45 protein-coding genes, 1 other RNA gene and 2 pseudogenes (1 of these 48 cut by a window edge) are annotated in these 57,181 nt (G+C 65.8%); 36 read left to right on the top strand and 12 right to left on the bottom strand.

Going from position 1 to position 57,181, the window contains the following annotated elements; all coding sequences use genetic code 11:
* On the bottom strand, window positions 1–916 hold the 5' portion of the coding sequence (locus QJT78_RS18105; RefSeq protein WP_028153178.1) for an aminotransferase class III-fold pyridoxal phosphate-dependent enzyme. The gene continues 749 nt to the left of window position 1, outside the view; only the first 916 of its 1,665 coding nucleotides appear in the window; the start codon lies at window positions 914–916; its stop codon lies off the left edge, out of view.
* A 35-nt stretch (window positions 917–951) separates the two neighbouring features.
* Here QJT78_RS18105 and asd point away from each other — a divergent pair, with 35 nt between their 5' ends.
* On the top strand, window positions 952–1,815 hold the full coding sequence (gene asd / locus QJT78_RS18100; RefSeq protein WP_028153179.1) for an archaetidylserine decarboxylase: 864 nt from the start codon (window positions 952–954) through the stop codon (window positions 1,813–1,815).
* A gap of 67 nt (window positions 1,816–1,882) precedes the next feature.
* Window positions 1,883–2,446 carry an NUDIX hydrolase gene (locus QJT78_RS18095; RefSeq protein WP_028153180.1) on the top strand — a complete coding sequence of 188 codons (564 nt, stop codon included), beginning with the start codon at window positions 1,883–1,885 and terminating at the stop codon, window positions 2,444–2,446.
* 302 nt (window positions 2,447–2,748) lie between these two features.
* On the opposite strand, the gene QJT78_RS18090 is transcribed toward QJT78_RS18095, so the two are convergent.
* Window positions 2,749–4,212, bottom strand: coding sequence for a FecR domain-containing protein (locus QJT78_RS18090; protein ID WP_038953283.1), 1,464 nt, complete (start codon window positions 4,210–4,212; stop codon window positions 2,749–2,751).
* A 275-nt stretch (window positions 4,213–4,487) separates the two neighbouring features.
* Window positions 4,488–5,249 (bottom strand): DUF2147 domain-containing protein, encoded by a 762-nt coding sequence (locus QJT78_RS18085; RefSeq protein WP_028153182.1) that lies wholly within the window; start codon window positions 5,247–5,249, stop codon window positions 4,488–4,490.
* Window positions 5,250–5,723: 474 nt separating this feature from the next.
* Here QJT78_RS18085 and QJT78_RS18080 point away from each other — a divergent pair, with 474 nt between their 5' ends.
* The 3 genes from QJT78_RS18080 (at window position 5,724) to QJT78_RS18070 (ending at window position 8,283) form a co-directional block, all read left to right on the top strand.
* Window positions 5,724–6,056, top strand: coding sequence for a hypothetical protein (locus QJT78_RS18080; RefSeq protein ID WP_028153183.1), 333 nt, complete (start codon window positions 5,724–5,726; stop codon window positions 6,054–6,056).
* A 341-nt stretch (window positions 6,057–6,397) separates the two neighbouring features.
* Complete coding sequence (locus tag QJT78_RS18075) at window positions 6,398–7,603, top strand: extensin family protein (RefSeq protein WP_028152569.1); 1,206 nt, start codon at window positions 6,398–6,400, stop codon at window positions 7,601–7,603.
* A gap of 98 nt (window positions 7,604–7,701) precedes the next feature.
* Entirely contained in the window at window positions 7,702–8,283 is a 582-nt protein-coding gene (locus QJT78_RS18070) for a histidine phosphatase family protein (RefSeq protein ID WP_028152570.1), read from the top strand.
* 19 nt (window positions 8,284–8,302) lie between these two features.
* On the opposite strand, the gene QJT78_RS18065 is transcribed toward QJT78_RS18070, so the two are convergent.
* Window positions 8,303–8,644: a DUF6665 family protein gene (locus QJT78_RS18065; protein WP_028152571.1), complete on the bottom strand. Its 342-nt coding sequence runs from the start codon at window positions 8,642–8,644 to the stop codon at window positions 8,303–8,305.
* Between the two features lie 54 nt (window positions 8,645–8,698).
* Window positions 8,699–9,334: a TetR/AcrR family transcriptional regulator gene (locus QJT78_RS18060; protein WP_281460271.1), complete on the bottom strand. Its 636-nt coding sequence runs from the start codon at window positions 9,332–9,334 to the stop codon at window positions 8,699–8,701.
* 199 nt (window positions 9,335–9,533) lie between these two features.
* On the opposite strand from QJT78_RS18060, the gene QJT78_RS18055 reads away from it, so the two are divergent.
* From QJT78_RS18055 to QJT78_RS18035, 5 genes and pseudogenes are all read left to right on the top strand, one after another.
* Window positions 9,534–10,856 carry an HlyD family secretion protein gene (locus QJT78_RS18055; RefSeq protein WP_028152573.1) on the top strand — a complete coding sequence of 441 codons (1,323 nt, stop codon included), beginning with the start codon at window positions 9,534–9,536 and terminating at the stop codon, window positions 10,854–10,856.
* A gap of 29 nt (window positions 10,857–10,885) precedes the next feature.
* Window positions 10,886–12,470: pseudogene (locus QJT78_RS18050) on the top strand (DHA2 family efflux MFS transporter permease subunit).
* A 486-nt stretch (window positions 12,471–12,956) separates the two neighbouring features.
* Window positions 12,957–14,756, top strand: coding sequence for an ABC transporter ATP-binding protein (locus QJT78_RS18045; RefSeq protein WP_028152575.1), 1,800 nt, complete (start codon window positions 12,957–12,959; stop codon window positions 14,754–14,756).
* A 57-nt stretch (window positions 14,757–14,813) separates the two neighbouring features.
* Window positions 14,814–16,220 (top strand): MATE family efflux transporter, encoded by a 1,407-nt coding sequence (locus tag QJT78_RS18040; protein ID WP_038942432.1) that lies wholly within the window; start codon window positions 14,814–14,816, stop codon window positions 16,218–16,220.
* 90 nt (window positions 16,221–16,310) lie between these two features.
* On the top strand, window positions 16,311–17,591 hold the full coding sequence (locus QJT78_RS18035; protein WP_028152577.1) for an O-antigen ligase family protein: 1,281 nt from the start codon (window positions 16,311–16,313) through the stop codon (window positions 17,589–17,591).
* On the opposite strand, the pseudogene QJT78_RS18030 reads toward QJT78_RS18035, so the two are convergent.
* Window positions 17,588–18,329: pseudogene (locus QJT78_RS18030) on the bottom strand (sulfite exporter TauE/SafE family protein). The gene QJT78_RS18035 and the pseudogene QJT78_RS18030 overlap by 4 nt on opposite strands.
* A 231-nt stretch (window positions 18,330–18,560) precedes the next feature.
* Here QJT78_RS18030 and QJT78_RS18025 point away from each other — a divergent pair.
* Window positions 18,561–18,821 carry a hypothetical protein gene (locus QJT78_RS18025; protein WP_028152579.1) on the top strand — a complete coding sequence of 87 codons (261 nt, stop codon included), beginning with the start codon at window positions 18,561–18,563 and terminating at the stop codon, window positions 18,819–18,821.
* A 7-nt stretch (window positions 18,822–18,828) separates the two neighbouring features.
* On the opposite strand, the gene QJT78_RS18020 is transcribed toward QJT78_RS18025, so the two are convergent.
* Window positions 18,829–20,199 (bottom strand): PLP-dependent aminotransferase family protein, encoded by a 1,371-nt coding sequence (locus QJT78_RS18020; RefSeq protein ID WP_028152580.1) that lies wholly within the window; start codon window positions 20,197–20,199, stop codon window positions 18,829–18,831.
* A 49-nt stretch (window positions 20,200–20,248) separates the two neighbouring features.
* On the opposite strand from QJT78_RS18020, the gene QJT78_RS18015 reads away from it, so the two are divergent.
* Both QJT78_RS18015 and QJT78_RS18010 read left to right on the top strand, forming a co-directional pair.
* Entirely contained in the window at window positions 20,249–20,707 is a 459-nt protein-coding gene (locus tag QJT78_RS18015) for a DUF983 domain-containing protein (RefSeq protein ID WP_080584009.1), read from the top strand.
* A gap of 72 nt (window positions 20,708–20,779) precedes the next feature.
* A complete protein-coding gene (locus tag QJT78_RS18010; protein ID WP_028152581.1) occupies window positions 20,780–21,493 on the top strand; it encodes an alpha/beta hydrolase in 714 nt (237 codons plus the stop codon).
* Window positions 21,494–21,551: 58 nt separating this feature from the next.
* Here the strand turns inward: QJT78_RS18010 and rnpB are convergent.
* Window positions 21,552–22,027, bottom strand: an RNA gene (rnpB, locus tag QJT78_RS18005) — RNase P RNA component class A.
* Between the two features lie 148 nt (window positions 22,028–22,175).
* Here rnpB and QJT78_RS18000 point away from each other — a divergent pair.
* The 3 genes from QJT78_RS18000 (at window position 22,176) to QJT78_RS17990 (ending at window position 24,209) form a co-directional block, all read left to right on the top strand.
* On the top strand, window positions 22,176–22,526 hold the full coding sequence (locus QJT78_RS18000) for a YciI family protein (protein ID WP_027544654.1): 351 nt from the start codon (window positions 22,176–22,178) through the stop codon (window positions 22,524–22,526).
* Between the two features lie 100 nt (window positions 22,527–22,626).
* Window positions 22,627–22,977 carry a YciI family protein gene (locus QJT78_RS17995; RefSeq protein ID WP_011089353.1) on the top strand — a complete coding sequence of 117 codons (351 nt, stop codon included), beginning with the start codon at window positions 22,627–22,629 and terminating at the stop codon, window positions 22,975–22,977.
* On the top strand, window positions 22,977–24,209 hold the full coding sequence (locus QJT78_RS17990) for an RNA polymerase sigma factor (RefSeq protein ID WP_028152582.1): 1,233 nt from the start codon (window positions 22,977–22,979) through the stop codon (window positions 24,207–24,209). Before QJT78_RS17995 ends, QJT78_RS17990 begins: the two co-directional genes overlap by 1 nt.
* Window positions 24,210–24,326: 117 nt before the next feature.
* Here QJT78_RS17990 and QJT78_RS17985 read toward each other — a convergent pair whose 3' ends face one another.
* Window positions 24,327–25,190: an N-acetylmuramoyl-L-alanine amidase gene (locus QJT78_RS17985; protein WP_028152583.1), complete on the bottom strand. Its 864-nt coding sequence runs from the start codon at window positions 25,188–25,190 to the stop codon at window positions 24,327–24,329.
* Between the two features lie 431 nt (window positions 25,191–25,621).
* On the opposite strand from QJT78_RS17985, the gene rsmH reads away from it, so the two are divergent.
* The 19 genes from rsmH to ligA all read left to right on the top strand — a co-directional run bounded on the left by rsmH (window position 25,622) and on the right by ligA (window position 51,824).
* The gene (rsmH, locus tag QJT78_RS17980) at window positions 25,622–26,611 is read left to right on the top strand and encodes a 16S rRNA (cytosine(1402)-N(4))-methyltransferase RsmH (protein ID WP_028152584.1); all 990 of its coding nucleotides are present in this window, start codon (window positions 25,622–25,624) and stop codon (window positions 26,609–26,611) included.
* A gap of 3 nt (window positions 26,612–26,614) precedes the next feature.
* The gene (locus QJT78_RS17975; protein WP_014492951.1) at window positions 26,615–27,007 is read left to right on the top strand and encodes a hypothetical protein; all 393 of its coding nucleotides are present in this window, start codon (window positions 26,615–26,617) and stop codon (window positions 27,005–27,007) included.
* Window positions 27,004–28,758 carry a penicillin-binding protein 2 gene (locus QJT78_RS17970; protein WP_028152585.1) on the top strand — a complete coding sequence of 585 codons (1,755 nt, stop codon included), beginning with the start codon at window positions 27,004–27,006 and terminating at the stop codon, window positions 28,756–28,758. The genes QJT78_RS17975 and QJT78_RS17970 overlap by 4 nt, the downstream gene beginning before the upstream one ends.
* An 84-nt stretch (window positions 28,759–28,842) precedes the next feature.
* Window positions 28,843–30,315, top strand: coding sequence for a UDP-N-acetylmuramoyl-L-alanyl-D-glutamate--2,6-diaminopimelate ligase (locus QJT78_RS17965; RefSeq protein WP_038942427.1), 1,473 nt, complete (start codon window positions 28,843–28,845; stop codon window positions 30,313–30,315).
* Window positions 30,312–31,691, top strand: a complete 1,380-nt coding sequence (gene murF, locus QJT78_RS17960) for a UDP-N-acetylmuramoyl-tripeptide--D-alanyl-D-alanine ligase (protein ID WP_028152587.1) — start codon at window positions 30,312–30,314, stop codon at window positions 31,689–31,691. The genes QJT78_RS17965 and murF overlap by 4 nt, the downstream gene beginning before the upstream one ends.
* A gap of 174 nt (window positions 31,692–31,865) precedes the next feature.
* Window positions 31,866–32,969, top strand: a complete 1,104-nt coding sequence (gene mraY / locus QJT78_RS17955) for a phospho-N-acetylmuramoyl-pentapeptide-transferase (protein WP_014492955.1) — start codon at window positions 31,866–31,868, stop codon at window positions 32,967–32,969.
* A 10-nt stretch (window positions 32,970–32,979) separates the two neighbouring features.
* Window positions 32,980–34,380, top strand: a complete 1,401-nt coding sequence (gene murD / locus QJT78_RS17950; protein ID WP_028152588.1) for a UDP-N-acetylmuramoyl-L-alanine--D-glutamate ligase — start codon at window positions 32,980–32,982, stop codon at window positions 34,378–34,380.
* Between the two features lie 237 nt (window positions 34,381–34,617).
* Window positions 34,618–35,769 carry a putative lipid II flippase FtsW gene (gene ftsW, locus QJT78_RS17945; RefSeq protein WP_028147619.1) on the top strand — a complete coding sequence of 384 codons (1,152 nt, stop codon included), beginning with the start codon at window positions 34,618–34,620 and terminating at the stop codon, window positions 35,767–35,769.
* A 186-nt stretch (window positions 35,770–35,955) separates the two neighbouring features.
* Entirely contained in the window at window positions 35,956–37,056 is a 1,101-nt protein-coding gene (gene murG, locus QJT78_RS17940; protein ID WP_028147620.1) for an undecaprenyldiphospho-muramoylpentapeptide beta-N-acetylglucosaminyltransferase, read from the top strand.
* Between the two features lie 112 nt (window positions 37,057–37,168).
* Window positions 37,169–38,572 (top strand): UDP-N-acetylmuramate--L-alanine ligase, encoded by a 1,404-nt coding sequence (gene murC, locus QJT78_RS17935; RefSeq protein WP_038942421.1) that lies wholly within the window; start codon window positions 37,169–37,171, stop codon window positions 38,570–38,572.
* A gap of 247 nt (window positions 38,573–38,819) precedes the next feature.
* Window positions 38,820–39,740 (top strand): UDP-N-acetylmuramate dehydrogenase, encoded by a 921-nt coding sequence (murB, locus tag QJT78_RS17930; protein WP_028147622.1) that lies wholly within the window; start codon window positions 38,820–38,822, stop codon window positions 39,738–39,740.
* 22 nt (window positions 39,741–39,762) lie between these two features.
* A complete protein-coding gene (locus tag QJT78_RS17925; protein WP_038942420.1) occupies window positions 39,763–40,749 on the top strand; it encodes a D-alanine--D-alanine ligase in 987 nt (328 codons plus the stop codon).
* Between the two features lie 350 nt (window positions 40,750–41,099).
* Window positions 41,100–42,128, top strand: coding sequence for a cell division protein FtsQ/DivIB (locus tag QJT78_RS17920; RefSeq protein WP_028147624.1), 1,029 nt, complete (start codon window positions 41,100–41,102; stop codon window positions 42,126–42,128).
* A complete protein-coding gene (gene ftsA, locus QJT78_RS17915) occupies window positions 42,125–43,447 on the top strand; it encodes a cell division protein FtsA (RefSeq protein ID WP_028147625.1) in 1,323 nt (440 codons plus the stop codon). Before QJT78_RS17920 ends, ftsA begins: the two co-directional genes overlap by 4 nt.
* Window positions 43,448–43,534: 87 nt before the next feature.
* Complete coding sequence (gene ftsZ / locus QJT78_RS17910; RefSeq protein ID WP_028147626.1) at window positions 43,535–45,343, top strand: cell division protein FtsZ; 1,809 nt, start codon at window positions 43,535–43,537, stop codon at window positions 45,341–45,343.
* A gap of 364 nt (window positions 45,344–45,707) precedes the next feature.
* Window positions 45,708–46,670, top strand: a complete 963-nt coding sequence (gene lpxC / locus QJT78_RS17905) for a UDP-3-O-acyl-N-acetylglucosamine deacetylase (protein WP_028147627.1) — start codon at window positions 45,708–45,710, stop codon at window positions 46,668–46,670.
* Between the two features lie 262 nt (window positions 46,671–46,932).
* A complete protein-coding gene (locus QJT78_RS17900; RefSeq protein ID WP_028147628.1) occupies window positions 46,933–47,820 on the top strand; it encodes an outer membrane protein assembly factor BamD in 888 nt (295 codons plus the stop codon).
* Between the two features lie 23 nt (window positions 47,821–47,843).
* A complete protein-coding gene (gene recN, locus QJT78_RS17895) occupies window positions 47,844–49,514 on the top strand; it encodes a DNA repair protein RecN (protein ID WP_028147629.1) in 1,671 nt (556 codons plus the stop codon).
* 156 nt (window positions 49,515–49,670) lie between these two features.
* Window positions 49,671–51,824: an NAD-dependent DNA ligase LigA gene (ligA, locus tag QJT78_RS17890; RefSeq protein ID WP_028147630.1), complete on the top strand. Its 2,154-nt coding sequence runs from the start codon at window positions 49,671–49,673 to the stop codon at window positions 51,822–51,824.
* A 225-nt stretch (window positions 51,825–52,049) separates the two neighbouring features.
* Here the strand turns inward: ligA and QJT78_RS17885 are convergent, their stop codons facing one another.
* Together QJT78_RS17885 and QJT78_RS17880 are read right to left on the bottom strand one after the other, a co-directional pair.
* Entirely contained in the window at window positions 52,050–53,330 is a 1,281-nt protein-coding gene (locus tag QJT78_RS17885; RefSeq protein ID WP_028147631.1) for a multidrug effflux MFS transporter, read from the bottom strand.
* Between the two features lie 336 nt (window positions 53,331–53,666).
* Window positions 53,667–55,496, bottom strand: a complete 1,830-nt coding sequence (locus QJT78_RS17880) for an aminopeptidase P family protein (RefSeq protein ID WP_038942416.1) — start codon at window positions 55,494–55,496, stop codon at window positions 53,667–53,669.
* Between the two features lie 185 nt (window positions 55,497–55,681).
* On the opposite strand from QJT78_RS17880, the gene QJT78_RS17875 reads away from it, so the two are divergent.
* On the top strand, window positions 55,682–55,861 hold the full coding sequence (locus tag QJT78_RS17875; protein WP_028147633.1) for a hypothetical protein: 180 nt from the start codon (window positions 55,682–55,684) through the stop codon (window positions 55,859–55,861).
* A gap of 126 nt (window positions 55,862–55,987) precedes the next feature.
* Here the strand turns inward: QJT78_RS17875 and QJT78_RS17870 are convergent, their stop codons facing one another.
* Window positions 55,988–56,875 (bottom strand): 50S ribosomal protein L11 methyltransferase, encoded by an 888-nt coding sequence (locus tag QJT78_RS17870; RefSeq protein ID WP_028147634.1) that lies wholly within the window; start codon window positions 56,873–56,875, stop codon window positions 55,988–55,990.
* Window positions 56,876–57,181: the final 306 nt, after the last annotated feature.

The raw sequence follows: 57,181 nt of genomic DNA, 5'->3' as shown, positions 1-57,181 counted from the left end.
CCAGCGAGGAATCTCCGGGCGCGTTGCCGTTCGGATGCAGGCCCTGCAACGGATTGACCAGCACGCAGGCGATGTCCTTGCGCGTGCGCAGCACGTGCAGCGTCTTCTCGGACATTTCGGCGAGGGTGTAGGTCTCGTGCGCGGGAATGGGGTTGCCGACGCCGGGCTGCACGTCGCCCCACCAGCCGTGATAGGCGCCGGCGAAACGGACGAGATGCGTGCGCTTGGTGTGGTAGCGCGCAAGCCGCACCGCCTGCATCACGGCCTCAGTGCCGGACATGTGGAACGAGACTTCGTCGAGGCCCGAGATCTGGCAGAGCCGTTGCACGTTATCGAGGATGACGGGGTGGTAGGGGCCGAGCACGGGGCCAAGCGCGTGCGCACGCTTCTCGGAGCCCTCTATGCACTCCTTGTAGAAGTCGTTGCCGAAGATGTTGACGCCGTAAGACCCGGTGAGGTCGTAGGAGGTGTTGCCGTCGACATCCGTGACGGTGACGCCGCTGGACGATTCCATGAAGGTCGAGGTGCCCAGATGCTCGCGGACGAGGCGCGAGAACTGGAACGGTACGCGGTAGGTTTCGGTGAAGTGCAGGTCGGAGATCTTTTCCGCCGCTTCCCTCGTCATCGCGCGACCCCTGGGGTAGCGCTCGGCGTAGAGCTTGGCGAGGCGGAAGAAGGCGTCCTTGCGCTGCTGCACCACGTTACCAGGCGCGCCGTCGCATCCGAAATACTTGTCGCCTTCGAACTCGTAGAACGGGAGCAGCTTGGCCACCCGGCGCGACATCTTGGAGTGCCCGGCGAGCGACCGGTGCTTGGCGCGGGACAGTTCGACCCGCGCCTTGAGCTTCGGGAAGACGGCGGCAGCGGACGCTGCGGCGGCCACGGAAAATGAGAGAATCGGGAGTGTCGTTTCCATGACAACAAGCGCTAATACTGCGAGCTGACAGATTCATGACAGTCAAAGCCCTCATCGCCTCTTTCACCCAGCAGGAAGACCTCAACTTCCTGTTGACCAACCGCATCCCCCGCGCGGCCCTGACCCGCTTCATGGGCCGGTTCTCCAAGATCGAGAACCCGCTCGTCAGGGACTTCTCGATCGCGCTGTGGAAGCTGTTCTCCGACCTCGATCTGTCGGAGGCGCGCAAGACCCACTTCAAGAGCCTGCACGACTGCTTCACCCGGGAGCTCAAGCCGGGGCTGCGGCCCTTTGATCCCGACCCTTCCATTGTCGCCAGCCCCTCGGACGGCATCGTCGGCGCCCATGGCCGGATCGCCGACACCGAGCTGTTCCAGGTCAAGGGCGCGCCCTATTCGCTGCTCGACCTGCTCGGTGATTCCGCTCTCGTGGATCAGCATCGCAACGGCTCCTTCGTCACGCTGCGGCTGACGTCGAGCATGTATCACCGCTTCCATGCGCCATATGATGCGCATATCGAACGTGTCACGCTGATCCATGGCGACGTCTGGAACGTCAACCCGATCGCGCTGAAGCGGGTCGAGCGCCTGTTCTGCAAGAACGAGCGCGCGGTGATCCGCACGCATTTGTCGACTGGCGAGGCCGTGACGCTGGTGCCGGTCGCCGCGATCCTGGTCGCGAGCATCCGCCTGCACTTCCTCGACATGGTGCTGAACGCGCAGACCCGCGGCCCGGTCAATTTCCCCTGCGACGTCAACGTGACCAAGGGCGAGGAGCTCGGCTGGTTCGAGCACGGCTCCACCATCATCATCCTGGCGCCCGGCGATTTCAACTTTTGCGACGGCATTGGCGAGGGTACCCGCATTCGCGCAGGTCAAGCGCTGTTGAAGAAGAACTAGCCTTCAATCCGCCGCGTCGGCAGCCTATATCGTCCGCGGGCCGATTGGATCGACACGGAATCTTGTGATGGCGCGGGCGCCGGTGATGGCGGCGGGTGGTATTGTGCTGCGGCGTGGCGCGCCGCCGCTGGTTGCGGTCGTGCGCCAGCGCAAGCGGAACGAATGGGTTTTGCCCAAGGGCAAGCTCGACGACGGCGAGACGCCGAAGGAAGCGGCGCATCGCGAGGTGCTGGAGGAGACCGGCCACGATGTGGCCATCCACGAATTCCTCGGCACGCTCGTCTACCAGTCGGGAGGGCGCTCCAAGGTCGTGCATTTCTGGCGCATGGAGGCCGAGGGCGGTCCCGTTCGCAAGCTGATGAACGACATCAAGGCGGTCGACTGGCTGACGCTGGAGGATGCGCTCGCGCGCCTGTCGCGCGAATATGAGCGCGCGTTCCTGGTGCAGGTCGGTCCGATCGCGCTCGCAGCGGCCGGGCTTGCGTCTACGCCGGCGCCCGAGCTGGTGCCCGCGACCGATGACATCGATACAGCCTTGCAGACGCTGACGCCGGCGGAAGCAGCTTCCGTTGATGAACTGCGGCTTGGCTTGTTGCAGAAGGTGCGGGCTTGGCTGCGCGGGGAAGCGTGAGTTGTCTTCACGCTGCTCTGCTCGCGAGTTTGGAAACATCCGCGAGCTAGCAAGTTTGTGGGAGCCTTAGTTCCCTCCAAGTCGTCATTGCGAGCGCCCGAAGCAATCCAGAGTCCCTCCGCGGAAAGATTTTGGATTGCTTCGCTTCGCTCGCAATGACGGAGGAGAGGGCCGCGCACTCGACGTCGACCCTCATGGTGAGGAGCGCGCATCGCGCGCGTCTCGAACCATGTGGCCCGACTGTGGCCTCGCCCTTCGAGATGCTTGCTTCGCAAGCTCCTCAGGGTGAGGGGAGGCACCGTTCACCGCCGCTCTTTCTTCTCCTTCGGAGCGGGCGCCGGTCTGCGCGGTGCTGCGGGACGTTGCGCGGCGGGGAGGCGCTGCTGGAAGCCGCCCGGGCGCTGGATGCCGCCTGGCTGCTGAGCCGCGGGCGGCTGGCCCGGCTGCATGCCGGTGCGCGGCGTTTGCGGCTGCGGCGCCGTGCCCGGCTGCGACGGCACGATTCCGCCGGGCTGCGCCGGGCTCTGTCCGTTCCGCTGTGGCTGCGTTTGCAGAGCGCCGCCGGGCTGTGTGCCTTGTCCAGTACGCGGTGCACCTGCCGGCTGTCCCGCTCCTTGCTGCTGACCTGGTTGCTGCTGACCCTGTCGTTGCTGGCCTCGCTGCTGCTGACCCTGGCCCGCGCGTGGCGCGCCCGGCTGCACGGCGCCGCCTTGTCCTTGCCGCTGCGGCGGCTGGGCGCCCTGGCGGCCCGGCGTGCCCGGCTGCTGCTGGCCTGGACGGTTGTTCTGGCCGGGCTGGCCGTTCGGCCGCTGTGGCTGCTGACCGGGCGCTGTCGTCGGCCGCAATTGCTGCTGCTGCGGCGGCTGGGTCGGCCGCGGAATGCGGCTGATCGCGGCCGGATTGGCGCGGCGGAAGTCGCGCTGCTCGGTGACGATCTGCCGGCCCGTGGTCTGCGCCAGATGCACCTGGCTGACGAAGCCGCGGTCACGCGCGATCTGCTGCGGGGCAATCGTGATCGGCACGGCGGCAAAGCGCATGCCGCCTGTGCTGCCGGCGCCCGGGCGGATCGCAAAACCGCTTGCAGCCTGCGTCAGCGCGCCGAGTCGCGTGCCGCTGGTGCGGTCGTTGACCTCGATGTGGCCGACCCGGCCGTCGGCGTCGGGATAGAGCTTGATGTTGACGTTGTTCGCAGCACTGGCCGCCGCGCCTTCGGGAACGTCGACGACGCCGGTGGTGCCGCGAATGCCGAGCGTTGCGGTCGGCGTTGCGATCTTCATGTCGCCGGTCTTCGCTACCGCCGCCGCAACGAAGGCAACGGTGCCCTTGCCGATGTCGAAGATCGCCGAATTTTGCTTGCCGCCGTCCTCATAGACGTAATTGTCGATGGTGATCTTCGCGCTGGCGGAGAGGTTGAACGTGGTGGCGTCGTTGAAGGTGATGCCGAGCGAGGAGTTCGACGAGGTCTGCACGACGTCGTTGAGATAGATGTCGTCGCGCACGCGCAGCGGATACGAGTTCTTGTCGCGGACCACGGTCGCGATCCCCGTCACGGTCGCGACGTTGCCGATCGGCTCGACGGCGGCAGGTTGCGTGTCCGTGGCGGGCGCAGGTGAAGCCGACGGCGTTGGGGACGGGGCGGGATTTGGCTGCGCTTGGGGCTGGGCCTGTGCAAGCTCGATTGCATCGGATGCGAGCGCCACGCTCGCGCCGGCCAGCGGCAACGCCAGCAACGGAAGCGCGAAGAGGAAGCGGCGCCAAGCCACCATTGATGTCACGAGGAAGTCCCGGTGAGAACGCGAGGCGAGATCGGCCGATATCAGCCGGGGTTAGCTGAATGGCGGATGAACATGTGTCGCGTGGACGGGGCGAATGTTCGAACGACCTGCGATACGAGCGCATGAGCTCGGCCCTCTCTACTGCGTCATGGCCGGGCTTGTCCCGGCCATCCACGTCTTAACGCGCGCTACCGAGAACGTGGATGCCCGGGACAAGCCCGGGCATGACGATCATTGTACACCTGTCGAGGATGACATCGTTGATGTCAGCTCACGCGCTTCCAGGTCTGGCCCCCGCAGAACATGCCGCCGAAGGCGCAGCCCTGCACGCGCATCGCATTCGGGCCCTTCATCGCGATCGTGGAGTCGTAGTTGCGGCCGGAGTCGGGATCGTGGATGCGGCCGCTCCACTTCGCGCCGTCGGGCTTCATGTTGATCAGGATGCGGTCGTTGGACTTCACGGCATAACCGCAGAGATTGGCGCCACACTGTTCGACGCGGACATTGCCCTTGTTCTCTTCGGTCGTCCAGACGCCGATCGGCGTATTGGCGGCCACCGGAGCGGGCGCGGGAGCAATCGCGACCGGCACAGGCGCGGCAACGGGAGCTGCGACGGGCGCGGTGTTGTCGTAGCCGGCGGCCGGAGCGGCAGCTACCGTCGTGGCGGGAGCCGCGGGGGCGGCGACGGCAGGCGCGGCCGGCACGGTCGCCTGCACCGGCGCCTGTTGCGCGGGCTGCTGCTGCACCGGAGCCGGCGCCGGCTGCGCGGTCGTCGTGGACGGAGCAGGCGTGGTGTCGTCGTCGTCCTTGGAGCCGCCGAGACCCTTGAGGTTGATGTTGTTCAGCTTGATCGGCTTGTCCGACAGGCCCGGTGCGACGATCGTCACGCAATCGAGCGAGGCGCAGTTGCGCGGCGTCTCGATGCGGATGTGCTGGCCTTCGATCTGGAACGCAATCGAATTGCCGGCATGCGCCGCGGCGGTCGAAGCGAGGAAGAGCGCGGTGGCGGCGATGGTGAGCTTGTTCATGACAACCTCCGAAAATTGTGCCGGTCTGAATTGGTGTCGCCGGTGGATGAAGCGTGGTTCGACCCTATGCCGGGCCTGTCCCGACTTCTGTGATGGACGTCACAACGGACCGCGCCAGCTGGGTGAGGCAGCGCACATTCAGCGGCAAGTCAGCCCGCGTAACCTCGTGGCGACACAGAGGGAGGCGCCGATGAAGCGGCTTGCGACATCGCTTGGCACATTGATCGCTTTGGCGGCGATGGCGTCTTCAGCCCAAGCCGGTTCCTACGCCTTCTCGATAGGTGACAGTCTCCCCCACTGAAACAGTGCCCGAGTGGAGAGATCACCCCACCCCGCTCGCGCTGCGCGCGATCGACCCTCCCCCTCCAGGGGAGGGTGGCAGCTTGCCCTGTCCAATTTGTAATCGCCCCGCACCGAACCTGCTTCTCGCTTGCACGCGACCGATGGCTGACGACGCATGCAAGGAGAGCCAACATGAAACGTCTCGGCCTCGTCGCCGCGCTGCTGATCGGCAGCGCGATCCCGGCCCACGCCGACACCGACATCTGGAACAACATGCTGAAGCAGCAGCGCGGCGACGATGCGCTGCATGTCGACAGCGGGTTCTGCGATGCGCAACTCGGTGCGCCGCAGAACGGCACGACGACATCGGCGCAATACAAGCGCTGCATGCGCACGCGGGGCTGGCGCTTCAGTCATACCGTTCGCGAGAAGGACGACGGCTATCCCGATCCTGACAATCCCGGTCTCGTCTGTCACGACTTCAAGATCGGCGGCGTCACGGGATCGTCCTGCTCGAATTTCTGAGCACGGCAATAGGCCCGGCGGCCGGATGATCCGGCGCCGCCGGGCAAGCCCGTGATGCGGTCGGTGATGTCTCTAGATCATGCCGAGCACGATGGCGCCGACAAAGGCCATGGCGAGGTACGCGGTGATAACGCTCAGTCTCCCGGCGAACGTCATAAGGTCGCTCCCGCTGCTGTCCCCCGTGCGAGCGCATCATGGTTAACAGAGAGTCTCTCTCCGAAAAAGTCAGCCTTGCTTCCGCTGCTGCCGCGCGGCGTACGCGCGTGCGCGCCGGTATGGTTAAAGAACACTGAAATCAACGTGTTGAAGAGTCTTTAAGTAAATTCACCGAACGTGCGTGCATGACGCGCGGAGTTCGTTTGTATCTCGTCGGCTCCATCGTCCTTGTTTCGCTTGCGGGTTGCGGACGCGGCTTTTTCCAGGCCGAACGCGAACCGTGGCGGGCCGAGGCCGAAGCCGCATGCCTGAAATCGGGCGCGGTGAAAGAGGGGCCGGATCTCGTCCGCATCGACCCGATCTCGGGCCCCGGCATGTGCGGCGCTGAGTTCCCGTTGAAGGTCGCCGCCATCGGCGAAGCCTCGGGCAGCTATGGCTTTGCCGACGAGGAACTGCGTCCGCCGGGGAATGTCGGCAGCCAGCCGCGGTGGCCGGTGACGCAGCCGCGATCGAACGCTCCGCAGAGCCAGAACTATCCGTCATCCTCCTATCCGCAGCGGTCGAACTATCCCGAGAGCGCGGTGCGCCAGCCCTCCGGCTATGGCAACGCGCCCGCCCCGATGTCGCTGAATGCGCCCGGCGTGGCACAGCAAGAGGACGAGATCGACTTGCCGCCCGAGGGCACCGACGCCGCGGGCGCGGCACGCTACATGAATGCGCCGAGCTATCCGGCGCGGCCGGCGCCGTACTCGCAGGCGCCCGCGCAGCAACCCTTACCGCGTCTTGGTCCGGCGCAGGGCAATCCCGTCATCGCCGTCGGCCCCGTCGCGATCAAGCCGACCGCGACGCTCGCCTGTCCGATCGTGTCCGAACTCGACCGCTGGCTCGCCGATACCGTGCAGCCATCGGCGATGCGCTGGTTCGGTGCCCGCGTCGTCGAGATCAAGCAGATCTCCGCCTATTCCTGCCGCGGCATGAACGGCAACTCGCACGCCCACATTTCCGAGCACGCCTTCGGCAACGCGCTCGACATCGCCGCCTTCGTGCTCGCCGACGGCCGCCGCGTCACCGTGAAGGACGGCTGGCGCGGCATGCCGGAAGAGCAGGGGTTCCTGCGCGATGTGCAGTCGGGCGCGTGCGCGCATTTCACCACGGTGCTCGCGCCGGGTTCGAACGTCTATCACTACGATCATATCCATGTGGATCTGATGCGCCGCGCCAGCCGCCGTCTGATCTGCCAGCCCGCCGCCGTCTCCGGCGACGAGGTCGCCGGCCGGGCCCAGCAGCGCAACCCTTACGCCGGTCGGCGCGATCCCTATGTCACAGGCTCGCTCGGAACGCGCAAGAGCACGACGCGCAAGCAGGAAGAGGACGAGTACGCCGACGAGTAGATTTGTTCGCCAGCAGCCCGGATGGAGCGAAGCGCAATCCGGGAAAAGTGTCCCCGCATTTCGCTTCGCTCCATGCGGGCTACTATCGCGTCAGCTGAATGCCCATCGTCCGCTATCTCACCCATCCGCAGGTGCAAATCGATCCCACGGTGCCCGTGCCGCAATGGGGCCTGAGTTCGGTCGGTCGAACGCGCACCGAAGCGCTCGCGAATGCGGGCCGGCTCGCGAACACCACGCAGATCGTCTCGAGCGCCGAGCGCAAGGCGATCGAGACCGCGGAGATCATCGCAGGCCGGCTCGGACTCATGATCGAGATCCGCGAGGCCATGCATGAGAACGACCGTTCGGCGACAGGCTTCCTGAGACCGGCCGAGTTCGAGGAGGTCGCCGACCAGTTTTTCGCGCAGCCACATCTCAGCGTCCGCGGCTGGGAGCGCGCCGTCGATGCGCAGGCGCGCATCGTGCGCGAGACCGAGGCGGTGCTATCCCGCCATCGCCCGGGCGATGTTCTCTTCGTCGGCCACGGTGCCGTCGGCACGCTGCTGTTCTGCCACTATGCCGGTCATGCCATCGATCGCGTTCACGATCAGGTGGCCGGCGGCGGCAACTGCTTCGCATTCACCCGGGAGGGGCGCCGCGTCCTGCACGGGTGGCGCAAGATGGAAGAGATCGGGGCCTAGCTCCAGGGGTGCCGGGCAGTCACTTCGAGGCCGGCTTCGACGGTGCGGGGACCAGCCCCATGCAGCGCTGCACCTCGCCCGGGACGTTGTAGGTCCGCATGATATGGCGGCTGTCGCGCAAGCCGGACGCCTCACGTTGCACCACGAACATCCAGAGCGCCTGGCCGGCTTCCAGCACCAGCTTGCGCCTCGCCGGTTGCATTGAGGCCGGCGCCTCCGAGTGCGCGTACGCGGCGTCGAATTCGCGCAAGCGCGCAAGGCTCTGTTCGAGTGCACTGCCCATCCGTCCAAGCGCTGAGGCCTGTTCCTGGACGATCTCGTAATGGAGGATATCGACAGGCGGGCGAAGATCACGGGACATGGTGCTCAATATAGTGCCGCGGCAGCGGCCTGCGCAACGCGTGGCCCGCTGCTGTTACTTCGCCCGGTACGCCGCCAGAAACATCCGCGTCGCGCTGTCGACGACCTCGGTCATGCGCTCTTCCGACGGCGCGGGCGCGGCCTGGAAGACGAAGGGCAGGAAGAGTGAGGCCTTGCACAGCTCCATGAACTGTGACGCGGCCAGATCGCAATCGTCGATCTTGAGATCGCCCGAGGCGACATGGATCTTGAGATATTCGGAGAGCCGGTTGATGGTCTTGTCCAGCACGCGCAGATAATAGCGGCGGCCGACGTCGGGCATGCGCTCGGCGATCGCCATCACGGTGCGGATCGCCGAACCGCCGCCGGGCCGGCACAGCAGATGGATATAGGCCTGGCCAAAATCCTTCAGCGTGGTCTCGGCGTCGCGCGCGGGATCGAAATTGAAAACGACCTGGCCGTGCTGGAGCGCCTCCTGCTCGAGGATGGCTTCGAACAGCGCGCATTTGTCGGCGAAGTAGACGTAGAGCGTGCCCTTGGAGACCTGCGCGGCGCGCGCGATCTCGCCCATGCTGGCACCGTCGAAACCGAGATCCATGAACACCTTGCGGGCTCCGTCCAGGATCTGGCGGCGCTTGGAGCTGTCCTCTTCCTGGACGATGTGGAGATGTTTTCGGCCGGCTACAACCATTGGTTCAGCGTCTCGGGAGGTTTCTGGATCGAGCCCGACCCATGAAACCCAAATAGAGGATTCGGGCCAGTAGGGTCCTGCTGGGAATATTATCTATGTTGACCGAACCGTTCGGTCAATGATATTTGGGATGGGCGAGAGGGAACCGGCCGCAGGACGGCCGTCCCTGGTCGCCGCTTTTTTTGTTGGGGAGGCCTTTATGGCCGTATCGAGAGACCAGGCTGCGCGCGTCCTTCGCCAGGAAGCGGAGACGCCGCCGGGGCAGGCCGGCAGTGAAGTTGCGACCGAGAAATCCGTCGCCCTTGCCGAGCAGTTGCGCTCTCATGTGGCCGAGGAAACCAAGCGCCGCACCGCTGAGGCGCCGGAGAAGCCCGTGACCGACAAGCCGGCCGCACCTGCGACGGACGCGTCCGCCGCCGCCGGCGCGCCGAAGTCCGGCAAGCGCAAATTCGTGCTGATGGGTGTTGGCCTCGTGCTGGCGCTCGCGGCCGCGAGCTATGCCGGCTACTACACGCTGGTCGGCCGCTTCTACGTCTCCACCGACGACGCCTATGTCCGCGCCAACAACACCATGCTGGGCGCGCGCGTTGCCGGCCACATCTCTTCGATCCTCGCCGGCGACAACACGATCGTGCGTGCGGGCGACGTCGTCTTCCGCATCGATGACGGCGACTACAAGATCGCGGTCGATGCCGCCGCGACCAGGATCGCGACCCAGCAGGCCACCATCGATCGCATCGGCCGCCAGATTGCAGCGCTCGACAGCCAGGTTGCACAGGCCAAGGCGCAACTCGTCTCCGCTGAAGCGGGCCTCAAGCGCGCGGATCTCGATTATGAGCGCCAGCAGGCGCTGAGCAGCAAGGGCTTTGCCTCGCGCGCCACGTTCGAAAGCTCGGAAGCCGGACGCGACCAGGGCGCCGCCGCGGTCAAGGCCGCGCAGGCCGCCTACGACGTCGCGGTCAGCAATGTCGACGTCACCAAGGCGCAGCAGGCCGAAGCGCAGGCGCAGCTCGCCGAGCTCAAGACCTCGCTCGCCAAGGCCGAGCGCGATCTCGCCTTCACCGCGGTGCGCGCGCCGGTCGACGGCACGTTCTCGAACCGCCTGGTCAGCGCCGGTGACTTCGTCGCTGTCGGCCAGCGTCTCGGCAACATCGTGCCGCTCGACGACGTCTATATCGACGCCAATTTCAAGGAAACCCAGCTCAAGCGCATTCGTCCCGGCCAGCCGGTGACGATCAAGGTCGATGCCTACGGCATGCGCAAGTTCTCCGGAATCGTCGACAGCATTGCTGCGGGCGCGGGCTCGGTGTTCACGCTGCTGCCGCCTGACAACGCCACCGGCAACTTCACCAAGATCGTGCAGCGCGTGCCGGTCCGCATCCGCGTGCCGAAGTCGGTGGCGAAGCAGAACCTGCTCCGCGCCGGCATGTCGGTCTATGCGACCGTCGACACCAACAAGGGCGCGGCCGACGCCGACAGCGAGATCGATCTCGACGATCCCACCACGATCCACCCGCAGTAGCCACAAATCGAGCGCTGCGAGGTCAGACCATGGCCAACGCCACCACCGCTTCACCTGCCATGATGGCGGACCCCGCTTCGGAGCGCATCGCGCCGAAGCGGCTGTTCGCCTTCATCATCATGGTGTTCGGGATGTTCATGTCGATCCTGGACATCCAGATCGTCTCGGCTTCCTTGAGTGAAATCCAGGCTGGCCTGTCGGCAAGCTCCAGCGAGGTCGCCTGGGTCCAGACCGCCTATCTGATCGCCGAAGTCATCGCGATCCCGCTGTCGGGCTTCTTGTCGCGCGCTTTCGGCACGCGGCTATTGTTCGCGATCTCGGCGGCCGGCTTCACCGTATCGAGCCTGCTGTGCGGCTTCGCCACCACGATCGAGGAGATGATCCTCTGGCGCGCGCTGCAAGGTTTTCTCGGCGCGGGCATGATCCCGACCGTGTTCGCCTCGGCCTACACCGTGTTCCCGCGCTCCAAATTCCACATCGTCGGTCCGATCATTGGACTTGTCGCGACGCTGGCTCCCACGATCGGGCCGACGGTCGGCGGCTACATCACCGATCTGATGTCGTGGAACTGGCTGTTCTTCATCAACGTCGTGCCCGGCATCGGCATCACCTTGGGCGTGCTGGCGCTGGTCGATTTCGACGAGCCGCATTTCGAGCTGCTCGACCGCTTCGACTGGTGGGGCCTGTTGTTCATGGCCGGCTTCCTCGGCACGCTGGAATATGTGCTGGAGGAAAGGTCCGCAGCATGAATGGATGCAGGACACGTCCGTCGCGATCTGCGCCTGGATCTGCGCGATCTCGGCGATCGCCTTCTTCTGGCGCGTCTTCACCGCGGCCGAGCCGATCGTCAATTTGCGAACCTTCTCCAACCGCAATTTCGCCGTGGGTTGCGTCCTGCAGTTCTGCATCGGCATCGGCCTCTACGGCCTGACCTACATCTATCCGCGCTATCTCGCCGAGGTGCGCGGCTACAGCGCGCTGATGATCGGCGAGACCATGTTCGTCTCCGGCATCACCATGTTCCTGGTCGCGCCGCTGGTCGGCCGCCTGATGGTGAAGGTCGACATGCGCTACATGATCGCGTTCGGGCTGATCGTGTTCGCGATCGGCTCCTACCAGATGACCTGGATCACCCGCGACTACGATTTCTACGAGCTGCTCGTGCCGCAGATCCTGCGCGGCGTCGGCATGATGTTCGCGATGGTGCCGACCAACAACATCGCGCTCGGAACGCTGGCGCCCGACAGGGTGAAGAACGCCTCCGGCCTGTTCAACCTGATGCGCAATCTCGGCGGCGCGGTCGGCCTGGCCGTCATCAACACCGTGCTCAACAACCGCACCGACCTGCACATCACCCGCCTTCAGGAGCGGGTGACCTGGGGCAATGCGACCGCGACCGAAACCCTGACGATGTTCATGCAGAAATTCCAGGGGCTCGGCGATTCCACGCTGATGGCGATGAAGCAGCTCAGCCAGATCGTGCACCGCCAGGCCGTGGTGATGAGCTTTGGCGACGCCTTCTTCATGCTGACGCTGTTCTATCTCGGCCTCAGCCTGCTGGTCACGCTGCTGAGCAAACCGGCCTCGATGACCGCTGGCGGCGACGCGCATTGACGCCAGCCACACTCGGGTTGTCATCGCCCGCGAAGGCGGGCGATCCAGTATTCCAGAGGCATTCGTTGGAGAGCTCGCTCTCGCCATAGCCGCCGCGGCGTACTGGATTCCCCGCCTTCGCGGGGAATGACAGCGGAGTGTGACGTGGCGCCACGCACCAAATTGCAACACTCGTCCGTGAATTCGCAGGACCCCCGTTGCAAACCGCAAACGGCACATCTATAAAGCGCACCTCATTCATTCGAACCGGGGAGAGATTTGCATGACTATTTCGCTTTCGCAGATCGCGCGCCCGTGCTCGATGATGTTCTGGCTCGGTGTGTGCTCGACCTCCTAGAGGTCATTTCGGCCAGCTTCGATTGGGCACAAGGTCCCGATCGCTCAACTTCCCAAGTCAAAGCCAACTTTAGCTGACGCCGTCTCGGCCCTCGCGGCCGGTTTGCGTCCATCGATGGAGCCGGCGCGCCAAAGCGGCCGGATAACGTCATGACCGCTCTGTCAAAAAAGCCTGCGGCGATACGCGTGGTGCTGCCCTTCGTATTCCGGCACTGGCTGAAGCAGCCCGGACGCGGCCTGATCGTGGCCGGCGGCCTGCTGGGCGCAACCATCGCCGACCTGTTCATGCCGGTATTCTCCGGACATCTGGTCGATGCGCTGACGCGCGGTTCGTCCGATCCCGACGCGCGCCGTGCGGCGCTGGTCGCGTTCGGCGCCATCGTGGCGCTCGGCGCGGCGTCCGTGGTGCTGAGGTTGATCGGTCTCCAGGCGATCGTCCCGTTCACGCTCAAGATCATGTCGGATGTCGCCCAGGAGGCCTTCACGCGCGTCCAGCGCTTCTCGACCGACTGGCACGCCAACTCCTTTGCCGGCTCCACGGTGCGCAAGATCACCCGCGGCATGTGGGCGCTCGACCTGCTCAACGACACCATCCTGATGGCGTTGGCGCCGTCTCTGCTGGTGTTGATCGGCTCCATGGTCCTGATCGGCCTGCACTGGGCGTCGCTCGGTGCGGTGATCGCCGTGGGAGCGCTTTTCTACGTCGCCATCACCGTGCTGTTCTCGACGCGCTACATCGCGCCGGCCGCGCGCGTCTCCAACGCCTGGGACACCAAGGTCGGCGGCACACTGGCGGACGCGCTGACCTGCAACGCCGTGGTGAAATCCTTCGGCGCCGAAGCGCGCGAGGATACGCGGCTCGCCCGCGTCATCAACCGCTGGCGCGCGCGCGTGCGGCGGACCTGGTTTCGCTACAACTACACGGCCATGGCGCAGCTCTCGCTGCTGCTATGCCTGCGTGCGTCCGTGATCGGCGGCGCGGTGCTGCTGTGGATGTCCGGGCACGCCTCGCCCGGCGACGTCACCTATGTGCTGACGAGCTATTACGTCATCCACGCCTATCTGCGTGACGTCGGCATGCACATCAACAACCTCCAGCGCTCGGTCAACGACATGGACGAATTGGTGGCGATCCATGGTGAGCCGATCGGGATTGCCGATGCGGCCAGTGCGCGACCGATCGCGATCGAGGCCGGCGAGATCGTGTTCGACGACGTCACGTTCCACTATGGCGGCCATCGCGCGCCACTGTATGACGGGCTGTCGGTCACGATCCGCGCCGGCGAGCGCGTCGGCCTGGTCGGCCGCTCCGGCTCCGGCAAGACGACCTTCGTCAAGCTGGTGCAGCGGCTCTACGACGTCTCTGGTGGCCGCGTGCTGATCGACGGGCAGGACATCGCGCTCGCTACGCAGCAATCACTGCGCAGCCAGATCGCGATCGTGCAGCAGGAGCCGATCCTGTTCCACCGCACGCTTGCGGAGAACATCGCCTATGGTCGGCCCGGTGCCAGCCTGGAGGCCATCGAGCATGCGGCGCGGCTGGCGAATGCGCACGACTTCATCCTGCGCTTGCCGAAGGGCTACGGCACGCTGGTTGGCGAGCGCGGCGTGAAGCTGTCGGGCGGCGAGCGGCAGCGCGTGGCGCTGGCGCGCGCCTTCCTGGCGGACGCGCCGGTGCTGATCCTGGACGAGGCGACCTCGAGCCTCGATTCGGAATCGGAGGCGCTGATCCAGCAGGCGATGGAGCGGCTGATGAAGGGCCGCACCTCGATCGTGATCGCGCACCGCCTGTCGACGGTGCGCAGCCTCGATCGGATCCTGGTGTTCGACCGCGGCGAGATCGTCGAGCAAGGCACCCATGCCATGCTCGCGGGCAAGCCAGGGGGCATCTATCGCGGTCTGTTCGAGCGCCAGGTGGTGGAGCTCGGGCGCATCGCAGCGGCGGAATGAGAGGCGCGCGGCAGCGGGACGAAAGTCCCGCGGTCCCGCCGTTAAGGATGGAATGAGATGAAGGACCTGACGCGCGGCTCCATCGTGAGCCACATCCTGAGCATGGCGCCTCCGATCGTGGTCGGAATGATCACGATCATGATCTGTCAGCTCGTCGATCTGTATTTCGTCTCGGGTCTGGGCGAGGCGGCGATCGCCGGCGTCGCGGCGGCCGGCAATGCGGGCTTTCTGGTCAATGCGCTGATGCAGGTGCTCGGCGTCGGTACGGTGGCGCTGATGGCGCACGCCGTGGGGCGGAAGGACCGCGGCGACGCCAATCTCGTCTTCAACCAGTCGGTCGTCCTGTCGGTGCTGTTCGGGATCCTGACATTGGTCGCGGGCTTCGCGCTGTCGCGCCCTTACATGCGCGCGGTTGCAGCCGACGAAGCTACGGTCGAGGCCGGTACCGTTTATCTGCTCTGGTTCATGCCGGCGCTGGCGCTGCAATTCGCCACGCAAGTGATGGCGTCCGCATTGCGGGCGACCGGCATCGTGCGGCCAAGCATGCTGGTGCAGGCGCTGGCCGTGGTCATCAACATCGCGCTGGCGCCGGTCCTGATCACGGGCTGGGGCACCGGACATGCGCTCGGTGTCGCCGGTGCCGGCCTTGCCAGCTCGATCGCGGTCTTCGTCGGCGTGCTGATGCTGCTCGGCTATTTCCTCAAGCTGGAGCGCTACGTCGCGTTTCACCCCGAGCAATGGCGGCCGCAGCTGCGGCAGTGGAAGAGAATCCTCAATGTCGGCCTGCCCGCGGGCGGGGAATTTGCGATGATCTTCATCATCATGGCCGTGGGCTATTACGTGCTGAGCATTTTTGGCCCGGCGGCGCAGGCGGGGTTTGGCATCGGGACGCGTCTCCTCGGGCTGATCCAGATGCCGGCGCTCGCCATTGCCCTGGCTGCAGGGCCCATCGCCGGCCAGAATTTCGGCGCCGGCAATGGAGCACGTGTGCGGGAGACCTTTGTCAAGTCGTCGCTTATCGCGACCGCCGTGATGATTGTCTTCATGATCCTCGCGCAGTTCGCGCCCGGTCTGTTGCTTGCCGGCTTCTCCAGGGATCAGGAGACGATGGCGGTTGCGTCGCTGTTCCTGCGCCTCGTCTCGCTCAACATGGTGGCGCAGGGCCTGATCTTTACTTGCTCCAGCATGTTTCAGGGGCTTGGCAACACCAAGCCGGTGTTGTGGGCCTCGGCGACGCGGGTTCTCACCTATTCCCTGCCGTCGATCTGGCTCTCGACGTGGCCGGGCTTCCGGATGGAGCATGTCTGGTATTTGTCGATCGCGACGACCACGCTACAGGCCGCGCTGAGCGTGTGGCTGTTGCTCCGGGAGTTCAGAAAACGCCTTGAGCTGCCAGCACAGGAGAAGGTCGCGAAGCCGGCAGATCCCGAGTCGGTTGTGCCTCCCATGCGCGAGCCCGCGTAGCAGATCGAACGGACGCGCGCTTGTCGCCCACCCACGGCTCCGGCTAGTTTGCCGCGCCGTGGGTGGGCCGCGAATCTGCTGGGGATAGCAATGACCGAGGTGTTGAACGAGCAGGGACGAGCGTCCTGGCTCTCCGCGATCTGGGCGGCGCGCTACCGCACACCGGCTCGCTTCGTTGCGCTGGTCGCGTTGCTGCTGCCCTGGAGCACCACCGGCGTGACTTTTGCGCTCGTGCCCTGGCTGATCGCCTTTGCTTTCATCGACCTTCGCGAGCTCCCGCGCTCGCTGCTGCGCCCGATCTGCCTGCTGCCGATCGCGCTGTTCGCCCTCGCACTCGTCGGCACGCTCTGGTCGGATGCGCCCTGGGCCGAGCGGCTGCACGCGCTCGGGCCGCCGGCAAAACTGCTGGTGATCCCGCTGCTGATCTACCAGTTCGAGCGCTGGCCCTATGGCAAATGGGTTTTTGCGGCGTTCCTGGCCTCCTGCACGCTGCTCATGCTGTATTCCTTCGCTGCTGCGATCGATCCCAGGCTCTCGCTAAAGCTCTATCTGTCGCGCGGGCCCTACCAGGTCGAGAGCGGGATTGCCGTGCGCAACTATATCGACCAGAGCCAGGAATTCGCGCTCTGTGCGATCGCGCTGGTGTACCCGATCGTGACGCTGGTCCAGCACGGCCGCGTTCGGATCGCGGCGTTGTTCGCCGTATTGGCGCTCGGCTTCCTCGCCAACATGATGTTCGTCGTGGTCTCGCGCACGGCGCTGGTGACGCTGCCGGTCCTGCTCGTGGTGTTTGCACTGCTGCATCTGCGCTGGCGGGCGGCGCTCGTCGCCGGCGTTGCGACGGCGTTGATCGCCGTAGCGCTCTGGGCCGTCTCGCCGCATCTGCGCGCGACTGTCGGCAAGTTCCAGAGCGATTATGAAAGGAGCCTGGAGGCCGATAACAATTCGATCAGCGGCATGGGCTCGCGTCTCGAATACTGGCGGAAGTCCCTTGGGTTCGTCGCCGACGCGCCGCTGATCGGCCACGGCACCGGCTCGATCCGCGGTCTGTTCGCCGACGTGGCCGCCAATCCGCACGACGACCCGCTGCGCGGCGAGATCGTCAGCAACCCGCACAATCAGACCCTCAGCAATGCCGTGCAGTGGGGCATGGTCGGCGTGCTGGTCCTCTACGCGCTGTGGATCGCGCACCTCTTGATGTTTCGCGGCGAGGGGCTGGCCTGCTGGATCGGCATGCTGGTCGTGGTGCAGAACATGCTGTCCTCACTGCTCAACACGCATCTGTTCGATTTCACCTCGGGCTGGATCTACGTGCTCGGTGTCGGCGTCGCCGGCGGCATGGCGCTCGCGGCGAAGAGGACGCGCACCTAGAGCGCGGCAATACTGTTCCAGACGAGGGGCAGGCCCGACAGGAACAACAGGCCGAGCACGACGTCGCCAAAATGTTTGTCGTTGAGTGCGTGATAGACGCGGGCGCCGGCCCACGCGCCGATCAGCGTGCCCGGGAAGGCGACCAGCGCGAGCCAGACCACCTTGAATTCGACGAGGCCTGATGCCGTCTGCAACACCAGCGCGGTCGCGAGCACGGTGAAATTGAAGAGCTGGAAGATGCCGCGCCGCTCGTGCTTGTTCCAGCCGCGGATATTGGCCCAGAGGATCGGCAGCGGCCCGGACAATCCGGCGAGGCCGCCGAGAATGCCGCCGGCAAAGCCGATCGCGCCGTCGGCAATGCGGCCACCGAACGTCACGGCGAGGGGCCTCTTGTTGAGATAGAGAGCGGTCGAAGATCAGGATCAGCACGCCGACGCTCAGCTTGAACACTTTTGGATCGGCGGAGGCGATCAGCATGGTGCCGAGCGGCACGCCGATCAGGCCCCCGATCAGGAACGGCCGGACCAGCGACAGGTCGAAACTCTTCCACATCGACGGCAGCGTCGAGGTCTGCGCGATCACCGAGCAGATCAGCACCAGGGGCACCGCGAGCGAGGGCGGCAGGACGTAGAGCCAGATGCCGAGCGCCATCAGTGCGGTCCCGAATCCGGCCAGCCCCGAGACGAAGCCGCCGGCCAGCGCGCCGAACAGCAGCAGCGCATAAGTGAGCGTTTCCAACAGATTGTCCTTGTCGCAATGGACGATCCCGAACTGTTGATCGCCAACGCCCGCATAGCACGGCTGCGGCCGTGCAGGTCAATTTCAAAACCGCACGCAAGCGTGATCCCCAACCGCGGGCATTCGCCAAAGGCAGGCCTACATGATGAACATACTTCAATCCGGGGGCCTGCCCGACGCCATGATGCGGTCTCATTGGCCTTTCCCCGAACGAGACGATGGAGAGCGACCATGACCCGCACGAAGATTGCCGTTGCAGCCGCGCTGCTGTCTGCGGCGGCCATGATGCCGACGATGGCGCAGGCGCAGTTCTCCGAACCCGCGGCCTATCAGGCCGCCCATCCCGACCGCGATGTGCTGAACGGCGGCCAGCTCACGCCTGCGGCGCGCCAGGCTCGTGGCGAGATAGTGGCACCGAGCGAGGCCTATGCGGCTTATCCGTCTGGTGTGACGCCGGTCGTTCGCCCGCGCCACCGCCGTCACCACCAATAAGAAGAGCCTAGACGATCTGCCTCGTGTCGGCCGGCCTGTGCAGCGCGCCGACCAGGATGCGCAGCGCTTCCGTAAGCTCCGATCGATTGCGCGCGGCGCCGAGCGAGACGCGCGCTGCGTGCGGCGGTGTTCCGTCCACAGTGAAAGCATCGCCGGCGACGACTGCAAGTCCGTTCCGCAACAGATGCGCGGCGACGTCGGGGCGGCCCTCCGGCAGCCGCAGCCAGAGATGATGGGCGGCGGGCTTGGCCAGGAACTGAATGCCTTTCAGCGCGCGCTGCGCAAGCTGCTGGCGGCCGACCGCCTCGTTGCGGATGGCGGTGATGATGCGATCGGCGATGCCGTTCTCGATCCAATGCGTCACCAGCGCGACCATCAGCGGCGCCGGCATCTGCACGGTGGCCTGCAAGCCGGCACGCATGTCCCGCTGCGCGGCGTTGTCGGGCGTCACGAGATAGGCGACGCGCAGCGCCGGCGCGATGCATTTCGACAGCGTGGTCGCAAGATAGGTCCGCTCCGGAATGAGGTTTGCGATCGGCGATGCCGAACGGTCGAGCAGCCCGTAGGCATCGTCCTCGATCAGAATCGTATCGGCATCGCTGATGATCTTGGCGATGGCATTGCGCCGTTCAGCGGACAGCGTCGCGGTGGTCGGATTGTGCAGCGTCGGAATGAGATAGACGGCCTTCGGCCTGTGCGCGCGACAGGCCTTCGCCAGCGCATCGGGCAGGATGCCGCCGTCATCCATGGCGACACCGACGAGCCTGACGCCGAGCCGCGCCGCGGCGGCCTTGATGCCGGGGAAGGTGAGCGCTTCCGTCAGCACGACGTCGCCGGGCCGCGCGAGATGAGCGAGCAGGTTGAACAGGATCGTCTGCGTGCCGGGAAAGATCACGAGCCTATCGGCGTGCGCGTGCGGAACGCGTGCACGTATCCAGCGCGCCGCGACCTCGCGCTCATGCGCGCTGCCGCCGGGCGGCTGGTAGTTGAGATGCGCGGTCAGGCCCGATTGCGCGCGGATGGCTTCCATCCCGGCAATGATGCGCTCGTCGAGTTGCGCTTCCAGCGGATGCGGCGGCACGTTCATCGAGAGGTCGATCGCGACCGGATGCGGCAGGTCGACCGCGCGGCGCGCGCTGGTCTCGGATACGAATGAGCCTTGTCCGACCCGGGCTTCCATGATGCCGCGGCGTCGCGCCTCGGTGTAGGCACGCGTCACCGTGGTGAGGTCGATGCCGAGGGCCTTGGCCAGCGCGCGCTGCGTCGGCAGCTGCTGGCCGCGCACCAGCCGGCCCGCCGCGATGTCGGCCTCCATGGCCTCGACGATGCGCTGGTAGCGCGGCCCGCTCAGCTCCGAGATTGTAGGGGTCCAATCCATGCAATTTAGCCCCATATCCTTTGAATGTATGGATACAAGATATTATTGTATGGATCAGCGAAAAGGAAGAGGTGCTGTCATGGCCACCGGTTCAGTCTCTCTCACGAAGGCGATGTGGCGCGGCTTCTTGGGCAAGTGCCCGAACTGCGGCGAAGGACATATGTTCGGCCGTTTCCTGAAGGTCGCGGACAGTTGCGACCATTGCGGCGAGGAGCTGTTTCACCAGCGCGCCGACGACTTCCCGGCCTATCTGGTGATGGTCGTGGTTGGTCACCTCGTCGTGCCGGCGATCCTCGCGGTCGAGACGGCCTACGCGCCGGCGGTCTGGCTGCAACTGGCCGTGTGGCTGCCGGTGACGCTGTTCGCTTCGCTCGCGCTGCTGCAGCCGACCAAGGGCGCCATCGTCGGCCTGCAATGGCAGATCGGCATGCATGGCTTTGAGGCGGGCAAGCTGCGGCGCGAGGCGGTTGCGCCGGTCCTCGTGAAGGCGAACACCCGCGCGGCCTGAGAGGCCGCAGCGTTTACATCGCGCGCGCGGCCGCTACACTCCATCGTACAAACAAGAACGATGGAAACGCCGATGGCCGCACGCGCGAAGACTTTTCTGCTCTGTCATGGCGCATGGTCCGGCGGATGGGCCTGGAACAAGATGCATCCGCTGATGGCGCAGGCCGGCCACCGGCTGGTGGCGCCGACCTACACCGGGCTCGGCGAGCGCGCGCATCTCGCGAGTCCTGCGATCGATCTGGATACGCATATCCAGGACATCCTCAACGTCATCAAGTTCGAGGACCTCGACGACATCGTGCTGCTCGGCCACAGCTATGGCGGCATGGTCGCGACCGGCGTCGCCGATCGCGCGCGCGAGCGCATCACGCAACTGATCTATCTCGACGCCTTCGTGCCGCGTGACGGCCAGTCGCTGTTCGATCTCAACGAGAGCGGGCGCGAGCCGATGCGCAAGGCGGCTGCCGCGGGCGACGGCTACCGCATCCCGCCGAATCCGCCGCCGCCGGATACGCCGCAGGCCGATCTCGACTGGCTCAATGCGCGCCGCATCAACATGCCGATCAAATGTTTCGAGACCAGGCTCAAGCTTGAGCATGGCGAGCCGGCGATGCCGCGCAGCTACATCTATTGCAAGCGCATTCCGCCGGGCGACGTGTTCGGGCAGTTCGCGAGGCGCACGAAGAGCGAGGAGGGCTGGCGCTATTTCGAGCTCGATGCGAGTCATGCGCCGAACGTGACGGCGCCCGAGGCGTTGATGCAGACGCTGAAGGAGATCGTGGCGTAGGGCAGCGGCCAAAATGGTGAGGGGTCCGATGCGGTCAGCATCGAACCCCTCGTTGCAAGATATCAGCTGGCCTGTAAGCCGGGTTCTGTAAGGCACCGTCCGCTTGCGCGAACGATACGTGACGGCCATTCCTCTGGGACCATGTTTGCACATGGCCTCGAGCAACCTACCCGGACGGCGGGCCTGACATCGCCCCGCGGCGTTATCGCTTGCGCGAACAGCCCGCTACGCCGTCCCTATTCGGTTTTGCTCCCGGTGGGGTTTACCATGCCGGCTCCGTTGCCGGAGCCGCGGTGCGCTCTTACCGCACCTTTTCACCCTTACCCGTCTACGCAGCTTGCGCTGCTACGACGTGGCAAGCCTGGGCTTGCCTCGCCGAAGCCCAAAGGGCGAAGGCGGGCGGTTCGTTCTCTGTGGCACTTTCCCTGGGGTTGCCCCCGCCGGACGTTATCCGGCACCGTATGTCAAGGGAGCCCGGACTTTCCTCCCCGGCGGCCTTTCGGCACCTGCCGGAGCGGCCGTCCGGCCGACTGACCGGCTACGCATGGGGCATTTGTGACGGTTCCGTCAAGCAGAGATCGCCGCGCACGCCGGCTGCGAATAATTTATCCTGAACATGTCGTTGGGCGTGGGCCCGGTTCGACTGGATGCCGGCATGCAGCCGAGCAACAGGAGTTAAGCGATGCAGTATTTGCTGCTGATCTACCGGAACGAAGCTCAACAGAGCAAGATGGACCCCGCAGATTACCAGAAGCTGTTGGCGGAGTATTCCGCCTACACCCAGTCCATCGTCCAGAGCGGCAACTTCAAGGCCGGCGACGGGCTGCAGCCGACCTCGACTGCGACCACCGTTCGCGTTCGCGACGGCAAGATACTCGCGACCGACGGTCCGTTCGCCGAAACCCGCGAGCAACTCGGCGGCTATTATCTCGTCGAGGCGAGAGACCTCGACGCCGCGATAGCAATGGCGGCGCGGATTCCCGGAGCCAGGGACGGATCGATCGAAGTCAGGCCCGTGATGATCTACAAATGATCTCGTTCCCTGATATCGAATAATCATCCCGAGGATGTCGTTTGATGTTGGCCCCGTTCGACTGGATGTCGGCAATCAGGCCGAACAACAGGAGTAAGCCATGCAGTACCTACTGCTGATCTACCGGAGCGAAGCGGAATTGAGCAAGATGACCCCCGCAGACCGTCAGGCGATGTCGGCGGAGTACGGCACTTATACGCAGTCGATCGTCCAGAGCGGCCATTTCAAGGCCGGCGACGGGCTTCAGCCGACCACGACCGCGACCACCGTGCGCGTGCGCGATGGCAAGACCCTGACCACCGACGGTCCGTTCGCCGAGACCCGCGAGCAACTCGGCGGCTACTATCTGGTCGAGGCCAAGGATCTCGACACCGCCATTGGGCTGGCCGCGCGGATTCCCGGGGCCAAGGAGGGATCCATCGAGGTCAGGCCGGTCATGATCTACAAGTGATCTCTCCAGCCGACATCGCTCGGATTTTTCGCGACGAGGCGGGGCGGGTGCTTGCCACGCTGATCCGCCTCGTCGGCGATTTCGATCTCGCCGAGGATGCGCTCCAGGATGCCTTCGCGGTCGCGCTGGAGCGCTGGTCGGCGGGCGAGGTGCCCGATAATCCGCGCGCCTGGCTGGTCAATGTCGGTCGAAACAAGGCGATCGATCGCATCCGGCGGCAGGCCGTGTTCCGCGGCAAGCAACAGGCGCTCGTGCATGAGCTCGAGCTCAACGCGCAGGCGCCCGACGAGCCGCCGGCGACGCTTGATGACGATATGCTGCGGCTGATCTTCACGTGCTGCCATCCAGCCTTCGCCATCGAGGTCCAGGTCGCGCTGACGCTGCGCACCGTCTGCGGGCTGTCGATGGCGCAGGTCGCGCGCGCCTTTCTCGTCGGCGAGGATGCGATGGCGCAGCGCCTCGTCCGCGCCAAGCAGAAGATCAGGCTCGCCGGCATTCCTTATGAAGTGCCCGAGCACGCCGCGCTTGCGCCGCGGCTCAACGGCGTGCTCGCCGTGATCTATCTCGTCTTCACCGAAGGCTATGTTGCGACCTCGGGCACGGATTTGATGCGGCCCGATCTCGCGGTCGAAGCGATCAGGCTCGGCCGGTTGCTCGACCGGCTGATGCCGGATCGCGCCGGGATCAAAGGCCTGCTCGCCTTGATGTTACTGCACGATGCGCGCCGCGCCGGGCGCGAGACCGCAGCCGGCGACGTCGTTCTGCTGGAAGAGCAGGATCGTTCGCTCTGGAATTGCGTGCAGATCGAGGAAGGTCTGCGTCTCGTGGACGACGCGCTCCGCGTGCCCGGCCCGCCGCAAGCCTATGCGGTGCAGGCCGCGATCGCCGCGCTGCATGCGCGTGCGCCGAGTTTTGAGCAGACCGACTGGCCGCAGATCGCCGGGCTCTATGAGGTGTTGCTGCGCATCAGTCCGTCTCCGGTGATCGAGCTCAACCACGCCGCGGCGGTGTCGATGGTCGACGGTCCGGGGCGCGCGCTCGATCTCGTCGATGCGACCGCCGCGCGCGGCGGGCTTCGTGGCTATGAGCTTTTGCCGGCGGTGCGCGCGGATTTGCTGCGAAGATTGGGGCGCAAGGACGAGGCGCGCGAGTCGTATCGCGCAGCGACGGAGGCGACGCAGCTGGAGCCGTTGCGGCGGCTCTATGCGCGACGGATGCGGGAGATGGAGTAGTTGCTACATACTCCGTCATTGCGAGGAGCGTAGCGACGAAGCAATCCAGACTCTTTCCACGGAGGAGTCTGGATTGCTTCGCTGCGCTCGCAATGACGGAGTGTGTGGCTTGCGCCGTTACTTCGCCGCGACGGCCGTCGCATCCGCCGGCAGGCTCGCGAGCAACGCCTGCAAGGTCGACAGCGTCGAGTGATCCGCGACACCATCGAGCCGCGCCGGGCGGAAATGGCGCTGGAAGGCGGTGACGACTTCCATCGTCGCGGCATCGTATTTGCCGGTCAGCGGCACGCCGTAGCCGTATCGGGCGAGCGCCTGCTGCAGGCTCAGCACCTCGTCGCTGATGGTGCCGAGCATCAGGCTCTCGCCGCGCACGACCGGCGCGGGCGTCACCCAGTGTCCGACGCCGGAATTGGCCAGCGAATGCCACGGAAATTTCTCGCCGGGATCCTTCTTGCGCGCGGGTGCGACGTCGGAATGACCGAGCACCCGGTGCGAGGCCACCTTGCGGCGAAGCATGATGCCGCGGCACAGCGTGATCACGGCGGCGATCTGGCGTAGCGGATATTCCGGGTAGCCCCAGTCATGGCCGCGATTGATGATCTCGATGCCGATCGAGCAGGAGTTGATGTCGTCCTCGCCGGCCCAGGACGAGATGCCCGCATGCCAGGCGCGCTTGACCTCGGGCACGCATTGCACGATGCGGCCGTCCTCCAGCACGACGTAGTGCGCCGACACTTCGGTGCCCGCCGTGCACAGCCGCGCCAGAGCGCCCTCGACGTCGGGCATGCCGGTGTAGTGCAGCACGATCATATCCGGCTGCCGTCCCTTGTTGCGGTCGCCATGGTTGGGCGAAGGGATGATGTCGGAGACGATCGAGGAATCCGGCTCGAACGTCCGCGTGTTCGCCGCGGCCTTGGGAACCGGGAGAACGCGGTGACGCTTCGAATCAGATCCAGACGGCGTGGAAGGACCGGACGACATAGACAGCTCAAAGTCGGACAGAGAGTGGGCCAAGCCCTTCTCTTTACTATTCCTTTACCCTCCGCCGCGCGCAATCGCGCGGCGCGGTTAACGGATGCATTTTGGCGCATGTGTGTGGATGGAGCATCACCGACGCGTCACCTTTTCGACTTGTAACAAGCCGATCAACGGTTTCTTAACGCTAAGGGCCGTTACTGAGGATTGAAGAGCCGACCCGCGTCCGGAGGCGGCCAAAGCGTATTTTGGCTCGGAATCCCATGGCTGCCCGACAAATTCCCCTGGGAACACTGGGTTTGCGGCCCGGGATGACCGGGCTCGGTAACCATGCTGGACGAGGGTTGGGTCGTGGAACCGCCGCGACGCGGAATTATTCGAGGCGTTATGGACTCGCTCGTCCCAGATCTCGCATGGACGCTCTGCGGGTGTGGCGCATGAGTTCGGTTCCGCACATCCCCGTTCTTGGCCGTGAGGCGGTCGATCATCTCGCGCCGCGCGCGGGCGGGATCTATGTCGACGCCACCTTCGGCGCCGGCGGCTACAGCCGCGCCATTCTCGACGTGCCGGGAACCCGCCTGATTGCGATTGATCGCGACCGCACGGCGATCGCCGGCGGGGCTGAGCTCGTCGAACGCTCCGCGGGCCGGCTGACACTGGTCGAGGATCGCTTCTCCAATCTCGCCGAGGTCTGCGCGGCGCAAGGCGTCGATGCCGTCGACGGCGTCGTGATGGATGTCGGGGTCTCCTCGATGCAGCTCGACCAGGCCGGCCGCGGCTTCTCCTTCCGTCTCGACGGTCCGCTCGACATGCGGATGGGGCAGGCGGGGCCGACGGCGGCCGACATCGTCGCGCGCGCCTCGGAAAGCGATCTCGCCGACATCATCTATCTCTTTGGTGAGGAGCGGCAGTCGCGCCGCATCGCCCGCGCTATCGTCGCCGACCGGCAGGAGACGCCGTTCACGACAACGCGCGCGCTCGCCGATCTCGTCGGCCGGGTCGTGCGCTCGAAACCCGGCGATATTCATCCGGCGACGCGAACGTTCCAGGCCCTGCGCATCTTCGTCAATGAAGAGCTCGAGGAACTCCAGACCGCGCTCGCTGCGGCCGAGCGCGTGCTCAGGCCGGATGGCCGCCTCGTGGTGGTCTCGTTCCATTCGCTGGAAGACCGCATCGTCAAGAACTTCCTCGCTGAGCGTTCGAAGACCGGCGGCGGCTCGCGGCATCTGCCGGAAGTGGCGCAAGTCTCGCCGAGCTTCCAGCTGCTGACGCGCCGGCCGGTGATCGCTGGCGAAGCGGAAGTCGCCCATAATCCACGCGCGCGTTCCGCAAAACTGCGTGCCGCCGAGCGCACGTCCGCGCCCGCGCACGACGACGGCGAGACCTCGTCCTGGCCAAAGCTCGCCGACGTGATGAGGGGTGGCTAGCGCATGCGCTTCATCCACCTCCTCGTCATCGGCGCGCTGATCTTCGCGGCGGCCTATGTCTACCGGATCAAGATGGACTCCACGGCGCGGACCGAAAAGGTGCTGCGGCTGCATGCGGAGATCCGCGAGCAGCGCGATGCGATCGCGGCGCTGCGCTCCGAATGGGCCAAGCTCGATGCGCCCTTGCGTCTGCAGGGCCTGTCCGACCGGCATCTGCCGCTCAAGCCGGTCAACGGCACGCAATATGACTCGCTGAAGAACCTGCCGGAGCGTCCGCCGCGGATGTTCAGGCCGGGCGAGCCGGATCCGATCGGGGCCATGCTCAACACCATCGAAGCCGCGAGCGATCCGGATACGGTGACGGGCTCCGTGCCTCAGCCCGAGGACAAGCAATGAGCGCTGTGACCCCGGCCAAGCCAACGCAAAAGCCGCCCGAGCCCTGGCGGCAGCGGTTGATCCGCAGCCTCCTCTACGGGCGCAACGTTGACCGCGCCGCGAAGGCGCGCGCGCGCGTTGGCCTCGCGATGCTCGCCTTTACCTCGGTCTACGTCCTGATCGGCGGCCGGCTCGTGATGTTCGCGATCGGCGCCGACGCCCACAGCGCGCGCCGTGCTGCCGCGCAAGAGGTGGTCGCGACTGCACGGCCCGACATCGTCGACCGCAACGGTGCGATCCTCGCAACCGACGTCAAGGCGGCGAGCCTGTTCGGCGAGCCGCGCCGCATCATCGACAAGGACGAGGCGATCGAGTTGCTGACGGCCACGGTGCCCGACCTCGACGAGGCCGAGGTGCGCGAGCGCTTGAAGACGCGCAAGGGCTTCGTCTGGCTGAAGCGCGAGGTCACGGCGAAGCAGCAGCAGGACATCCACAAGCTCGGCATTCCCGGCATCGGCTTCCTGCGCGAGAACAAGCGCGTCTATCCGACCGGCAACGAGGTCGCCCACCTCATCGGTCTGGTCAACATCGACAACCAGGGCATCGCCGGCATGGAGAAGTGGCTCGACAATCAAGGGCTCGCCGATCTCCACCGCGCTGGCTTTGCCACCGACCGGCTGCAAAAGCCGATCGAGCTCTCGATCGACCTGCGCGTCGAGCACGCGCTGCGCGACGAGCTCTTGAAGGCCAAGGAGAAGTACCACACCAAGGCGGCCTCCGGCATCGTCTCCAACGTCAAGACCGGCGAGATCGTGGCGATGGTCTCGCTGCCTGACTTCGATCCCAACATTCCGAAGGAAGCGCACGATCCTGACCGTATCAATCGCCTGACCACCGGCGTCTACGAGATGGGCTCGACCTTCAAGGCGTTCACGCTGGCGATGGCGCTCGACTCCGGAAAGATCAATCTGAACTCGTCGTGGGATGCGCGCGGAAACCTGCACTACGGCAAGTTCACCATCCACGACAGCCATCCGCTCGGACGTTTCATCAACACCAAGGAAGTCTTCACCTTCTCGTCCAACATCGGCGCTGCGCGGATCGCGCTCGGCCAGGGCGTCGAGGCGCACAAGGCGTTCCTCTCCAAGATGGGCCAGTTGACGCGGCTGCGCACCGAGCTGCCGGAGAGCGCGGCGCCGCTGGTGCCGCGGCGCTGGGGCGAGCTGAACACGGTCACCATCGCGTTCGGCCAGGGCCTGTCGGTGGCGCCGCTCCAGGCGGTGATGGGCATCAACGCGCTGGTGAACGGCGGCTATCTGATTCCACCGACCTTCATGAAGCGCAGCCCAGAGGAAGCGGCCGCGATGGCCAAGCGCGTCATCAAGCAGGAGACCAGCGACAAGATGCGGTTCCTGATGCGGCTCAATGCCGAGACCGGCTCGGCGCGACAGGCGGACGTCAAGGGCTACTACGTCGGCGGCAAGACCGGCACGTCCGAGAAGGTCATCAACGGCCGCTATGCCAAGAAACGCGTGCTCAACTCGTTCACGGCGGTCATGCCGTGCGACGATCCGAAATATCAGATCCTGGTGATGCTGGACGAGCCGCAGGCGCTGCCTGAAACGCATGGTTTCATCACCTCGGGCTGGAATGCGGTGCCGACCGGCGGCAAGGTGATCGAGCGGATCGCGCCGCTTCTGGGCGTCGAGCCGCGGTTCGATTTGCCGCCGTCCGAGCGCCTTATTCTTGCAGCATCCAGGACAACCCAGTAATCAACTGGGGTGGCCTTTGCCTTGGCTGAGTCGGGTTTTTTCCGAAGATTCGGCTTTCCGGCACGGCATGTCGACTGGAAGACCATGAAGCTGCGCGACCTCATAGGTCAGGACGTTTTGGGCAATGATGCCGCAATCGAGCCCGCTGTCGCGGCGCTCGATGTGACTGGCGTTGCGCTCGACAGCCGTGTGGTCAAGTCAGGCGATCTCTTCTTCGCGCTCGCGGGCAGCAAGACCGACGGCGCGCGCTTCATCGATGCCGCGATTGCCGCAGGCGCGGTGGCGATCGTCGGCGACCATGCGCCGGCGGCCAGCAAGGTGCCGTTCGTCACGGTGGCCAATCCGCGCCGCGCGCTGGCGCTGGCCGCGGCCAAATTCTTCCCCGCACAGCCCGCGACCATCGCGGCGGTGACCGGCACCAGCGGCAAGACCTCGGTCGCCGCGTTCACGCGCCAGATCTGGGAGCGGCTGGGGCATGCCTCCGCCAGCATCGGCACCATCGGTCTCGTCTCGCCCAAGCGCACCGTCTACGGTTCACTGACGACGCCGGATCCGATCGCGCTGCACCGGCAGCTCGATGAGATCGCGCGCGAGGGCGTCACGCATCTCGCCTTCGAGGCGTCCTCGCACGGGCTCGACCAGTACCGCCTCGACGGCGTCCGTGTCTCCGCCGGCGGCTTCACCAATCTCTCGCGCGACCACATGGATTACCATCCAACCGTCGCGCATTATCTCGCGGCAAAACTCCGCCTGTTCCGCGAGCTGGTCCCGGCGGACGGCGCGGCGGTGATCTCCGCCGACCATGATTGCTCGGCGGAAGCAATCAATGCTGCCAGGTCGCACGGTTTGCGCGTGATGGCGGTCGGCCGCAACGGTGATGGGGCAGGCGAGGGCATTCGTCTCGCCGCGGCCGTGGTCGAAGGTTTTTCGCAAGTCCTTGCCGTCGAACATCGCGGCAAGCGCCATGCGATCCGGTTGCCGCTGGTCGGCGAATTCCAGATCGAGAACGCGCTGGTGTCGGCCGGTCTCGCGATCGGCACCGGCAGTGACGCCGCCAATGTGTTCGCGAGCCTCGAACATCTCGAAGGTGCCAAGGGACGTCTCGAACGCGTTGGCGAGCGCAATGGTGCGCCGATCTTCGTGGACTATGCGCACAAGCCCGATGCGCTGGCGAAGGCGCTGCAGGCGCTGCGTCCTTACGCGAAGCGAAGGCTGGTCGTCGTGTTCGGCGCCGGCGGCGATCGCGATGCCGGCAAGCGGCCGATCATGGGCGAGATCGCGGCCGAGAACGCCGACCGCGTCATCATCACCGACGACAATCCACGCAGCGAGAAGCCGGAAGCCATCCGCGCCGAAATCCTCGCGACGGCAAAAGGTGCCCGCGAAATCGGCGACCGCGCGGCGGCGATCCGCACCGCGATCGAGGAGTTGGAAGACGGCGATGCGCTGCTCGTCGCCGGCAAGGGCCACGAGACCGGGCAGATCGTCGGCGGCGAGGTGCTGCCCTTCAGTGATCACGAGGCGGTCGCCGCCGCATTAGCGTCGAGGGATGCATGAGCGCGCCAATATGGACGGTTGCCGAAGTGGCGCGTGCGCTGGGCGCTGCGGGATCATTTCCGGACACGCCGATCGAGTTCGTCACCCAGGACAGCCGCCTGGTGAAGCCGGGCAGCCTGTTCGTCGCGCTCAGCGGCACGCCGAGCGGCGGCTTCATCTCGGCCTTCGCCAGCGCGCGTGACGGCTGGGAGTTCGCCGACAAGGCCGAAGTATCGGGCGCTGTCGCGATGATCGTGCCGCACGAGATCGCCGGCATCCGCATTCCCCAGATCGTCGTCAAGGACACGCTGATCGACGGTCTCTGGGGCCTCGCACGCGCCGCACGGGCCCGCTTCAACGGACCGGTGATCGGGCTCACCGGCAGCGCGGGCAAGACCAGCACGAAGGAATTCCTTGCGGCCTATCCCGGCGCCTATGCCAGCCCGTCGAGCTTCAACAATTTCTGGGGCGTGCCGCTGACGCTGTGCAATGCGAGGCCTGACGCCAGCCTCTGGGTCGTCGAGATGGGCATGAACCAGACCGGCGAGATCGCGCGGCTCAGCGAGCTCACGCGGCCGACCGTCGCGCTTGTCGTCAACGTTCAGCCGGTGCATCTGGAAAAGCTCGGCTCGCTCGAAGCCATCAGGCGCGAGAAGGTGTCGATCGCGCTCGGCCTGCCCGAAGATGGCGTGCTGGTTCTGCCTGCCGGAATCAAGGCGCCGGACTGGAAGGGCAAGGTCGTACGCTTCGGCGAGAAAGCCGAGGTGCACGAGGTCGCGCACGCGCCGCATGGCGAGAGCTGGCAGGTCGTGGCCGCGCTCGGCAAGAAGGAGATCGCCTTCAGCCTGACGCCGGGCGCACCGCACCGCGTGCAGAACGCGCTCGCGGCGCTCGCCTCGATCCGCGCCGCGAACCTCGATGCGGCGACGCTCGCAATCAAGCTCGACCGGGTCGGCATCATGACCGGCCGCGGCGTCGAGCAGGCGATCGGCGGCGTCACCGTGATCGACGACAGTTTCAACGGCAATCCGGCCAGCGTGGCTGCTGCACTGCAAAGCCTCCAGGCGCGCAACGTGACCGGCGGCCGCCGCGTTGCGGTGCTCGGCGACATGCTGGAACTGGGCGATGACGCACCAAGCTACCACACGGCCCTCGCCAAGCATCTCGACGGCATCGACGGTGTCTACTGCGTCGGTCCTTTGATGCGCCATCTCTACGACGTGTTGCCGGCGGGCAAGGGCCTGGGCTGGCACGACGACCCCGCCACGCTGAAGCCGGGCGAGGTCGCAAATCTGCTGAGGGCAGGCGATGTCGTGGTTGTCAAGGGCAGCAAGAAGATGTTCTGGGTCAACAAGTTTGTGCCGGGCCTAGTGGCCGCCTTGCAGGCAAAGGCGTAAACTGCTTGGAAGGCGCAGTTCCCGAATCCCACCCTTTGCGGCGCGAAGCCGTCCGTTTTCCCAGAGGTCGCCCGACCCATGAAGAAGACCCGCGAATGCGCGTGAGGCAAGTCAAGGCCGGCAAGTCAAGGCCAACACCAGGGCCGCGTGCAAAGGCGCCATAGGACCGTCTGAATGTTTTACTGGCTGATCGAGCTCTCCAACACATTTCCCGGCTTCGGTGCCGTTCGCACCTTCCTGAACGTCTTCCGCTACATCACCTTCCGCACCGGCGGCGCCGTCGTCACCGGCGCGCTGTTCGTGTTCCTGTTCGGGCCCTGGATCATCGACCATCTGCGCATCCGTCAGGGCAAGGGCCAGCCGATCCGGACCGACGGCCCGCAATCGCATCTCGCCAAGAAAGGCACGCCCACCATGGGCGGGCTGATGATCCTGTCCGGCCTCACGGTCGGCACGGTGCTGTGGGCCAATCCGCTCAACCCCTATGTCTGGATCGTGCTGGCGGTGACGCTCGGCTTCGGCTTCGTCGGCTTCTATGACGATTACCTCAAGGTGACCAAGCAGACCACGACGGGCTTCGGCAGCAAGCTGCGCCTGCTGATCGAGGCCGCCATTGCGCTGGTCGCCTGCTATGCGCTGGTGCGGTTGAACCGCGATCCCGCGTCGACCGCGCTGACGATTCCCTTCCTCAAGGACACGGTGCTGCATTTCGGCTGGTTCTTCGTCGTGTTCGGCGCTTTCGTCATCGTCGGCGCCGGTAATGCGGTGAACCTCACCGACGGCCTCGACGGCCTCGCCATCGTTCCCGTGATGATTGCGACCGCGAGCTTTGCGATGATCGCCTATCTCGCCGGCAACGCGGTGTTCGCCGACTATCTCCAGATCAAATATGTCGCCGGCACCGGCGAGCTCGCGGTGCTCTGCGGCGCACTGCTGGGCGCCGGTCTCGGGTTCCTCTGGTTCAACGCGCCGCCGGCCTCGATCTTCATGGGCGACACCGGCTCGCTCGCGCTCGGCGGCATGCTCGGCGCCATCGCGGTCGCGGTGAAGCACGAGATCGTGCTCGCGGTGATCGGCGGCCTGTTCGTGCTGGAGGCGGTTTCCGTCATCGTGCAGGTGGTGTCCTTCAAGCTCACGGGAAAACGCATCTTCCGGATGGCGCCGATCCATCACCATTTCGAGCAGCTCGGCTGGACCGAGCCGCAGATCGTGATCCGGTTCTGGATCATCTCGGTGATGCTGGCGCTCGCCGGCCTCTCCACCCTGAAGCTGCGTTGACGGTTTTGCGATGATCCCGGTCACATCCTTCGCCGGCAAGACGGTCGCGGTGTTCGGCCTCGGCGGTTCGGGGCTTGCGTCCTGTCACGCGTTGAAAGCGGGCGGCGCCGATGTGATTGCCGCCGACGACAATGCCGAGAACGTCGCCAAGGCTGCGCAAGCGGGTTTCATTACCGCCGATTTGCGCAATGTCTCCTGGGCGAATTTCGCGGCGCTGGTGCTCGCGCCCGGCGTGCCGCTGACGCATCCGGTGCCGCACTGGAGCGTGCTGAAGGCGCGCGAGGCCGGCTGCGAGGTGATCGGCGATATCGAGCTGTTCTGCCGCGAGCGGCGGCGGCACGCGCCCAATGCGCCGTTCGTCGCGATCACCGGCACCAACGGCAAATCGACCACGACGGCGCTGATTGCGCATCTCACAAAGGTCGCCGGCTACGACACCCAGATGGGCGGCAATATCGGCACCGCGATCCTGTCGCTGGAGCCGCCGCGTACGGGCCGCGTCCACGTCATCGAGATGTCGTCCTACCAGATCGACCTCACGCCCTCGCTTGATCCTTCCGTCGGCATCCTGCTCAATGTCAGCGAGGACCACATCGACCGTCACGGCACGCTCGCGCATTACGCTGCGGTGAAGGAACGCCTTGTCGCCGGCGTGCAGGCGGGCGGCACCGCGATCGTCGGCGTCGACGATGGCTTCTGCCGCGACATCGCCGACCGGCTCGACCGCGCCGGCAAGAACGTGGTGCGGATCTCCGTCAAGAACCCGCTGGCCTCCGGTATCCATGTCGAGCACGGCACCATCGTGCGCACCGCGGGCGGTGCCAGGAGCGAGGTCGCAAAGCTCGGCGGCATCGGCTCGCTCCGCGGCCAGCACAACGCGCAGAACGCGGCCTGCGCCGCCGCCGCCGCGCTCGCGATGGGCATCAGCCTCGATGTGCTGCAGAACGGCCTGCGCAGCTTTCCGGGCCTCGCGCATCGCATGGAGCAGGTCGGCCGCCGCGGTAACGTGCTGTTCGTCAACGACTCCAAGGGCACCAACGCGGACGCGACTGCGCATGCGCTGTCGTCCTTTTCGGACATCTTCTGGATCGCCGGCGGCAAGCCGAAGGCGGGCGGCATCACCAGCTTGACCGGCTTCTTCCCGCGTATCCGCAGGGCCTATCTGATCGGCGAGGCCGCGCAGGAGTTTTCGGGAACGCTGGGCACGCAGGTGGCGCACGAGATCAGCCAGACGCTGGACGTCGCCGTCGAGCACGCCGCGCGCGATGCCGAAGCCTCGGGCCTCGCGGATGCGGTGGTGCTGCTGTCACCGGCCTGCGCGTCCTTCGACCAGTACCGCAACTTCGAGATCCGCGGCACCAGGTTCCGCGAGCTGGTGCAGGCACTGCCGGGCGTGAAACCGGTGGTGTGAGGGGCGCTGTTTCTCCTATCTCCGCTGTCGTCGCCCGGCTTGACCGGGCGACCCAGTATCCCAGAGGCCGTGCTTGAGCCGAGGGGCTGCGGCGTACTGGATGCCCCGGTCAAGCCGGGGCATGACCACCATTTGTGGTCGCGTTGTGCGCTCTCTCCAAAGTTATCGATCTCCTTAACCCCCCGGTAACCAACCTCGGCGACCAATGGACCGACCTCTGTCCGAAAGCGGCCGCCCATGCTCTCCCGTGAAGAACGCACCCCCTTTTCCGAGTGGTGGTGGACCGTCGACAAGCCGCTGATGGGTGCCATTCTGGCGCTGATGCTCACCGGGGTGATCCTGTCGCTGGCGGCGAGCCCGCCGGTTGCGACCCGAATCGGGCTCGATCCCTTCCACTTCTTCAGCCGGCACGTGATGTTCCTGGCGCCGTCCTGCCTGGTGCTGCTCGGGGTGTCCTTCCTGTCGCCGCGCGCGATCCGCCGCTCGGCCCTGATCATCTTCGCGGCCAGCATCATCCTGATCGTGCTGACGCTCGCGATCGGCCCCGAAGTGAAGGGATCGCGGCGCTGGATCACGCTGCTCGGCGTCAATATCCAAGCCTCCGAAATCGCAAAGCCGTCGTTCGTGGTCATCGCCGCCTGGCTGTTCGCGGAATCGACCAGGCGACCCGAGATGCCGGCGACCTCGATGGCGCTGGTGCTGCTCTTGATGCTGGTCTCGCTGCTGGTGATGGAGCCCGATTTCGGCCAGACCATGCTGGTCCTGATGGTGTGGGGCTCGCTGTTCTTCATCGCGGGCATGCGCATGATCTGGGTGTTCGGCCTGGCGGGCGCCGCCGCGGCCGGTCTGTTCAGCGCTTATCTGTTCGTTCCGCACGTCGCCGGCCGCATCAAGCGCTTCATGAACCCGGCTTCCGGCGACACCTTCCAGGTCGATACCGCCATGGAAGCCTTCTACAACGGCGGATGGTTCGGGCTCGGGCCGGGCGAGGGCATCGCCAAGCGCAGCCTGCCGGACAGTCACACCGACTTCGTGTTTGCGGTTGCCGCCGAGGAGTTCGGCATCATCCTGTGCCTTGCGATGCTGGCGCTGTTCGCTTTCGTCGTGATCCGCACGCTGTCGCGCGCCTACGCCAATGAGGACATGTTCTCGCGCTTTGCGGCGTCCGGCCTTGCGATCCTGTTCGGCGTGCAGGCCGCGATCAACATGTCGGTCAACCTCCAGCTCATCCCCGCCAAGGGCATGACGCTGCCCTTCATCTCCTATGGTGGCTCCTCGATCGTGTCGCTGGCCTATGGCGTCGGCATGATGCTGGCGCTGACGCGGCTGCGCCCGCGCACCGAAGTCGAGGCAAGCGGTCACGCTGAGGCGATGCGCAGTTACGCGTGACCCTCTCGTGCCCCGGACAAGCGTAGCGGAGCGGAGCGCAGAGCCGGGACCCAGAATGCCGCACCAATGGGCCCCGGTTCAGCAGCGCACCACGCCGCGAAGTGCGGCGTACTGCGCTGCGCCCGGGGCACGAGCGCGGTGTAGCCGGCTCGCAATGACGGCGGAGGGCCTGTAAAAGGGGCACCCATGGACAACTCCCCCCTGATTCTTCTCGCCGCGGGCGGCACTGGCGGCCATCTGTTTCCGGCCGAAGCGCTCGGTGTCGAGCTGATCCGGCGCGGCTTTCGCGTCCGCCTCGTCACGGACGAGCGGGCGCTGCGCTATAGCGGGCTGTTCAGCAAGGACATGATCGACGTCGTCTCGAGCGAGACCGCGCGTGGCCGCAATCCATTGCAGCTCGCCTATGCCGGCCTGACGCTCGCCGCCGGCACGCTGTCCGCCTACGGCCTGATCAGGCGATTGAAGCCCGTTGCCGTCGTCGGCTTCGGCGGCTACCCGACGCTGCCGCCGCTGGTCGCTGCAAAGTTTGCGGGCGTGCCCAGCATCATCCACGACGCCAATGCGGTGCTCGGCCGCGCCAACCGGTTCCTGTCGAGCCGTGTCCGCGCCATCGCGACGTCGCTGCCCGGCGTGCTCGACCGCGATCCGGCGCTGGCTGGCAAGACCACGACCGTGGGCACGCCGATGCGTCCGGCGATCCTCGCCGCAGCTGCCGTGCCCTATGTCGCGCCCGAAGCGAACGGACCGCTGCGCCTGCTCGTCGTCGGCGGCAGCCAGGGCGCGCGCATCATGGCCGACATCGTCCCGGGTGCGATCGAGCGGCTCGAGCCCGCACTGTGGAGCCGGCTCGTCCTCACCCAGCAGGTCCGCGACGAGGACATGGCGCGCGTGCGCGCGGTCTACGACAAGCTCAAGATCAATGCCGAGCTCGCGCCGTTCTTCACCGATCTGCCGGCGCGGCTCGCCTCCAACCATCTGGTGGTGTCGCGCTCAGGCGCCGGCACGGTCGCCGAGCTCGCCGCGATCGGACGGCCCTCGATCCTGGTGCCACTGCCCGGCTCGATCGACCAGGACCAGTTCGCCAATGCCGGCGTGCTGGCCGAGGTCGACGGCGCGATCCGTATCCCGCAGACCGAGTTCACCTCCGACCGGCTCGCCGCCGAGATCTCCGCCTTCGCCGCCGAGCCCACGCGTCTTGCCTCCATGGCCGCAGCCGCGAAGGGGGCAGGGCGGCTCGATGCGGCCGAACGGTTGGCCGATCTGGTGGTCAAAGTCGCGGGAATCTGACGCGAAAAAGCCCTTGTCTTGGCCTTCCAAAGCGGGGCATCCAGTAACAACGGCGCGGCTGATTTGGCCGTTCAGATGCCGCCTTTCCGGCGGCAAGGTCAGGGAACAGAGCATGAGACTGCCGCGCGAGATCGGACCCATCCACTTCGTCGGGATCGGCGGGATTGGCATGAGCGGGATCGCCGAGGTGCTGGTCAATCTCGGCTATGTCGTGCAGGGCTCGGACGCCTCCGACAATTACAATCTCGACCGTCTGCGCAAGGCGGGTGCAAAGGTCTCGGTCGGCCACAAGGCCGAGAATGTCGACGGCGCTGCGGTCGTCGTCGTGTCCACCGCGATCAAGCGCGACAATCCGGAATTGATGGCGGCGCGCGAACGGCGCATTCCCGTGGTGCGCCGCGCCGAGATGCTGGCGGAGTTGATGCGGCTGAAGAGCTGCGTCGCCATCGCCGGGACCCACGGCAAGACCACCACGACCACGATGGTCGCAACGCTGCTCGATACCGGCGGCCTCGATCCCACCGTGATCAACGGCGGCATCATCAATGCCTATGGCTCCAATGCGCGCCTCGGCGCCGGCGACTGGATGGTGGTCGAGGCGGACGAGAGCGACGGCACGTTCCTGAAGTTGCCGACCGATGTCGCGATCGTCACCAATGTCGACCCCGAGCATCTCGATCACTTCAAGACCTTCGAGGCGGTGCAGAACGCGTTCCGGCATTTCGTCGAGAACCTGCCGTTCTACGGTTTTGCCGTGATGTGCATCGACCATCCCGTCGTGCAGAGCCTCGTCGGCAAGATCGAGGATCGCCGAATCATCACCTATGGCGAGAATCCGCAGGCCGATGTGCGGTTGCTTGACCTCACCCCGATGGGCGGTGGCTCCAAGTTCAAGGTCGCGTTCCGCGATCGCAAGACCGGCGCCGTGCACGAGATCGCCGATCTCATGCTGCCGATGCCGGGCCGCCACAACGCTTCCAACGCGACGGCCGCGATCGCGGTCGCGCGCGAGCTCGGCGTGTCGGACGAGGCGATCCGCAAGGCGATCGCAGGTTTCGGCGGCGTCAAGCGCCGCTTCACCAAGACCGGCGAGTGGAACGGCGTCACGGTGATAGACGATTACGGTCATCACCCCGTCGAGATTGCGGCAGTGCTGAAGGCGGCGCGGGAATCCACCAACGGCAAGATCGTCGCCGTGGTGCAGCCGCATCGCTACACCCGCCTGCAATCGCTGTTCGAGGAATTCTGCACCTGCTTCAACGATGCGGATGCGGTTGTTGTCGCCGATGTCTATGCTGCCGGCGAGGCACCGATCGACGGCATCGACCGCGATCACTTCGTCGCTGGCCTGCGCGCCCATGGCCATCGCGAGGTGGTGCCGCTGCCGGGTGCGCCGGAGCTCGCGGGGATCGTCAAGGGACTCGCGAAGTCGGGCGATCTCGTCGTGTGCCTTGGCGCCGGCAACATCACGCAATGGGCGTATGCGCTGCCGGACCAGTTGAAGGCGCTCGGATGAGAGTACTCTGGCTGCAGCTAAGAGATGTTCCCGGTGGCTTCGGTATCACCGCTCGGGATTGGCAAGATGCGATGTGTCTTCTAGCCGAAGCAAGGCAGGTTCTGAAGGGACGACCGATAGAAGAGCCGATGATCGAGAGCTGGACGGACGTGCGAAGCATTGATGAACTTGATCAAGACCATGTTGTTCCAAACATGGGCACGATGCTTCATCGTGGTGTCTGGTTTCCAAACCTTCCGTACGTCCAATGAGCTTTCCCGACATCACGCCCGATCTCAAAGCCGCGATGCCGGAGCTGCGCGGCCGGATGCTGGCCAACCAGTCGCTCGCCGAGCTCACCTGGTTTCGCGTCGGTGGTCCCGCGCAGGTGCTGTTCACGCCGGCGGATGAGGACGATCTCGCTTACTTCCTCGCGCATCTTGCGTCCGACATTCCCGTCTATGTCGTCGGCGTCGGCTCCAACCTGATCGTGCGCGACGGTGGCATTGCGGGCGTGGTGATTCGGCTGGCGCCGCGCGCCTTTGGCGAGGCGAGCGCGAGCAGCGATGTCGTCACCGCTGGAACTGCCGCGCTCGACAAGCGCGTGGCGGAAGTGGCGGCCTCCGCCAATATCGGCGGGCTCGAATTCTATTTCGGCATTCCCGGCACCATCGGCGGTGCGCTGCGCATGAATGCGGGCGCCAATGGCGGCGAGACCAAGGACGTATTGATCGAGGCGACCGGCGTTGCGAGGGACGGCAGCAAGCACGTGTTCTCCAACGCCGACATGAAGTTCGTCTACCGCAACAGCGGCGTCGATCCCTCCATCATCTTCACCTCCGCGCGCTTTCGCGGCGAGATCAAGGATACTGATGCGATCCGTGCGCGGATGGCGGAGGTGCAGACCCACCGCGAGACCGCGCAGCCGATCCGCGAAAAGACCGGCGGCTCGACCTTCAAGAACCCGCCCGGCCATTCTGCCTGGAAGCTGGTCGACGCCGCCGGGTGCCGCGGCCTGCGCGTCGGCGGCGCGCAGGTCTCGGAGATGCACTGCAATTTCCTGATCAACACGGGCGATGCCACCGCGCACGACATCGAGACGCTGGGCGAGACGGTGCGCGAACGTGTGAAGGCGAATTCCGGAATTGAGCTACATTGGGAAATCAAGCGGATTGGAATTCCCGGCTAACCTGGACAGGCGACGAGAGAACATGCGCATCACCATCCTCTTCGGCGGCTCCAACCGGGAGCGTCTGGTTTCGGTCGCCTCAGCCCAGGCGCTACATCAGGCGCTGCCCGAGGCCGATCTCTGGTGGTGGGACGTCGAGGACAAGGTGCATGTCGTGCAGTCGAAGCAACTGCTCGAACACGCCCGTCCGTTCGAGGACGAGTTCAAGCCCGGCACATCAGGCATTCCGCTGGGGCAGGCGCTCGATCAGGCCAAGGCAGAGGGCCGCGTGCTGGTGCTCGGCCTGCATGGCGGGCGCGCGGAGAACGGCGAATTGCAGGTGATGTGCGAGGCGCGCGGCGTGCCCTTCACCGGATCGGGCTCGGCCTCCTCGCATCTCGCCTTCGACAAGATCGCGGCCAAGCATTTCGCCGCGCTCGGCGGCGTGGCGCCGCCGGCCAACGTTGCGCTCGACGAGATCGACGAGGCCTTCGCCGAATACGGCCGGCTGATCGCCAAGCCCGCGCGCGACGGCTCGAGCTACGGCCTGATCTTCGTCAATGCGAAGCAGGATCTCGTCGCGGTCCGCAATGCCGCGAAGCACGAGGAGTACGTGATCGAGCCCTACATCGCCGGCGTCGAGGCAACCTGCGGCGTGCTGGAGCGCCCCGACGGCTCGATCATCTCGCTGCCGCCGATCGAAATCATTCCGGGCGAGGGCAATTTCGACTACGCCGCAAAGTATCTCCTGAAGTCGACCCAGGAGATCTGCCCCGGCCGTTTTGCGCCCGAGATCACCGCTGCGCTGAAGGAGCAGGCGATGCTGGCGCATCGCGCCATGTCCTGCACCGGCTATTCCCGTTCGGACTTCATCGTCTCCGACAGGGGCCTGATCTATCTTGAGACCAACACGCTGCCCGGGTTGACCAAGTCCTCGCTCTACCCCAAGGCGCTGAAAGCCGAAGGCATCGAGTTCGTCGACTTCCTGCGCGGCCTGGTCGAGCTCGCCGGGCGGGGCGTCAGAAAATAATTAGGACTGGTTAACGGCCGAACGGCCGAAATGCCCGGTTTTGGAACCCAAAACCGGTAAAATGCCGGACATCGCGGCATAAATGCCTCACATGCCTGGGCAAAACGCATCCCGCGTTAACGAAGTTTACCTTTTGTTTACCAGGACGTCCGAAGGTTAACGCTGGCGGCGCATATGACGCTTTGGCTGCCGGCGCGTGGGCTGTTGCGGGTGATGTCACCTCCAGCGAACGCTTTGAAGGGGAGAGGTTTTCTTCTTCTGAAGACCAGCACCCGGCCCGGCAAGTCCGAGACGTCATGTTCGCCAGGACCCGCGCGATGTCGCGGGCTAACTGTTGACGAGCTCGTGCAATGGATGGTGCAGGAAGCCTCACCCGGTCGTTTCTGAGATCGCTGAGGCCCCAAGCTGACCTGAAGGCGGCCGCTATCGGAGCGGTCGTGCTTCTGCGCGAGTGGGTGCAGGACAAGCGCGACCAGAAGCGCGCTGCCGCCCAGAACAAGATCAGGTCCAAGGCCAAAGCCAAGCCCGTCGTCGAGCGCGAGCCGCCGCCGCGCGTGGTCGCGCTGGTCGAGCGCTACGCGCCGCGCCGGATCGGGATCACCATGACCGTTCTGCTGCTGGCCGGAAGCTGCGGCTTCGGCATCGTCAGGGGCGGCCACCTCCAGGATTTCATCGCCGCGGTCAGCGACACCCGCAACGCGCTGGCCAATTCCGCGGGCTTCCGCATCACCTCCGTCGTGATCAACGGCCGCAAGCAGCTCACCCAGGACGAGATCCTCGCGGTCGGCGGGGTCAGCGGCCGCTCCTCGCTGCTGTTCCTCGACGCCGACGTCGTGCGCGACAAGCTCAAGGCCAATCCCTGGATTGCGGATGCGACCGTGCTGAAGCTCTATCCGGGCCGGCTCATGATCGACATCACCGAGCGCCAGGCCTTCGCGCTGTGGCAGGAGGCCGGCCGGCTCTCCGTCATCGCCGATGACGGCGCCGTGCTCGAGCCTTACGTCTCGCGCCGGTTCCTGTCGCTGCCGCTCGTGGTCGGCAAGGGCGCCGACACCCAGGCGCGCGATTTCCTGGCGCTGCTGGCGCGCTATCCGCAGATCAATTCGGTGACCAAGGCCGCGATCTATGTCGGCGAGCGGCGCTGGAACCTGAGGCTCAAGGATGGCCTCGACATCCGTCTGCCCGAGCAGGACGTCGGCAACGCCCTCGCGACGCTGTCCAGGCTCGACAAGGAGGACAAGCTGTTCTCCCGCGACATCGTCGCCGTCGACATGCGCCTGCCCGATCGCCTGGTGGTGCAGCTGTCCGACGACGCCGCCAAGGCGCGCGAAGACCTGTTCAAGGACAAGAAGAAAAAGAAGGCCGGGGACGCCGCATGACCGGTCTTGATCGCACCCAGACCCCGAAGACGCGCCCGATGCCGCACAAGCGCGGCGGCATCGTCGCCTGCCTCGATATCGGCACCAGCAAGATCGCCTGCATGATTGCGCGGCTGAGGCCGTCGGCGCCGAGCGAAGCCCTGCGCGACCGTACCCACGCGGTGGAGCTGATCGGTTACAGCCAGATCCAGTCGCGCGGCATGAAGGCCGGCGCGGTGATCGATCTTGCCGAATGCGAGCAGGCGGTACGCCAGGCCGTCGGGCTGGCGGAGAAGATGGCCAAGGTGCGGGTCGAGTCCGTGCTGCTGTCGGTCTCCGGCGGCCGGCTCTCCGGCCAGCTGGTCGAAGCTGCCGCCGACATCCGCGGCGGCGCGGTGACGCCGGCCGATGTCAGCCGCGTCACCTCGACCGGCATGCGTCACGCCACCGGCGAGGGCCGCACCGTGCTGCACGCGCTGCCGGTCGGCTACACGCTCGACGGCGTCAAGGGCATCCGCGATCCGCGCGGCATGGTCGCGCATCAGTTCGGCGTCGACATGAACGTCGTCACCTGCGAGGCCACCGTTGCCCGTAACCTGATGCTGGCGGTGGAGCGCTGCCACATCAATGTCGAAGCCATGGCGGCGAGCCCTTATGTGGCCGGCCTGTCGGTGCTGACCGACGACGAGGCCGATCTCGGCGCCGCCGTCGTCGAGATGGGCGCGGGCACCACCACCATCGCGGTCTATTCCGGCGGCCGCTTCGTGCATGCGGCGGGCTTTGCGGTCGGCGGGCAACACATCACGATGGATCTCGCGCGTGGACTCTCCGCGACCATTGCCGATGCCGAGCGAATCAAGACGTTATATGGGACCGTCATCACCGGCGGATCGGACTCGCGTGAGCTGATGTCTGTACCGACAGCCGGTGACGAGCAGGATCTGCCGCAGATCGTCTCCCGCGCCACCATCGCCAACATCGTCAAGCACCGTGCCGAGGAAGTCTTCGAAATGGTTCGGGACAAGCTGAAGGATTCGCCCTTCGCCTCAGAGCGCAATGGCCGCGTCGTGCTCTCCGGCGGCGCCTCGCAGCTCACCGGCCTCGTCGAACTCGGCACGCAGATTCTCGGCCGGCCCGTGCGGGTCGGACGTCCGCTCGGTTTCGGCCGGCTGCCCAACGAGGCGAAGAACGCCGCCTTCGCGGTGCCGGCCGGGCTCCTCGTCTACCCGCAATATGTTCACCACGAGCATGTCGAACCGCGGCATACGCGGCAGCAGGTCAAGACAGGGACGGGCGGTTATTTTGGAAAGGTCGGACGATGGCTACGCGAGGGCTTCTGATGAACCGGTTCCGCAACCTTCGCATTTCACCAACTCCCGCGGCCGCCGGCCGGGGCGAACCCACGCGCGCGTGATCGAGAGGCAAACATGACCATCAGCATCAATGTTCCTGATATTCACGAATTGAAGCCCCGGATCACCGTGTTCGGCGTCGGTGGCGCCGGTGGCAACGCCGTCAACAACATGATCACGGCGGGCCTCCAGGGCGTCGACTTCGTGGTCGCCAACACCGATGCGCAGGCGCTGACGATGTCGAAGGCGCAGCGCATCGTGCAGATGGGCACCGCAGTCACGCAAGGCCTCGGCGCGGGTTCGCAGCCGAACGTCGGCGCGGCGGCGGCGGAAGAGGTGATCGACGAACTGCGCGACCATCTCTCGGGCGCCAACATGGTGTTCGTCACCGCCGGCATGGGCGGCGGCACCGGCACCGGTGCAGCTCCCGTCATCGCCAAGACCGCGCGCGACATGGGCATCCTCACCGTCGGCGTCGTGACCAAGCCGTTCCACTTCGAGGGCGGTCGCCGCATGCGCACCGCCGAGGCCGGCATCAACGAGCTGCACAAGGTCGTCGACACGCTGCTGATCATCCCGAACCAGAACCTGTTCCGGGTCGCCAACGAGAAGACCACCTTCGCCGACGCCTTCGCGATGGCCGACCAGGTGCTTTACTCCGGCGTTGCCTGCATCACCGACCTGATGGTCAAGGAAGGTCTGATCAACCTCGATTTCGCCGACGTTCGCGCCGTCATGCGCGAGATGGGCAAGGCGATGATGGGTACGGGCGAAGCTTCCGGCGACAAGCGCGCGCTGACCGCCGCTGAAGCCGCGATCGCCAACCCGCTGATCGACGATAGCTCGATGAAGGGCGCCAAGGGCCTCCTCATCTCGATCACCGGCGGCAAGGACCTCACCTTGTTCGAGGTTGACGAAGCCGCGACCCGCATCCGCGAGGAAGTCGACCAGGACGCCAACATCATCGTCGGCGCGACCTTCGACGAAGCGCTCGACGGCCTGATCCGCGTCTCGGTTGTTGCCACCGGCATCGAGCAGGCAACGATCGCCCGCAACACCCAGGCCACCAGCGCCCCGGTCGCGAACGCGGCGCCGCAGCAGATCCAACAGGTGCAGCAGGCTCCCGCTGCTCCGGCCGCCGCAGCCGAGAGCCGTCTCGCCGACCTGACCGCGCGCCTGCGCGCTGACAATCAGCGCATGGCCGAGCGCGCCCAGAAGCTAGAAGCCCAGATCCCGGCCGCAGCCCCCGGTGCCGCGCCGACCGCGCCGCGTCCGAATGTCGAGCGCGCCGCGCTTGCCGCCATCGCGGCTGCCGTTGCCGAGGTCCCGCAGGCGCCCGCGCCGATGCAGACCTATGGCGACGTCACGGTGCGCCCGATCGCGCAGAAGCCGACGCTGTTTCCGGAGCCCGACATGGCCCCGGTCGCGATGCAGGAACCGATGACGCCGGATACCTTCATCCCGCCGCAGGCCGAGCGTGGGCCGGTCCGTGCCCCCCGGATGCCGCGAATCGACGAACTGCCGATGCCGGCCCAGGCCGAGCTTCGCCAGGCCCGCGGCGAGGCTGAAGAAGAAACCCCGCAGAAGACCCGCCTGTCGCTGCTCCAGCGCCTCGCCAATGTCGGTCTCGGCCGCCGCGACGAGGAGAGTGAGGCGCCGGTCACAGCCCGCACCGCCGGTCCCGCGATGCCGCCGCTGCCCGATCGCCGGCCCCAGAAGAGCGTGGCGCAGCAGATCGCGGCGAGCGAGCCGGTATCGGAGTATGCCCGCCGTCCTGCGCCTCAGGGCCTGGACATGCATGGCCGCCCGGCGCCTGTTGCGCCGGCGCCACAGGGTGACGACCATCTTGATATCCCGGCCTTCCTGAGGCGTCAGGCGACCTGAGGATTGTTACAATTAGGCTGACGAAAAAGGGTCCCGGCGGGAAGCTTGCCGGGACCTTTCCTTTGGTCCCGTGCATGCCCGGATTGCGGGATCAAACAACTGATTTTAAATCATTAATTACGCATTTGGTGGTTCAGTAAAACTGCCGATAACGGTCCCAAACTCCGGCGCAATTTGGTTAAGCCTTGGCGCGAATACGGCAGGTTTGGGGTAACAATCGGTAAAAAAGCGTGAGTTGGCGCTGTTTGAGGCTGTGACTATGGTTTGCCGTGACTTGGGGATACGGAGATTCGCAACCGTCGGCACTGGCCGGCCAAGCGGGCCTAGTATAAGTCGCAGTGGGTCGTAGTGGGGCGGATTCCTGATGAAATTTAGCCGGCAAACAACGCTTCGTGCGCAAGCCACCGTGGCCGGCGTAGGCGTTCATTCCGGTCTTCCCGTCACTCTGACGGTTGGGCCTGCGCCCGTCGATGCGGGGTTTGTTTTTGTCCGCACCGGCCTCGAGGGAAGTGACCGTGAGATTCAGGCGACCGCCGACCAGGTGATCGCGACCGACTTCGCCACCGTCCTCGGCGATCGTGACGGCCCGTTGGTTTCAACCGCCGAACACGTGCTTGCCGCGCTGCGGGGCATGGGCGTCGACAACGCCACCATCGAGATCGACGGACCGGAAGTGCCGATCATGGACGGCAGCGCCGCGGCCTTCATTGCCGCGATCGACCAGGCCGGCATCGTCAGCCAGCCGGCACAGCGCCGCTTCATTCAGGTCTTGAAGCCGATCTCGGCCAAGGTCGGTGACTCCTTCGGCGAGATCCGGCCCTACGCCAACGGGTTCCGCGTTGATATCGAGATCGACTTCACCAATCCCGTCATCGGCCAGCAGAGCTACGGCTTCGACCTGAGCCCGGAGCGCTTCCGCCGCGAAGTCGGCCGCGCCCGGACTTTCGGCCTGATGTGCGACGTCGCCCGGCTCTGGAGCGCGGGTTACGCACTCGGCGCCTCCTTCGACAATACCGTCGTGTTCGACGACGAGCGGCTGCTCAACACCGAGGGCCTGCGCTACGCCGACGAATGCGCCCGCCACAAGGTGCTGGACGTGATCGGCGATCTCGCGCTGGCCGGCCTGCCGCTGCTTGGCGCCTACCGCTCGGTGCGTGGCGGCCACAAGCTCAACCACGCTGTCCTGACCGCACTGCTCGCCGACCGTACCGCCTGGCGGGTGGTCGAGGGCGAAGCGGTCCGCCGCACCACGCGTCCCGTGGGCGAAGTCGGTCGTGGCATCGTCGGCGGCCGGATCGCCGCGGCCTACGGGCCGGACGTGTCCTGAAGGGACCTGTCGCCACTGGCGTTCTGTTGCCGCCTGCGTTTGGCGGCGGCTTTCCCCGGGAAACTCCTGGTAACGATGATCGGCTAGGATTGCGGCGCGTTCGCCTTAATCCGGGCGAAATGCCTGCCTATCCGGTTGGTTCGAGATCGTTTTTCGGTTACACGGCGTGGTCGCATGGCAGGCGACACGGCTACATTTCGCGCCCATGACGGGGTTCATGGGCTGGCGGACACCGCATCACAGGGCGTCAGGGCTTAAATTCATGTCGGCACAGCGTATGACGCGCGGATATCTCTCGGTCTCGCCTGGAGTCCGCGGGCTGCTTCAAGCCGCCACCTTCGTGGTGCTCGCGCTGCCGCTGGCCGGCTGCGGCACCGGCGCGCTCTGGGACAAGTTCACCGCCAAGGACGACACCTTCACCGAGGAGCCCGCCGACAAGATCTATAATGAGGGCCTGTACCTCATGAACGAGAAGAAGGACATGAAGGGGGCGAACAAGAAGTTCGAAGAGGTCGACCGCCAGCATCCTTATTCCGACTGGGCCCGCAAATCGCTGCTGATGTCGGCCTATGCCTCCTACCAGGGCGGCGACTATGACGGCTGCATCGGCGCCGCGACCCGCTACGTCACGCTGCATCCCGGCAGCCCGGACGCGGCCTACGCGCAGTACCTGATCGCCGCCTCCCACTACGATCAGATCCCGGACATCAGCCGCGACCAAGCCCGCACCGAGAAGGCGATCGCCGCGCTGGAAGAGGTGAACCGCAAATATCCGAACTCGGAATATGCGACCTCGGCCAAGGCCAAGATCGAGGGTGCGCGCGACCAGCTCGCCGGCAAGGAAATGAATGTCGGCCGCTACTACATGCAGAAGCGCGACTACACGGCGGCGATCAACCGCTACAAGGCCGTCGTCACGCAGTACCAGACCACCCGCCATGTCGAGGAGGCTCTGTTCCGGCTCACCGAGGCCTATATGACGATCGGCATCGTCGCCGAGGCGCAGACCGCAGCCGCGGTGCTTGGCCACAATTTTCCTGACAGCCGCTGGTACAAGGACGCCTATAATCTTGTAAAATCCGGCGGTCTCGAGCCGAGCGAGAATCAGGGTTCCTGGATGAGCAGGGCCTTCAAGAAGATAGGCCTATAGTCTCGGCTAGGAAATTTGATTCCATGCTGGCGCGTCTGTCGATCCGTGACATCGTCCTGATCGAGCGGCTCGATATCGAATTCGCCACCGGACTTGCGGTTTTGACCGGTGAGACCGGTGCGGGCAAATCCATCCTGCTCGATGCCTTTGCGCTGGCGCTCGGCGGCCGCGGCGACGCCGGCCTCGTGCGCCATGGCGCGGAGCAGGGGCAGGTCACCGCCGTCTTCGATATCCCCAAAAATCACCCGGCGATGAGGATTCTGGCCGAGAACGGCCTGGATGATACCGGCGAGATGATTCTCCGCCGGGTGCAACTCGCCGACGGCCGCACCCGCGCGTTCATCAACGACCAGTCGATCAGCGTGCAGACGCTGAAGGCGGTCGGTGGCGCCCTGGTCGAGATCCACGGCCAGCATGACGAGCGCGCGCTGGTCGATGCCGCCACCCACCGCCGCCTGCTCGACGCCTTTGCCGGGCTCGAAAAGGACGTCACCGCGGTCGAAGCGCTCTGGGACGCGCGCCGCACGGCCAGCGCCGCGCTGGAAGAGCACCGCGCCGCCATGGAGCGCGCCGCGCGCGAGGCGGACTATCTGCGCCACGCCTCCGACGAGCTGAAGCAGCTCGCGCCCAAGGATGGCGAGGAGACCTCGCTCGCCGGTCGCCGCACCACCATGATGCAGGGCGAGAAGATCGCCTCCGATTTACGGGAGGCGCAGGAAGCCGTCGGCGGCAATCATTCGCCGGTCGCCTCCCTGTCGGCCGCGGTGCGCCGGCTGGAGCGGCGCGGCGTCAACTCGCCGGCGCTGGTCGAGCCCGCCGTGAAGGCGATCGACGCCGCGATCAACGCGCTGGAGGAAGCCGACCAGCATCTCCTGGCCGCGCTCGCCGCGACCGACTTCGATCCGGGTGAGCTCGAGCGCATCGAGGAGCGGCTGTTCGCGCTGCGCGCCGCCTCGCGCAAATATTCGACGCCGGTCGATGGCCTCGCCGCGCTTGCCGCCAAATACGCTGCCGACGTCGTCCTGATCGATGCCGGTGCTTCGCGGTTGAAGAAGCTGGAGCAGGCGGCGATCGAGGCTGACGCGCGCTATGCCGCTGCCGCCAAGAAACTGTCGATGGCGCGGCAGAAGTCGGCGGACAAGCTCAACAAGGCGGTCAACGCCGAGCTCGCGCCGCTCAAGCTCGAACGCGCCAAGTTCATGACGCAGGTCGAGACCGATGAGGCCACGCCGGGCCCGCAAGGTTTCGACCGCGTCGAGTTCTGGGTGCAGACCAATCCCGGCACCAAGCCGGGTCCGATGATGAAGGTCGCTTCCGGCGGCGAGCTCTCGCGCTTCCTGCTGGCGCTCAAGGTCGTGCTGTCCGACCGCGGCTCGGCGCCGACGCTGGTGTTCGACGAAATCGACACCGGGGTCGGCGGTGCGGTCGCGGACGCCATCGGTGGGCGGCTCGCGCGGCTTGCCGGCAAGGTGCAGGTGATGGCCGTGACCCACGCCCCGCAGGTCGCCGCCCGTGCCGGCCAGCATCTGCTGATCTCCAAGGACGCCCTCGACAAGGGCAAGCGCGTCGCCACCCGCGTCAATGCGCTGGCCGCCGACCACCGCCGCGAGGAGATCGCCCGCATGCTCGCCGGCGCCGAGATCACGGCCGAGGCGAGGGCGGCCGCCGATCGGCTGCTCAAGGCGGCGAGTTAGACTTTGTGTCCCGGATGCGCGTAGCGCGAGCCGGGGACACGGAATGCCGCCACACAGGCCCCGGCTCTGCAGCGCACGGCTCCGCGCTGCGCAGCGTCCGGGGGCACGAGACTAACCGCCTTTACCCTCCCGCCCGCTCCGTCGTATCCAAGCACCATGGCAAGAGCAGCAAAATCCAAAGCAAGGCCGCTTCGCGACGTCGCCGACCTCACCAAGGCGCAGGCCAAGGTCGAGCACATGCGGCTCGCACTCGAACTCGAAGAGCACGACAGGCGCTACTATCAAGAGGACGCGCCCACCGTGACCGACGCCGAGTACGACGCGTTGCGCCAGCGCTTCAACGCGATCGAAAAGCGCTTTCCGGATTTCGTCAGCGCGGAGTCGCCGTCCCAGAAAGTCGGCGCGGCACCGTCGGGTCGCTTCAGGAAAGTCCGGCATTCCGTTCCGATGCTGTCGCTCGACAACGCGTTTGCCGAAGAGGACGTCCGCGACTTCGTCGGCCGCATCGTTCGCTTCCTGAAGCTCGACGACGACAAGGTCGATTTTTCCGCCGAGCCGAAGATCGACGGCCTCTCGATGTCGCTGCGCTACGAGGGCGGCGAGCTCGTCACCGCGGCGACCCGCGGTGATGGCGCCGAAGGCGAGGACGTCACCGCCAACATCCGTACGCTCGAAGACGTGCCGCAGAAGCTGAAAGGCCGCAACGTCCCTGACATCTGCGAGGTGCGCGGCGAGGTCTACATGACCAAGAGGGCCTTCCTGACACTCAACAAGAAGCAGGTCGAGGCCGGCGAGGCGCCGTTCGCCAATCCGCGCAACTCGGCCGCGGGCTCGCTCCGGCAGAAGGACCCGACCATCACCGCCTCGCGCCCCCTGGGCTTCTTCGCCTATGCCTGGGGCGAGATGAGCGCGATGCCGGAGGGTACGCAGAGCGGCATGATCGGCTGGTTCGAGCGCTGCGGCTTCAAGACCAATCCGTTGACCAGGCTCTGTCATTCCGTCGAGGAGTTGCTCGCGTTCCATCATTCGATCGAGGAGCAGCGCGCAAAACTCGATTACGACATCGACGGCGTCGTCTACAAGGTCGACCGCATCGACTGGCAGGAACGGCTCGGCTTCGTCTCGCGCACGCCGCGTTGGGGCATCGCGCACAAATTCCCGGCCGAGCGCGCCGTGACGGTGCTGCGCGACATCGAGATCCAGGTCGGCCGCACCGGCTCGTTCACGCCGGTCGGCAAGCTCGAACCGGTCGGCGTCGGCGGCGTGATCGTGCAGAACGTCACGCTGCACAACGAAGACTACATCAAGGGTATCGGTAACAAGGGTGAGGTGCTGCGCGAGGGGCGCGATATCAGGATCGGCGACACCGTCGTGATCCAGCGTGCCGGCGACGTCATCCCGCAGGTGGTCGACGTCGTCCTCGACAAGCGGCCGAAGACCGCCAAGGAATTCCATTTCCCGACGAAGTGCCCGTGCCCGCTGCACACCGACGTCACGCGCGAGGAGACGGCGGCCGGCGAAGAGGGCTCGCGCGCCCGCTGCACCGGCGAGTTCGCCTGTCCCTATCAGAAGATCGAGCACCTCAAGCTGTTCGTGTCGCGGCGCGCTTTCGACATCGACGGTCTTGGCGAGAAGCAGCTCCAGTACTTCTTCGACGAGGGATGGGTGAAGGAGCCTGCCGATATCTTCACGCTGGAGAAGCGCAATGCGAAGCTGAAGCTCGAGGAGATCGAGGGCTACGGCGAAACGTCGGTACGCAACCTGTTCGGCGCCATCGAAAGCCGGCGCAGAATCGCGCTGGAGCGCTTCGTCTATGCGCTCGGGATGCGTCATGTCGGCGAGACCACGGCGCTGGCGCTCGCACGCGGCTATGGCTCGTGGGGCGCTTTCCACGACGCCTGCCTCAAGGTCGCCAAGGGCGACGAGGAGGCGATGGCCGAGATGGACGCGCTGGACCAGATCGGCGAGACCGTGATCAAGAGCATCGCCGACTATTTCGGCGAGAGCCACAATCGCGGCATCGTCGAGCGGCTGACCAAGGAAGTCGAGATCGTCGATGCCGAGAAGCCGAAGAGCAACTCCGCCGTCGCCGGCAAGACGGTGGTGTTCACGGGATCGCTGGAGAAGATGACGCGCGACGAGGCCAAGGCGACCGCGGAGCGTCTGGGCGCGAAGGTGTCGGGCTCTGTGTCGAAGAAGACCGACCTCGTCGTCGCCGGCCCCGGCGCGGGCTCCAAGCTCGCGGAAGCCAACAAGCACGGCGTCAAGGTGTTGACCGAGGACGAGTGGCTGACGCTGATCGGGGAGTGAGCGGAGCGCGCTCGCGCCACTCACTCCGCTGTCGTCGCCCGGCTTGACCGGGCGATCCAGTACTCCGAGACGGCTGCGATAGAACCGATGGGCCGCGGCGTACTGGATTCCCAGCTTGCCGCCTACGCTAAGGCTTCGGCGGCCCTGGACCTCGGCCCCGGCGAAGCGTTGGCGTAGCCGGGTCGCGGGGAATGACACCGAGATTGATGCGAGGCCAATCGCCTCTCACATCATCCCGCTCTCTTCCTCCTCCGCCTGCTCGATCAACTCCTCGCTCACCACCACCTCGCGGCGGGGAACGACGAAGATCATCATGCAGGCGCAGAGCAGCGATATCGCCAGCACCGCGGAGGTCAGCGGCAGCGTGGTGGCGGAGTGGCCGCCGAGATAGGCGCCGAATTGGGACATCAGCGCGCCGATGCCCTGTTGCAGGAAGCCCATTGCGCCTGACGCGGTGCCTGCGGCTTCAGGGCGGATGCTGATGGCGCCGGCGGCGGAGTTCGCCATCACGAAGGCATTGCCGACCATCACGATCATCTGCGTGCCGAATAGCCACGCCGGTGCCTCGTTCCAAGCGGTGAAGCTCCAGAGCAGGTTCAACAGGCTGCCGCAGAGTTGCAGGCCGAGCCCGAACCAGATCAGCTTTTCCAGCGAGTGTCGCGGCGCGAAGCGCACGCAGAGCAGATTGCCGACGAGATATGCAAAGCCTGTTGTCGCGAACCAGGCGCCATATTCGGCGCTGGTCCGGCCCATCTGCGTCACGACAATGTAGGGGCCGCCGCCGGCGAAGGTGAAGATGATCTGGGACGCCAGCACCTGGCACATCACATAGCCGATGAAGGCGCGGCTCTTGATCAGGGTGCCGACGTCGCTGCGAAAGCCGCCGCTGCCGACCGCGCGATCGCGGCGGGTCTCGGGCAACGCGATCGCGATGCCGATTGCGACCGCGATCGCGCCGATCGTGACGGCGTAGAAGATCGCGCGCCAGCCGAATGCGGTCTCGATCAGGCCGCCGGTGAGCGGTGAGACCATCTGGCCGATCATGAGCGCTGCGACTACGAGGCTGATCATGGAGGCGACGCGGTCGCGCTCGTAGATATCGCGGATGATGGCGCGGCTGACCACCATGCCGGAGGCGCCGCCGAGCGCCTGGAAGAAGCGCGCTGCGATCAGTTGGGGTAGGGTTTCGGCGAAGATGCAGGCGATGCTCGCCGCGACCATCAGCGCGAGGCCGCCAAGCAGGACCGGACGCCGGCCGAATCTGTCCGACAGCGGTCCCATGATGAGCTGCGACAATGCGATGCCGACCATGTAGAGCGACACCGTCATCTGTGCGATCGAGATGTCGCGGCCGAACGTCGTCGCCAGCACGGGCAGCGCCGGAACCAGGATGTAGAGCGAGATCGGCGCGATCCCGGTCATGACGACCAGCAGCAGCAACACCACGCGCGAGGTCGCGATGTTTTTCGTCGCCGCATCCGGCGGCCTGCTGATCATGCCGTGCATAGTCGTCCGTCTTTCGAAGTCGAATCGACTGTAGCGTGCTCGCACAAGACGGATATCGGCGTTTCGGAATGCGGCTATTCGGATTTCGGGACGGTTACGATAACAGCGTGTGGAGACCGTTATCCTACGGGGCGCGTGTGCTGAGATGTTGTGCGGTCGTGCCACATCTTCGGTGTCATTCCCCGCGAAGGCGGGGAATCCAGTATTCCAGAGGCCGTAGTGATTGAATCGAGAGGCTGCGGCGTACTGGATGCCCCGCCTTCGCGGGGCATGACAGCGAGTGTGAGGTGAGAGCCTTGCGCAAATCGCGTAGCGCCATGCATCTCCGGCGCGCGCTTACGCCTTCAGCTCCGCCGTGGCCTGATCGAGCCAGGCCTTCGTCGCTTCGTCCAGCGCCGGCCGCACCTCGGCGCGAACGCGCGCGTGGTAGGCGTTGAGCCAGTCGAGCTCGTCCTTGCCCAGCATCGCGACATCGACCAGCCGGCGGTCGATCGGCGCCAGGGTCAGCGTCTCGAACGCGTTCATCGGCTTCTCGGCGCCCTCGATGTCGGCGGCGACCACCAGCTCGAGGTTCTCGATGCGGATGCCGAAGCCGTCGGTCTTGTAATAGCCGGGCTCGTTGGAGAGGATCATGCCGCGCTTCAGCGGCGTGGTGCCGAGCTTCGAGATCCGCGCCGGTCCTTCGTGCACACTGAGATAGCTGCCGACGCCGTGGCCGGTGCCGTGCTCGAAATCGACACCGGCGGCCCAGAGATATTGCCGCGCCAGCGTGTCGAGCTGCGCGCCGGTGGTGCCGTCGGGAAACACCGCGCGCGCGATCGCGATGTGGCCGCGCAGCACCCGGGTGAAGCGGTCGCGCATCTCGCCGGTCGGCTCGCCCACGGTCATCGTGCGGGTGACGTCGGTGGTGCCGTCTTCATATTGCGCACCGGAATCGATCAGCAGCAGGTCGCCCGGCGCGATGCGCCGATTGCTCTTGCGGGTGACGCGGTAGTGCACGATGGCGCCGTTCGGGCCGGTGCCTGATATGGTCGGGAACGAGACGTCCTTCAGCGCGCCGGTGTCACGGCGGAACGTCTCAAGCGCCTCAACCGCGTCGATCTCGGTCAGCTTGCCGCTCGGTGCCTCGCGATCGACGAAGGCGAGGAAGCGCGCCAGCGCTACGGCGTCGCGGCGGTGCGCCGTCCGTGTGCCCTTGATCTCGGTCGCATTCTTGACGGCCTTGAGCAGTGCAATCGGATCGCTGCCGCGCACCGGCTTGCCGCCGGCGCTTGCGATCAGCCGGCTGAGCGCGTCGGCCGCGGTGGCATTGTCGAGCGCGATCGCGGCGCCACTCTTGGCGAGCGCCATCAGCGTCGGCGCCATCGCATCGGGCTCGCGCACGTCGGCGGACTGTTCCAGATGGTCGCGGGTCAAATTGGAGAGTTTTCGGTGGTCGATGAACACGGTCGGCCGGCCGTCCTTCGGCACCAGCGCGTAGGACAGCGGCAACGGCGTATGGGCGACGTCGGCGCCACGGATGTTGAAGGTCCAGGCTACGGCGTGGCTGTCGGAGAGCACCAGCGCGTCGACGCCGAGCTTGGCGATCTCGCTTTTGATTTGCGTGATCTTCTCGGCCTCGGCGACCCCGGCATTTTGCAGGCTGTGCACGGCGACCGCGGCCAGCGGCGGCTGCGGCCGGTCCTGCCAGATCGCGTCGACCGGGTTGCTGTCGACGGCGACCAGCTCGGCGCCGGCCTTGGCGCAGGCGGCGGCGAGGCGCTCGGCTGCCGAAGAAGTGTGCAGCCACGGATCAAATCCGAGGCGGTCGCCGGCTTTCAGGTGCGTCGATACCCAGCTTTCCGGCGGCGGATCGATCAGCGATTCCACCGCCCAGGCCTTTGCGTCGACCTGCTTGGCCGCCTGGATCGTGTAGCGGCCGTCGACGAAGACCGCGGCCTCATGCGTCAGCACCACCGCCAATCCCGCCGAACCGGTAAAGCCGGTCAGCCAGGCCAGCCGCTCTTCCGAGGGGGGCACATATTCGTTCTGCTGCTGATCGGCGCGCGGAACGACGAAGCCGGTCAGCTTGCGGCGGGCGAGTTCTTCACGGAGCGCGGCAAGGCGCGCCGTCAATGCGACGCCGGCCTCGGGCTCCTCGAATGTCTGGAAGTGTGCTTCGAACATGGCTCAGTTTAGGATCATGAGGATCAGTCCGCAATGTAGACGCATTTGGGGTCGCATCTGGCACGGACCGTGCTTGAAAATGGTCCATTCGAATTGAGTGGAGTACAGGATGCAGCAGTTGCGCTTCGTCCGGATAACAGGGAAATTCGAGCGAGTGGTTCATCTCAACGGCGAGGGGACACACGATGCCAGCGTTCATGTTTGAGAAGATTTCGCCGCCGGCCCACCGCGCCCCGGCCGCAACGACACCGAAGAAGCCGCGCGGCCTCATCAGCCAGATGATCGACCGTTTCGCCGAGCGCCGCGCCAGGCGTGCCTTGCAGGGCAAGCGCGCGACGCGTCGGGACGAGAAGCCGGCGGAGTAGTGGCGGTGTCGACGATGCCGTAGGGTGGGCAAAGGCGCAGAGCGCCGTGCCCACCACGCTTCCGCCGTCGCTCTTCGAGCTATCGCGGACAAGTCGCTTTGCCCACCCTACGGCACCTACGCTGCCTTACCCCATCTTCCGCAGCAACAAACTGCTCCACCCCTCGATCCGCAGGTGCCGCACCGGCACGAGGCCGCGTGCACGGTAGGCGGCGATCACGGCGGGGGCCTGGTGGGTCAAGAGGCCGGAGAGGATGACGCGCGCGCCGGGCGCGAGGTGCCGCGCCATCGGGCCGGCCAATTGCCTTAACGGGTTGGCAAGGATGTTGGCCAGGACCAGGTCGAACGGGCCGCATCTGGCAAAGTCCGGTGCAGCAAATCCGGTTGCGCGGATCACCCGCACCTGGTTGCCGACGTGGTTCAGTGTCGCATTCTCAGCCGCCACCCGCACCGATGGGGGGTCGATGTCGGAGGCGAGCACCGCGCGATGCAGCGCCTTCGCTGCGGCGATGCCCAGCACGCCGGTGCCGGTGCCGAGGTCGAGCAGGTTCCTCGGCCGGGAACTCTTCAGGACGTGGTCAAGCAACAGTAAACAGCCGCGGGTGGTGCCGTGGTGGCCGGTGCCGAAGGCGAGCGCTGCCTCGATCTCGATGGCAAGCTTGTTCGGCGCGACGCGGTCGCGGTCGTGGCTGCCGTGTACGACGAAGCGCCCGGCCGGCACCGGGACGAGATCTTCGAGGCTCGCCTTGACCCAGTCCTTGGCCTCGACAATGTCGAAGATGAGAGTGTCGGCGATCTCGTTTCCTGCCGAAGTTACAATGAGTTCCCGCAGCCATGCCTGGTCGGGCGCCTCGGCGAAATGGAGCGTGACGTCCCACTGTCCGTCCGGCCGCTCAAAGGCGGCGACCGCCGCGTCGCCGTCGAAAAAGACCTCCGTGAGCACGTCGACGACGCCCTTGGCCGCGGCCTCGGTGCCGATCGAAAAGCAGGCGCGATGAGTGGGAGAAAGCTGCATTCTAGGGTTCCGTCAGTTCAATTTTTGGAACTTTTGTTCCCAATTTTCCGCATAACTTGCAGGTTCCGATTTAACCTGACTGCAGGTTGTATCCCGTACATTTCCGGGTGTTGGATCCAGCCAACGCATCTTGGAATTGAAACGGAGGCAAGTCTTGAAGAGCATGGTTTTGAAGTTCTGGTCGGACGAATCCGGTGTCATTCGGCTTGCAATATTGACCCCCTAAGCCGGGGGATCGGCGTCCAAAATTGACCCCCTACAGGTTGGTCTGTTGCGCTGCCTGCTTCGTAACAAAGCAGGTGGTGG

It is taken from the genome of Bradyrhizobium sp. Mp27 (assembly GCF_029953005.1).
Taxonomy (GTDB): Bacteria; Pseudomonadota; Alphaproteobacteria; order Rhizobiales; family Xanthobacteraceae; genus Bradyrhizobium; species Bradyrhizobium barranii.
This window is presented reverse-complemented; position numbering and strand designations above follow the sequence as displayed.

What these genes read in the sequence shown, in the direction of transcription:
- asd (WP_028153179.1), top strand. Translation starts at nt 952, where the DNA reads ATGACAGTCAAAGCCCTCATCGCCTCTTTCACCCAGCAGGAAGACCTC.
- QJT78_RS18095 (WP_028153180.1), top strand. Translation starts at nt 1,883, where the DNA reads ATGGCGCGGGCGCCGGTGATGGCGGCGGGTGGTATTGTGCTGCGGCGT.
- QJT78_RS18090 (WP_038953283.1), bottom strand. Translation starts at nt 4,212, where the DNA reads ATGGTGGCTTGGCGCCGCTTCCTCTTCGCGCTTCCGTTGCTGGCGTTG.
- QJT78_RS18085 (WP_028153182.1), bottom strand. Translation starts at nt 5,249, where the DNA reads ATGAACAAGCTCACCATCGCCGCCACCGCGCTCTTCCTCGCTTCGACC.
- QJT78_RS18080 (WP_028153183.1), top strand. Translation starts at nt 5,724, where the DNA reads ATGAAACGTCTCGGCCTCGTCGCCGCGCTGCTGATCGGCAGCGCGATC.
- QJT78_RS18075 (WP_028152569.1), top strand. Translation starts at nt 6,398, where the DNA reads ATGACGCGCGGAGTTCGTTTGTATCTCGTCGGCTCCATCGTCCTTGTT.
- QJT78_RS18070 (WP_028152570.1), top strand. Translation starts at nt 7,702, where the DNA reads ATGCCCATCGTCCGCTATCTCACCCATCCGCAGGTGCAAATCGATCCC.
- QJT78_RS18065 (WP_028152571.1), bottom strand. Translation starts at nt 8,644, where the DNA reads ATGTCCCGTGATCTTCGCCCGCCTGTCGATATCCTCCATTACGAGATC.
- QJT78_RS18060 (WP_281460271.1), bottom strand. Translation starts at nt 9,334, where the DNA reads ATGGTTGTAGCCGGCCGAAAACATCTCCACATCGTCCAGGAAGAGGAC.
- QJT78_RS18055 (WP_028152573.1), top strand. Translation starts at nt 9,534, where the DNA reads ATGGCCGTATCGAGAGACCAGGCTGCGCGCGTCCTTCGCCAGGAAGCG.
- QJT78_RS18045 (WP_028152575.1), top strand. Translation starts at nt 12,957, where the DNA reads ATGACCGCTCTGTCAAAAAAGCCTGCGGCGATACGCGTGGTGCTGCCC.
- QJT78_RS18040 (WP_038942432.1), top strand. Translation starts at nt 14,814, where the DNA reads ATGAAGGACCTGACGCGCGGCTCCATCGTGAGCCACATCCTGAGCATG.
- QJT78_RS18035 (WP_028152577.1), top strand. Translation starts at nt 16,311, where the DNA reads ATGACCGAGGTGTTGAACGAGCAGGGACGAGCGTCCTGGCTCTCCGCG.
- QJT78_RS18025 (WP_028152579.1), top strand. Translation starts at nt 18,561, where the DNA reads ATGACCCGCACGAAGATTGCCGTTGCAGCCGCGCTGCTGTCTGCGGCG.
- QJT78_RS18020 (WP_028152580.1), bottom strand. Translation starts at nt 20,199, where the DNA reads ATGGATTGGACCCCTACAATCTCGGAGCTGAGCGGGCCGCGCTACCAG.
- QJT78_RS18015 (WP_080584009.1), top strand. Translation starts at nt 20,249, where the DNA reads ATGGATCAGCGAAAAGGAAGAGGTGCTGTCATGGCCACCGGTTCAGTC.
- QJT78_RS18010 (WP_028152581.1), top strand. Translation starts at nt 20,780, where the DNA reads ATGGCCGCACGCGCGAAGACTTTTCTGCTCTGTCATGGCGCATGGTCC.
- QJT78_RS18000 (WP_027544654.1), top strand. Translation starts at nt 22,176, where the DNA reads ATGCAGTATTTGCTGCTGATCTACCGGAACGAAGCTCAACAGAGCAAG.
- QJT78_RS17995 (WP_011089353.1), top strand. Translation starts at nt 22,627, where the DNA reads ATGCAGTACCTACTGCTGATCTACCGGAGCGAAGCGGAATTGAGCAAG.
- QJT78_RS17985 (WP_028152583.1), bottom strand. Translation starts at nt 25,190, where the DNA reads ATGTCGTCCGGTCCTTCCACGCCGTCTGGATCTGATTCGAAGCGTCAC.
- rsmH (WP_028152584.1), top strand. Translation starts at nt 25,622, where the DNA reads ATGAGTTCGGTTCCGCACATCCCCGTTCTTGGCCGTGAGGCGGTCGAT.
- QJT78_RS17975 (WP_014492951.1), top strand. Translation starts at nt 26,615, where the DNA reads ATGCGCTTCATCCACCTCCTCGTCATCGGCGCGCTGATCTTCGCGGCG.
- QJT78_RS17970 (WP_028152585.1), top strand. Translation starts at nt 27,004, where the DNA reads ATGAGCGCTGTGACCCCGGCCAAGCCAACGCAAAAGCCGCCCGAGCCC.
- QJT78_RS17965 (WP_038942427.1), top strand. Translation starts at nt 28,843, where the DNA reads ATGAAGCTGCGCGACCTCATAGGTCAGGACGTTTTGGGCAATGATGCC.
- murF (WP_028152587.1), top strand. Translation starts at nt 30,312, where the DNA reads ATGAGCGCGCCAATATGGACGGTTGCCGAAGTGGCGCGTGCGCTGGGC.
- mraY (WP_014492955.1), top strand. Translation starts at nt 31,866, where the DNA reads ATGTTTTACTGGCTGATCGAGCTCTCCAACACATTTCCCGGCTTCGGT.
- murD (WP_028152588.1), top strand. Translation starts at nt 32,980, where the DNA reads ATGATCCCGGTCACATCCTTCGCCGGCAAGACGGTCGCGGTGTTCGGC.
- ftsW (WP_028147619.1), top strand. Translation starts at nt 34,618, where the DNA reads ATGCTCTCCCGTGAAGAACGCACCCCCTTTTCCGAGTGGTGGTGGACC.
- murG (WP_028147620.1), top strand. Translation starts at nt 35,956, where the DNA reads ATGGACAACTCCCCCCTGATTCTTCTCGCCGCGGGCGGCACTGGCGGC.
- murC (WP_038942421.1), top strand. Translation starts at nt 37,169, where the DNA reads ATGAGACTGCCGCGCGAGATCGGACCCATCCACTTCGTCGGGATCGGC.
- murB (WP_028147622.1), top strand. Translation starts at nt 38,820, where the DNA reads ATGAGCTTTCCCGACATCACGCCCGATCTCAAAGCCGCGATGCCGGAG.
- QJT78_RS17925 (WP_038942420.1), top strand. Translation starts at nt 39,763, where the DNA reads ATGCGCATCACCATCCTCTTCGGCGGCTCCAACCGGGAGCGTCTGGTT.
- QJT78_RS17920 (WP_028147624.1), top strand. Translation starts at nt 41,100, where the DNA reads ATGGATGGTGCAGGAAGCCTCACCCGGTCGTTTCTGAGATCGCTGAGG.
- ftsA (WP_028147625.1), top strand. Translation starts at nt 42,125, where the DNA reads ATGACCGGTCTTGATCGCACCCAGACCCCGAAGACGCGCCCGATGCCG.
- ftsZ (WP_028147626.1), top strand. Translation starts at nt 43,535, where the DNA reads ATGACCATCAGCATCAATGTTCCTGATATTCACGAATTGAAGCCCCGG.
- lpxC (WP_028147627.1), top strand. Translation starts at nt 45,708, where the DNA reads ATGAAATTTAGCCGGCAAACAACGCTTCGTGCGCAAGCCACCGTGGCC.
- QJT78_RS17900 (WP_028147628.1), top strand. Translation starts at nt 46,933, where the DNA reads ATGTCGGCACAGCGTATGACGCGCGGATATCTCTCGGTCTCGCCTGGA.
- recN (WP_028147629.1), top strand. Translation starts at nt 47,844, where the DNA reads ATGCTGGCGCGTCTGTCGATCCGTGACATCGTCCTGATCGAGCGGCTC.
- ligA (WP_028147630.1), top strand. Translation starts at nt 49,671, where the DNA reads ATGGCAAGAGCAGCAAAATCCAAAGCAAGGCCGCTTCGCGACGTCGCC.
- QJT78_RS17885 (WP_028147631.1), bottom strand. Translation starts at nt 53,330, where the DNA reads ATGCACGGCATGATCAGCAGGCCGCCGGATGCGGCGACGAAAAACATC.
- QJT78_RS17880 (WP_038942416.1), bottom strand. Translation starts at nt 55,496, where the DNA reads ATGTTCGAAGCACACTTCCAGACATTCGAGGAGCCCGAGGCCGGCGTC.
- QJT78_RS17875 (WP_028147633.1), top strand. Translation starts at nt 55,682, where the DNA reads ATGCCAGCGTTCATGTTTGAGAAGATTTCGCCGCCGGCCCACCGCGCC.
- QJT78_RS17870 (WP_028147634.1), bottom strand. Translation starts at nt 56,875, where the DNA reads ATGCAGCTTTCTCCCACTCATCGCGCCTGCTTTTCGATCGGCACCGAG.